Origin of the sequence: Delftia sp. DLF01 (genome assembly GCF_014852125.1) — a bacterium.
Lineage (GTDB): Bacteria > Pseudomonadota > Gammaproteobacteria > Burkholderiales > Burkholderiaceae_C > Comamonas > Comamonas acidovorans.
In genome coordinates this window covers 680,090-736,373 of the sequence record NZ_JACVAZ010000003.1, presented here as the reverse complement: position 1 = coordinate 736,373, position 56,284 = coordinate 680,090, and the positions used below count along the sequence as shown (strand labels likewise).

The following is a 56,284-nucleotide window of genomic DNA, read 5'->3' as shown; positions in this document are numbered from 1 at the left end:
ATGGCGCGCAGACTTTCCAGAAAATGGCTTTGTGCTGTTGCTTCATGAACCAGCGCTTCGTCGCTGAGCCGATGAAATGCCCCATGTGTGGACAGGCGTATGGCCGCATAGGCCACGATGGTGAACACGGCCACAGCAGCCAGCAGTGGGCTGTAGATCAACATCACGACCCCGGTGATGATGGCAAACAGGGCATCAAGCACGATATCCACCAGCTTGCCAGTCACGGTCTGCTGGATATTGTTGGCAGACTGGAAGCGCGACAGCACGTCGCCGGTATGCCGTACCTCGTACCAGTGCATGGGCAGTCGGAACAGGTGCCGAGCGATGCGCGAAGCCCATTGAATACCCAACTGATACGTAGCCACGATCCCCAGCCAGCCGCGCGTCCACTCCAGCACCGTACGTACTAAGGTCAGCAGGACGAAACCTATGGCGATGACGCCAATGAGATCAAGCTCGCCAGAAACGACGGGGCCGTCCATCAACCATTGGGTGAACAAAGGCAGGATGAGGGCCACCACTTGCAGGGCAGCAGCCAGCACGAACAATTGGAGCAGGCTGCGCCTGAGCCCTGTGATGGGGCCGATCAAATCCCGCCAGCCGATGGGCGGTTTTGGTTTGATCTGTTGAAAGGCCGGTGTCGGCCACATTTCCAGGGCGATTCCTGTGAAATGCTCGCTGGCCTCGGCCAGCGGCAAGGTGCGCAGGCCTTTGGCGGGGTCGTGAATGGTGATCTTGCGCTGGGAAACTTTGGTCAACACCACGAAATGAGTCAGATCCCAATGCAGGATGCAGGGCACGGGGAGCTTTGGCAGGCCTTTGAGATTCAGGCGTACCGCCCTGGCACCCAGACCAAGCATCTCCCCCATGTGGATGAGATCACGCAGGCTGGTTCCACGAATCGATACGGCAAATCGCGTGCGCAATTCGTTCATGGAAAACTCGTGCTTATGGTGTGCGGCGATGTAGCCCACACAGGCTAGCCCGCACTCAGCGACCGTGGTTTGGAGATAAGAACTCACGGCATTCCAATTGCTTTGGCGTGCGGCAAAATTGAATCCAATATCCATGCCTGCAAAGCATTAGTATCATTCAAATCACCATCAAACGCTATTTCAGGGACATAAGGAATATTATCCTGGCGCCTTCTTCCTATCCAGACTTTTAGTGGGACCCATAACTTGGCTCCGCTAGGAAGTGCGACTGTTGCTACATCTGTATAGCGAGTATCAGCACTAGTTGTATTTCCCACATGCAAAGTCCCAGGAATTTGCATGACCTCATCAACAAAATTTAAACAAGAACTTCCACAATTAGAATCTGTTATAAGGACAATTTTCCCTTTGAATGGACGAGTATTTTTTGCCGAGTGTTCATCTTTCTCAATTGAGGTTGAAATCTGCTCAACGAAATTCTCACCACGTATGGATGCTAGTTTCATTGACTCGATTAAATCACTCAAAAATTTGTAGATAAAGCTATCGCTACCTTCAGTTTGCATTGCTGAATGCCTATGAGACTCTAAGGTTGCTTTTGCTTGCGAGGATATACGCCATAGTGCCGTGCTATTCTCCTGAGCTGGCATTGACTCCTTCAAGAGGGCGTAAATTAAGCGCGTACCTATAAGAGAGTTTCCTCCGCTATTTCCTCGAGTGTCGAGTACAACTGCGTCGGCAGAACTAAGCATTCGAATTTTATTAAGCAATGCCTCAAAGTCCAAATGATCTTTGGCGTCCAGCATAAAATTCGAGATGTGAATCCAATATATGTGGGGTTCAATTTGACGTATGCCTTTTCGCAGAATTATGGAGTTTTTGATTTCTTGATTATTGGATTTTTTCTCCCAATGCATTTCAAGTGTTTTTCTGCTGCCTGCTGGAGTCTTAAATTCGCAATTAATCGAGCGCGACGAGTTCCATAAAGTGTTTTTCGGTTGCTCCTCGGTAATATATTTTGCCAGTTTATTGAGTGTATTGGTTAGGCCAACTCGTCTGTCAACAAATGGCGCAATGTCGCGCTTCAAATAATCGATTATTGCCAATCCGTCGCATGAAACTACTTCGTCACCAATTTTTGGTAATTCCTTGGGCCAGTTTTCTGCCGCTGATACAACCAGGAATTTTTCATTTCTATATTCCATATTCCAACCGACCCAATGAAGATCAACTGTATTTGGTGAATCGCGCCAAACTCGCAAATGCTCGTCCATAAATCCAGTTGTGTAGAAATTCAGTGCTGCCCATGCTTGATCTTTTGACTTGCTTTTTTGGGCATATATGAGCGCCTTTTCGTATCCGGCATATAGCCAATTATGGAAATCTTGATTGGAGTAATCCAGGCTTGCTGGATGTGCCTCTTTTATGATCTCTTGTGCTCTTTGGATGTCTTTCGCAGCAATTTTTTGCCATTTTTCTATGTTCGCATTTGAGCTTTCCAAAATTTCCCCTGTTGCATTAGATTGGTTGATTAAAATATAAGAAAATGCTAAAGCTATTTCTATAATGCTGCGTTTTAGTTTTCTCATATAAATTTTAAAGCGATTTAGATGAGTAACTCATGTTGGCAATAGATTCTAGGGAAAAAGGCATCCTGGGATTTGCTCTTTTTTTCTTTACCTCTTCCTTGAAGGCGGAAAGCCTATTCGTGTCATTTAATTGTTCTGTCAGAATTAAACTTGCTCGTAAAATTGCCTCTTCCGTAACTGTGTTGGATCTCATGGTTTTTCTAAATTCTTCGTGTTGTGTAAGAGAGGTTTGCAACAGCCAGGAAATATAGTGAAGAATATATGGGGAATACATTCCAATGGCAATATGAAATGTCTCGCCTATAGGTAGGACTTCATGCCACCATCCTCTGGGAAGATATAGAAGATCGCCTGCTTCTATAATTCCTTCAAAAATAGGTTTAGAGGGGCGATCTGATTTGAATTCTTTGCTTAGTTGTCCTGGAAGAGGGGACTTAAATGTTGGCGGATAAATGCGCCAATGTTTTTTTCCTATTAGCTGAATAACAGCAACATCATGGGTGTCCCAATGTGCACCGAAACTGCCTTCTCCTGAAAATGCTATATATGCGTTTGCTGTGGTATCCGCGTCAGTAAAATGTGCTACTTCGTCACAGAGCTTTCTTATTAACTCATGCCGAGAATCTATGCGATTAAGTACTGCAGTGGCGCCCGTACTCAGTAGTGATTGCACAGATGATGTATTAAGTCGATGTAAAGTACGGCCGCCTGATATGAACTCCTCAATATAATCAACCGGTGGTATTACTCCGTTTTTGTGTAGGCGCATATTTGGTGAAGTAATGTCGCTGTAATAAAGTGCTGAATCAACGTCCGACCATTTGAGAAGCTTTGCGTCTACAGCTCCACGAATCAGATGCATTTTGCGATCTGCAATGGTTTCATCGAATTGATTTTTGGTGATGTCAAAATTAATAAGATTTTTCATACAACCTGCGCGATAGGGATAATTTTGGATTTTTGAATTTTAGGAATATTTATGGCTGGGCAGCGCAATATGTCTCGGTCACCTGTTAAATATCCTCGCATCCAGTTAACCATAAGAGAGTTATTCAAGTGGATGCGACCATCTGGAGTTAGATTTCCAACTGTATTTCGATCATCTGAAAGTAGTACTGTACATTTTTGAACCCGCCCGTCTGCGCGAATCACTAGAGAATTTGGCTTGCTTGCATAACAAATTTGGAGATTTTCGACTGAGTGGATATTTGTGCTAACTACATTGTTATAGAGTATTTCCTCTATTTCTTGTATTCTATTTTTTCTATTGTCTTTATCAATTGCTTTAATTTGAGAACTATTTGGCCCACCGAGATTTTCTATAGGCTTGAGAAATATTGAAAATCTTTTGTCATGTAAAAATTCGGAGCGTAGCATTTTTGCTAGTTGTTTGAGTGACTGTTGGTTGTCAATTGATAGATGAATTCGCAGAAGCACGGATATTGGTAACTTGCTATCACGTATTGTTCTTAGATTATTGATAATACGATCAAACGTACCGTCACCGGAGGCCAGCCTTCTAGTGCTGTCATGTACGCTAGCGAATCCATCTAGGGATATCTGATAACCTCGTTGATCAAGATCATGCAAGCGCGTGGCAGTATCAATGTCCAAAAGGTATCCATTAGTGGTTGTTGCTCCACTGAAAAATACACCGTGCTCTGCGCACAGAGTTTTTGCGAATGCACTAATTTCGTACATGATTGATTTAGCGGCTAAAGGCTCCCCACCAAACCATTGAAGGTTTAATCGCTTGATGGTTTTTACTCTGTGTACTAGTAAATTCTTGATAGAATTAATCGTCTCTCGATTCATTTTTCCAATAGAAAAATCCTCGTAGCAGTACGTACATCTAAAATTGCATTGTTCTGTAGGCAACAACGTTATTTCTAAATTTTCAGGATCAATTGATGATAATATCCGCTGAGTAATTGTGTAAGGCAAAAGAGTTTCTCCTTGGATAATTTGAATGCAGAAAGCCGATTTTGTTTATTCGGCTTTCTTTTTTAAAAGAGGTAATTAACTATTTGAATCATCATCCTCTCCGCAATTTGGATTGGGTGGTGGAGGAGGTGGTGGTGGATTGCATCCATCATTTGTCGGGCAAAATATATTGCCCGGGCAAATATTGAAGCCTATGAGTCTTCCGCCACTAATATCATCTAGCTCTTCATTTGTAAGTATTTCTGTAATTTCATAATTTCCATAATCGTCGAATTCTAAAGTATCAATTTCCAATTTAATGAGGGAGGGAGATTTCATATAAATTCCTATATTTAGTTAATTAAAATAATATTATTTTATGCGGTGAATTAATTCTTATTGATTGTGTAAATATTTATTGTGAATTTCATTTATTGGACCTAGTATCCATTGTATTAGGCGTCGGTTCTCCTGGTAAATATCTGCTTCTAGTGCAATTCCTGGGAAAAGGCTAATCTGCTGTCCCTGGGAATCGATGAATTGTTTTTTTGGCTTAACAGTGATTCTGTACATTCCCTCCTTAGTGTTTAATGAGATTGGAGATATAGAGAAATCGTCGGCTTGTAAAGGGCTATTGGAGACCTCCATGACTATCCCTTGGTGCATGCCATATTTTTGATAAGGGTATGGTTCGTATCTAAATCTGACCGACTGTCCCGGCTTAACAAAGCCCAATGCTTTGGATGGAGCAAATAGATGTGCCATCAGAGGAGCATCTTCTGAAACAATAATAGCGAGTGCCTGAGAAGATACTGCCTGACCACGGTTTGCATTGATGGCCGTCACGCGGCCTGAGATGGGCGCTGTAATCGCAAAGCCATCACGCGATGCGATTTCCGTGGTTTCAAGTTCCAGGCTTGCGAGATCACGGTCGATCTCAGCCAGTTGCCCAGCCATCTTGATGGGAGCCTGGTGGATTTCACTCAAGAGATTTGCGGAGCTTCTGGTTAACTGCGAACGGCTGCGTTGAGCGCCCAGCAGTTGTGTTTCAAGTGAAGATAGTTGGTCTTCTTTGTCTTGAAGCTCCAAGTGTGAAATGTATTTTTTCTCTGCCAGTTCTCGATGATTCGCGACTATTTTCGAGAGAGCCTGGACTCGCCGAGCGTAAAGGTCCAGTTCTTGCTGATTGCGCTGAAGTTCCTCGTTGATATTGTCGTGCTGCCTGCGCAAACCTGCTTCATTGGTCATGCCCAGTTGCTGTGTCGTCGATCTGAGTCGCTTCAGGCTTTCTTGACGCTGGGCCAGCGAGGCAAGGCGTAAATCCGAGATTTTTGTGGTTTGCTGGCTGCTTGTCTGTGAGCGTTGGTCCGCCATTACAAAAAGGACATCGCCCTGTTTTACCCGCTGGCCTTCCTGGATACGTAGCTCCGACACGATGCCGCTGGCAGGCGCCATGACCTTTATCGCGCCATCCGCTGGAACCAGGATGCCACTTACAGTAGCGCGTGGCCTGTAGCTGCCAAGGAAGAGATAAAGCGTACAGAAAAAAGTAATGGCAAAAGCCAAGCTAACCAGTAGCCAGCTGTGGTTTGAGCGTGCCAGCAGCATTGGGCCATGCTCCTGTCGCTCAAATCGTTGCAGTGCTTCCTTGCGGAAAATGCTTGTGCGTTGTTTCTCATTCATCGTGTTCTCAGTCATTGGCACCGTTAGCGCAATACCTATGGCTGCTGATTAAGCACACGATAAAAATAGAAAATCAATCAGATCATTCTGAATTATTTCGCGAACGAACCGATTTCCCGGAAAATTCCTAGGAATAGAACTGGATGAATGAATGCAAAGCGCTTTGGACCCAGGCCCTCACGGGTGCGCTTGCTAGCAGGCGCGACTGTCCTGCTGGGCGTAGCCTTGCCGCAGTGGTGAGATAAAAGAGCTGGCGAATGCGGTGCCGGGTGGCCGATTTGGCCTTTTGCTTCAGCGCGCCTTGCGCGGCTGCAGGGCCTCGGCGCGCAGCATGGCCAGCACGGCATCGCGCTTGTGGTGCAGGTGGGTGACCAGCAGCTCGCGCAGGCCCGTGGCGTCGCGTGCGCCCAGGGCCTCGATCATGGCCTCGTGCTCCTTGACGGCCTGCTTCCACTTGGCCGTGTCCAGGTTGGTGCGAAAGCGCAGCGACTGCACGCGGTTGTTGATGCGCTGGAAGGTTTCCGTCAGCACGGGGTTCTTGGCGGCGCTGTTGAGCGCCGCGTGGATGGCGGCGTTGAGCCGGTAGTAGGCAGACACGTCGGCGCGCGCCACGCTGGCCATCATCTCGTAGTGCAGGGCGCGGATCTCGGCGAATTCCTGGTCGGTGATGCGCTGCGCGGCCAGTTCGCCCGACAGGCCCTCGATGCCGGCCAGCACCTCGAAGGCGTGCATGACGTCGGCCTCGCTCAGCTTGACGGCAATGGCGCCGCGGTTGGGCAGCAGGTCGGCCAGGCCTTCGGCGGCCAGCAGCTTGATGGCCTCGCGCAGCGGCGTGCGCGAGACGCCCAGCTGCTCGCACAGCTCGCGCTCGTTGAGCTTGGCTCCCGGGGCGATGCGCCCTTCGATGAGCATGGACCGCAAACGGTCCGCCACCTGCTCGTGCAGCGCCGCCCGCGATATCTCGATGATCTCCGCCATCTAGCGGTCTCCTTGGCTGTTCCTGGCTGGTGGATGCCCCCGCCACAGGCATTGCGCCATGCGGGGCGGCGCCGATGTTAGCCGAGTTTGCACCCCAGGCGGGCCTCCTGCCCGGCGCACGCGCTGTCCCTGCCAAGCACTACAGGCTTTTCAGCAGGGGCCTACGGCCTGCGGGCGTGGTTGCCCGCACCATGGTGGCGATCAGACACACCAACCAGGGACAAACAATGGCCAACGCAGCGATCCGGCTGCAGATCCAGGTGGATCTTGCTTATGACATCCGCGATCCGGCCGGGGCCGATTTCGTGTTCAACATCCATGCGGCCCACACATCGCACCAGACGGTGGAGAACGAGCAACTGGTGCTCAGCCAGCCCGTGGAGCCCGACATTGCCACCGAGCCCGCCACCTCCACCCGCTTCATGCGCCTGCATGCCAACCCAGGCCCCCTGCACCTGACCTACACGGCCACCGTCTGCATCGCGCACCACCGCGAGGATCCGGCGGCGCTGGGCGAGGTTCCGGTGCGCTGCATCCCGCTGGAGGTGCTGCCGTACATCTACCCCAGCCGCTACTGCCAGTCCGACCGGCTGATGCAGCTGGCCTTCCGCAATTTCGGCCAACTGGCGCCCGGCTATTCGCGCGTGCTGGCCATACAGCAGTGGGTGCAGGAGCTGGTGACCTTCGCTTCGGCCACCAGCAACTCGTCCACCTCGGCCGTCGATACCCTGGTGGAGCAGGTGGGCGTGTGCCGCGATTTCACGCACTTGATGATCGCCCTGTGCCGTGCGCTGAACATTCCTGCCCGCATCGCCACCGGCACGGACTACGGTGCCGACCCTGCGCTGGGCCCGCCCGATTTCCATGCCTACGTGGAAGCCTACCTGGGCGACAGGTGGTATCTGTTCGATGCATCGGGCACGGCCATTCCCATGGGCTTCATGCGCTTTGGCACGGGCCGTGACGCAGCCGACGTGGCCTTTGCCACCATCTTCGGCAACGTGGTGGCCATGGCCCCCATGATCCAGACACAGGCCCTGGAAGACGAGCACAGCCAACTGCCCCGGCTGTGCAGCGAGGCGCTGTCGACCACCGCGCCTTCGCCCGCCGTGCTGTCGGGCTGCGCATCGTTTGGCAGCACGGCGGACCGAAGGAGCTTCAGGCAGCTGCCTGCCTGAGCTGCCTGCGCTGCGTGAAATGCCTGGGCTGTGTGAGGCGCGCGGCGGCGGCTCTCAGAAGCGGTGCGTTCCCGTCACCGCAAAGGTGCGCCGCTGGCCGTAGAAGCAGTCGCCGCGTGCCAGGCACTGCGTGATCTGCACCTTGTCGGTCAGGTTGACCACGTTGAATGCCAGGCGCCAGGGACCGGCGTCATAGGACACCATGGCGTCCAGCAGGGTGGCCGAAGGCGTGTCCACCAGGCTGGTGCCCGTCCACTGCGAACCCGTGTAGCGCACGCCGGCACCCAGGCTCCAGCCGCCGCGCCCTTCGCTGGCAAAGCGGTGCGTCAGCCAGGCCGACGCCGTGTGGCGCGGCACGCTGGTCACGCGCTGGCCCTGGTCGCCGCCATTGCTGCGCGAGATGACGGCGTCGGTGTACGCATAGGCCAGGGTGGCGTCCCAGTGGCGCGCCAGGCTGGCGGTGAGCTCGGCCTCGAAGCCGTTGACCTTGACCTCGCCGATCTGCAGGCTGTTGAGCGGGTTGGCCGGGTCGGTGGTCTTGCGGTTCTTCTCGCGCAGCGTGTAGACCGCGGCAAAGGCCGACAGGCCCTGGCCCGGCGGCTGCCATTTCACGCCGGCTTCCCATTGCTCGCCGCGCTGCGCCTTGTAGGGCGTGCCGTAGACATCCACGCCGCCCAGCGGCTGGAAGGATTCGGAGTAGCCCAGGTAGGGCGCCCAGCCACCATCCATCTGGTAGGTGGCGCCTGCGCGCTTGGTCCAGGCCTTCTCGTCCACGGCGGAGGCGGGACGGCCTTCGGTGTCCGTCTGCGCGCTGTCGTGGCGCAGGCCCAGGGTGGCGGTCCAGCGGCCCCACTTGATCTGGTCCTGGGCGTAGAAGCCCAATTGCTTTTGCGACACGCCCGGCTGGCGCACCAGCTGCGAGGCCGTGGGCGGCGTGAAGTTGCCGTAGACGGGGTTGTAGACGTCAAACGGCGCAGTCAGGCCGCGCCAGGTGGACTGGCTGGTGCTGTTGCGCTGCGCATCCATGCCGGCCAGCACGGTGTGCTCTGCGGTGCCCCAGCGCAGCTTGCCTTCGAGCTGCGTGTCGATCACCAGCATGCGCCCGCCGTTGACCTGCCAGGAGGCATCGCGGTAGACGCTGCGGTTGTCGGGGTTGAAGACCGGGCGCGCAGGGCGGCCCTGGCCGGGGATGGCGGTGAAGCTGGTGTAAATGGAGCGGTAGTCCACGTCGCTGATGGTGCGCCGCAGGTTCTGGCGCACGGTCCAGTCCGCGTTCAGGCGGTGGCTGAACAGGTAGCCCCAGGATTTGTTCTCTGTGTCGAACGAGTCCCAGCCGGGCTCGCCGATGAAGGTGCTGGTGGGAATCTGGCCGTAGGGGCTGGGCAGGCGCGTGCCCTGCCAGGGGAAGAAGCCGATCAGCGAGCCGCTCTTGTCCTTCTGGTAGAGCGCCTGCAGCGTGAGCGAGGTATCGGCGCTGGGCCGCCAGGTCAGGCTGGGCGCGATCACCAGGCGGTCATCGTTCACATGGTCCACCTGGGTGCCGCTTTCCCGGCCCACGGCCACCAGGCGGTACAGCCACTGGCCGTCTTCGGTGACGGCGCCGGTCAGGTCGGTGGCGATCTGCTTGCGCCCGTAGCTGCCCATCTGCACCTGCACCTCGCGCAGCGCCTCGGCCTGCGGGCGCTTGCTGGTCAGATTGAGCACGCCGCCCACGCTGCCCTGGCCGTAGAGCACGGAAGAGGGGCCGCGCAGGAACTCCACGCGTTCCAGCGTGTAGGGGTCGGGGCGGCTGGTGTTGTAGGTGCCGTAGGTGCGCAGCAGCCCGTCCTGGTACTGGCTCACGCTGCCGCCGCGTGCCGAGAAGCTGTCCACCCGGCTGTCGAAATAGTTGGACACCACGCCGGCGCTGTAGGCGGTGGTCTGGCGCAGCGTCTGCACGCCCTGGGCCTCGAACTGGTCGCGCGTGACCACGCTGATGGCCTGGGGCGTCTCTATCAGCGGCGTGTCGGTCTTGGTGGCCGAGATGGCGCGTTTTGCGGTGAAGCCCACCACGGCTCCGGTGGGATTTTCCTTCTCGGTGCCTGCGTTCACGGTGACCGGGGCGAGCGTGGCCTCGGGAACATTTTCAGGCTGGGCCTGCGCGTGGGCTGCGCCGCACAGGGCAAGCAGGGCGGCATGCGCAACTGCCGTGCGCGAGAGTTTTTGGATAAGCATGGTCAATGGTCGAGAGCTGGGAAACCTGTGCCGTGGGGCGTGCTCTGGGTGCGTCGGCGCTGCTGCCGGCCTGGGGCCAGCGGCGCAGCCTGTCGTGGCGGGTGCGAATTCTAGAATGACAATGAGAATGATTGCTTTTTCTTTTTATTTGTATGTAGCATGCAACGCATTGGTATCATTTTGATAGCAACAAAGCATGTCTTGAAGAGATCTGCGAGTCGATGTGCAGGGCGGTGCGATACGCGTGCGGTCTTGCTTGCGGGAAGTCCGCGCAGCGTGTTAGCCCCTTTCACGCCGGGGCGCCAACGGCCCCGGTCGCCTCAGGCCTGGGCGGCCTGCGAGGGGTTGCTTCGGTGTGAAACGGCCTCGGGCCACAGCCGCCCGGCCGCCGACTGCAATGCTTCCACCAGCTGCCGCGTATCCGCCTTGCCCGTGGCGTGCAGCGCTTCGGTCACGATCAGCGCGTTGACTGTGGATTCGCGCACTGCCGAGTGGCCGCTTTGGCGGTTGCACCAGCGCCGGGCGTGGGCGCGGCCAGCGGTGTCGGCGAAGATGATTTCGCCGGGCTCGGGATATTCGATCTCGCCCGAGAAGGTCTCGTAGACCTCGCTGCCGGTTGCGGGGCGCACCTGCAGGCAGCCGCTGATGCGGTCCAGGTCGAAGACGGCCACGGGAATGGCAAAGGCCACCGAGGCCGCATTGCACAGGTCCACCAGCGGATGCAGGCCCGGCAGATCTCCTTCCTTGCGCAAGCGGCGCAGCAGGGCCTCGGCGGCGCAGCGGTATTGCGTGGGCTTGAGGCCCATCCTGGCAAAGCCGCGCCGCCAGGCCTGAATGGATGGCATCTCGCTTTCCGGGGTGCAGGCCAGGTTCTGCCTGGCCTGTGCCATGAAGGGGGCGATCACGGCGTGTGCGGGCACGTCGGGTGACAGGCCGCGCAGCAGCAAGGTCTGCGAGGCCAGTTCAGGAAAGTCGCGGGGGATGGAGGGTGAGTAGGAGAACTGCAAGATCAGGCCTTGTGAGTGGAGAGGTGATGTGATCTCCATCCTCGCCAGGCCGGTTTGCGTGGTCTTGAAGGAAATTGCAGCGCGTCAGGCAGCGCAGGCCTTGGCTGCCCTGGCGTAGAAGCCGGGCGCCATGCCGAAGCTGCGCACGAACAGGCGCGTCATATGGCTCTGGTCGGCAAAGCCGCTGTGCGCGGCGGCCTCGGCCAGCGGCATGCCGCTGGCGATGAGCCTGCGCGCCTGGTGCAGGCGCCGCTGCAGCAGATAGGCATGGGGCGTCATTCCCGTGGCGCGCGCAAAGGCACGCAGGAACTGGTAGCGGCTCAGGCCCGCCTCGTGGGCCAGGGCGCCCAGGGTCAGCGGTGCACCGGGATCGTCGTCCATTCGGGCGCGGGCCAGTGTGATGGGGGCCGGTGCGCGGGGCGCCGGGGCAGGGCGCTGCAGCATGCCGCCCAGCAGTTGCAGCAGGGCTTCGTCCAGGTCCAGGGCGTCCGTTGCCTCGCCGCTGACGGTCATCCTGCGGTACAGAGCCTGAAAACACGCGGCCAGGCGCGGGTCGCGCACGGCGGGCTGGCGGAACTCGAAGCCGGTCGCTGGCCCTGCGCCATCCATGTCCGCCATGAGCCCGGCCACGACCGAGGGCTCCAGGTAAAGCATGCGCCAGGCGCGACCGCCATCGCCCAGGGGCATGCCGTCATGCAACTCGCCGGGGTTGACCATGATGAGGTCGCCAGCCCCGGCCTCGTACAGGCCTCGCCCGCTGGCGGACTTCTGCGCGCCACGCTCGATCAGGCCGATCCCGTACTGCTCGTGGGCGTGCCGCCCAAAGTGCCTCGCCGTGTCTGCTGCCACGGCCTCCACGCCTGCGGTGCGGCAGCGCAGCCAGCTGAAATGCCCATCCGTGGTCGAAACCATGCCGCAGCCTTTCCTACCCACCCTGGCGCGCCAGCGTGATCGCCAGGCCGGCCAGCCCCGAGCCCACCACCACGGGGATCACGCCCACCTTCCAGCGCAGCAGCGCGGTTGCGGCGGCCAGGCCCAGCAGTGCGGACGGCCAGTCGAAGGGACCCGCCCAGCCCTGGGGCCACAGCACGTGCCAGGCAAAGAACACGGCCAGGTTGGCGATGACGCCCACCACGGCGGCCGTGATGCCTGTCAGCGGCGCGGTGAAGCCCAGCCTGCCATGGGTGGACTCGATGAAGGGGCCGCCCAGCAGGATGAAGGCAAAGGACGGCAAAAAGGTGAAGAAGGTCACGACCAGGGCGGCGGCGGCGCCGGCCGGCAGCAGCGCATCGGGGCCGAACACCTGCGTGCTCCAGCCGCCCAGGAAGCCCACGAAGGACACCACCATGATCAGCGGCCCCGGCGTGGTCTCGCCCAGGGCCAGCCCGTCCATCATCTGCGTGGCCGTGAGCCAGTGGTAGTGGTCCACCGCGCCCTGGTAGAGGTAGGGCAGCACGGCGTAGGCGCCGCCAAAGGTCAGCAGCGCCGCCTTGGTGAAGAACCAGCCCATCTGGGTGAGCGCGCCCTGCCAGCCGAAGGCGGCGGCCAGCAGGCCCAGCGCCAGGGCCCACAGCCCCAGGCTGGCCGCCAGCACCTGGCTGAAAAAGCGCCAGCGGAACCGTGCATGGGCCGGTGTGGGCGTGTCATCGTCGATGACGGCCGGGCCGTGGCTGCCGCCGCGCGGGCCGTGCCCGCCCGCAGGGGCGAAGTGGCGCGGTGCCAGCCTGCCCCCCAGGTAGCCCAGCGCGCCGGCCGCCAGCACGATCAGCGGAAAAGGCAGCTTCAACGCGAAGATGGCCACGAAGGCCGCCGCGGCAATGCCCCACAGCCAGCCGTTGCGCAGGGTGCGCGAGCCCACGCGCCAGGCCGCCTGCACCACCAGCGCCGTCACGGCCGGCTTGATGCCATAGAAGATGCCGGCAACGGCCGGCACATGGCCGAAGGCCACATAGATCCAGGACAGGGCGATGAGCAGCAAAAGCGAAGGCAGGACGAACAGCCCGCCGGCCACGATGCCGCCCCATGTGCGGTGCAGCAGCCATCCGATGTAGGTGGCCAGCTGCTGCGCCTCGGGGCCGGGCAGCAGCATGCAGTAGTTGAGCGCATGCAGGAAGCGCCCCTCCGAGATCCAGCGCCGCCGCTCCACCAGGTCCTCATGCATGATGGCGATCTGCCCGGCCGGCCCGCCAAAGCTGATGCAGCCCAGCCTCAGCCAGTAGCGCAGGGCTTCGGCGCGGGTGGGCGGGAGGGGGGCTGCGGGTGCAGCGGGTGCATCAAGCGAACTGGGAGGCATGCCGCAAATGTCTCATACGGCAGCCGCCGCTGACGCCTGCAGGCACCGCACCCGCACCCGCGCTGCGCAGACGCTACATCTGCCGGGCGGCCTGCTTGACCAGCACCGGCTCGGCGCGGTAGCTGCCCGGGAACAGCTGCTTGAGCTGCTCCACCTTGGGCAGGTCGTTGATGACGATGTAGGGGTGGCGCGGGTTCTCCGTCATGAAGTCCTGGTGGTAGTTCTCGGCCGGGAAGAAGCTGGGCTTGTCCTCCAGCCGGGTCACGATGGGCTTGCCGAAGACCTTGGCCGCGTCCAGCTGGGCCACATAGGCCTGGGCTGTCTTGAGCTGGGCGGCGTCGGTGGCGAAGATGGCCGAGCGGTACTGCGTGCCCGTGTCCGGCCCCTGGCGGTTGAGCTGGGTCGGGTCATGGGCCACGGAAAAGTAGATCTGCAGCAGCTGCCCGTAGCTGACCTGGGCCGGGTCATAGGTGACCTCGACCGACTCCGCATGCCCGGTGCGTCCGCTGCTCACCGCCGAATACGAGGCCTGGGCCGCCGTGCCGCCGCTGTAGCCAGAGACGGCGCGCTGCACGCCCTTGACATGCTGGAACACGCCTTGCACGCCCCAGAAGCAGCCGCCCGCAAAGATGGCTTTCTGCGGCCCCTGGCCCGTGGCGGGCGCATCCTGCGCGGGTGGTGGAATGCGCACGGCCTGCTCGGCCGCCTGCAGGTTGCTGCCCTGCCACAGCAGGGCGCCGCCCAGCAGCACGGCGCTGCCGGTCAGCAGTTGGAGAAGGCCGCGGCGGCGGGGTGCGGTGGCGAGGGTGGAATCGTTGGTCATGGTGTCTCTCCGGTGAAAGTGAAGTGGCCAGGGATCAGCCAAAGGTGAAGGCATAGGCGGAGATGCCGGGATCCAGGAATTCGATGCTGAAGGTGCGCTCGGCTGCGCCGCCGTCCTGGCGCACCAGTTGGTACAGGCGCTGCTCGGTCACGCTGCCGCTGCCGTCGGCGGCCACGTCCATGCCGCGCGAGGCGCCGGGCGCCTTGCCGTCGATCAGCACCTTGAAGCGCACGGGCTTGCCATCGCTGCCCGGGCCCAGCACCAGGTGCAGGTCGCGTGCCTGGAAGCGGTAGGTGATGCGGCCGGTGGCGCCGTCCAGCGTGGCGCTTTCCGGGCCCACCGTCCATTGGCCGCTCAGGCCCCAGGCGTTGAGCGGCAGGCGCTCGGGCGTGGCATAGGCGGTGGCCTGGTTGTGCACGGCGGCAGGCGTGGCGGCAAATTGCTCGGCGCGCTCATAGCCCAGGTAGGTCTCGTGCGAGCGCACGGCTGCCATGTCGGCTGCCTGCTGCACGCCCTTGGCCTGCACGTCGATCAGGCCCTGGTCCACCTGCTTCGATCCGGCTTCCTGCAGCAGTTGCTGGATCACGCGCTCGGACTCGGCATAGCCGCCTTCGCCAAAGTGGTGGTGCCGGATGCGGCCCTGGGCATCAATGAAGTAGTGCGCCGGCCAGTACTGGTTGTTGAAGGCGCGCCAGATCTTGTAGCCGTTGTCCACGGCCACGGGGTAGCTGATGCCCAGGTCCTTGATGGCCTTTTCCACGTTGGACAGCTTGCGCTCGAAGGCGAACTCCGGCGCATGCACGCCCACCACCACCAGGCCCTGGTCGCGGTATTTCTCGGCCCAGGCCTTCACATAGGGCAGGGTGCGCAGGCAGTTGATGCAGGAATAGGTCCAGAAATCCACCAGCACCACCTTGCCGCGCAGTTGTTCGGCCCTCAGCGGGGTGGAGTTGAGCCAGTCGGTGGCGCCGTCCAGCGCAGGGGCCAGCCCTTCGTCCGGCAGGGCGGCGCGGGACGGGCCGCCGGCCATGCGCATGGCGCCGCCTGCGGCCATCATGGCCGGGCCAGCACCCTCACCCCTGTCCACGGCGGCCATCATTGCGGGACCGGCCTGCATGGCCATGGCGCCACCCTCGGGCCTGCCGCTCAGGCGGTCCACCAGCCTTTGCTCCAGGCCGCCGGTGGAGGCCGTGGACACTTGCGCCAGCACGCCCGTGTCCAGCCCCAGCGCAATCGCGCCCACGCCGGCCAGCATGGCTGCGCCCAGCCCGCGCCGCACCCATTCGCCCGCGCCCAGCATGCGCTTGAGCGCCGCAAACACCTTGCCGCCCAGCAGCAGGGCCGCCGCCATGGAGGTGGCCGCACCGGCCGCATAGGCCAGCAGCAGCAGGCTGGAGGTGGTGTTGGCGCCCTGCAGTGCGGCGCCCGTGAGGATCAGGCCCAGGATGGGACCCGCGCAGGGCGCCCACAGCAGGCCCGTGGCCACGCCCAGCAGCAGCGAGGCGCCGGGGCGGGCGCCGCCGTCCGTGCCCTGGGCACGCTCGGAAAGGCGCGAGCCCGCCGCCACCAACGGCCGCGTCAGCCGCTCGGACAGGCCGGGCCACAGCAGGGTCAGCGCAAACACGGCGACCAGGCCCAGGGCCAGCCAGCGGCCGTATTCATTGGCGGCCACCACCCAGCCGCCGCCCACGGCGGCCAGCGAGGCCACCAGGGCGAAGGTCAGCGCCATGCCCGCCAGCAGCGGCAGGCCGCTTTTGGCGAAGGGCTGGTCGGCGCGTGCAAAGACGAAGGGCAGCACCGGCAGGATGCAGGGGCTGACGATGGTCAGCACCCCGCCCAGATAGGCCAGGACGATCAGCAGCATGGCGTGGCTCCCGGGTTCAGGCAGGCTGGGGCGTGAACGTCAGCGACAGCCCGTTCATGCAGTAGCGCAGGCCCGTGGGCTTGGGGCCGTCGTCGAAGACATGGCCCAGGTGGCCGCCGCAGCGGCGGCAATGCACCTCGGTGCGCAGCATGCCGTAGGTGCGGTCCTGGCGCGTGGCCACGGCCTTGTCCAGCGGCTGCCAGAAGCTGGGCCAGCCCGTGCCGCTGTCGAACTTGGTCTTGGACGAGAACAGCGGCAGCGCGCAGCCCGCGCAGGCAAAGGTGCCGGCGCGGTGCTCCTTGTTCAGGGGGCTGGTGCCGGCGCGCTCCGTGCCTTCCTTGCGCAGGATCTGGTACTGCTCGGGCGTGAGCCGGGCACGCCACTCGGCGTCGCTGTAGCTCACCTCGAAGATTTCGCTGGAGGCGGCGGCCGGTGCGCGGCGCGGGAACAGGCTGGCCGCCAGCACGGCGGTGGTGCCGGCGCCTGCAGTCCACAGAAGATGGCGTCTGGTGGTCATGGTGTGCTCCTGAAGGTTCTTTGCGTCTGAAAACGATGCGATGCCAGTCAGGTTAGGGCGGCGGCCTCCCGAAGTCTTCACGCAGAGTTCAAAGATTCGTGATAACTCCCGGCCCCGGTATTGCGCACAATGGCAGCCACTCCCGCCACTTCCAGGAAACCGCATCCGATGACCGCCACGCGCCGCGTACTTCTCGTCGAGGACGACGCCCATATCGCCGACCTGCTCACGCTGCACCTGCGCGACGAAGGCCTGGAAGTCATGCACTGCGCGCGCGGCGACGACGGCCTGCGCCAACTGGAGCGCGGCGGCTGGGACGCGCTGGTGCTGGACATCATGCTGCCCGGCGTGGACGGCCTGGAGATCTGCCGCCGCGCCCGCGCCATGGCGCGCTACACGCCCATCATCATCATCAGCGCGCGCTCCAGCGAGGTGCAGCGCATCCTGGGCCTGGAGATCGGCGCCGACGACTACCTGGCCAAGCCGTTTTCCGTGCTGGAGCTGGTGGCGCGCGTCAAGGCGCTGCTGCGCCGCGTGGAGGCGCTGGCCCAGAATGCCCGGCTGGAGTCCGGCAGCCTGACCATCGCCGGCCTGGCCATGGACCCCGTGGCGCGCGATGCCCGGCTTCATGGTGCCCGGCTGGACCTGACCCCGCGCGAGTTCGACCTGCTGTACTTCTTTGCGCGCCAGCCCGGCAAGGTGTTCTCGCGCATGGACCTGCTCAACGCCGTCTGGGGCTACCAGCACGAAGGCTACGAGCACACCGTCAACACCCACATCAACCGCCTGCGCGCCAAGATCGAGGCCGACCCGGCCCAGCCCGCGCGCATCCTCACCGTCTGGGGGCGCGGCTACAAGTTCGCCGAGGCGGGGGAGGGCGCCTGACATGAAACTGCGCCTGACACTGACCCAGCGCCTGTCCCTGGTCTTTGCCGTGCTGCTGCTGGTGTGCAGCGGCACCTCGGCCTGGATGCAGCTGCGCGCCAGCCGCATGCATGAGCTGGAAGTGGTGCAGGGCCTGTCGCGCGATGTGGCCGAAAGCATTGCGCGCGACGCCCAGCTGACCGACGCCAACGGCCTCATGCCCGGCGCCGTGCGCAGCTTCTTCAACCAGCTCATGCTGGTCAACCCCAGCGTGGAGGTCTACCTGCTGGATGCCGACGGCCGCATTGCAGGCCATGCAGCCCCCGACGGCCGCGTGCGCCGCGAGCGCGTGGACCTGGCGCCCGTGCACCGGCTGCTGGAAGGCGGCACGCTGCCCATCCTGGGCGACGACCCGCGCAGCGTCGAAGGCCGCAAGGTCTTCAGCGCGGCGCCGCTGCGCGTCAACGGCAAGGACGTGGGCTTCATCTACGTGGTGCTGCAGGGCGAGGCGCATGACCAGCTGGTGGCGCAAGGCTCGGCCAACTCGGTGCTCAGCACGGCGCTGTGGTCCATCGGCATGGTGGCGCTGCTGTGCCTGGTGGCGGGCCTGGTGGCCTTTGCGCTGATCACGCGGCCGCTGCGCCGGCTCACCGAAGAGGTGGCCGGCTTCGACATCCATGGCGCGCCCCCGGACCTGCCGGCCCCCCAGCCCGGCGCCGCACAGGACAGCCGTGACGAGATCGCCGTGCTGGACTCGGCCTACCGCCGCATGGTGGCGCGCATCGGCGAGCAGTGGCGGGCGCTCACGCGCCAGGACCAGGAGCGGCGCGAACTCATCGCCAACGTCTCGCACGACCTGCGCACGCCGCTGTCGTCGCTGCACGGCTACCTGGAAACGCTGCTGCTCAAGGACGCCGTGCTCGACGCCACCGAACGCCGCCGCTACCTGGGCATTGCCCTGGCCCAGAGCCAGAAGGTGGGCGAGCTGGCGCAAAGCCTGTTCGAGCTGGCGCGCCTGGAATACGGCTTTGTCCAGCCTGAGCCGGAGCCGTTTTCCATGCCCGACCTGGTGCAGGACGTGTTCCAGAAATTCGAGCTGCGTGCCGAGGCGCGCCAGGTGGCGCTGCGGGCCGACTTCCCGCCCCGCCTGCCCGTCGTCCAGGCCGACCTGGGCATGATCGAGCGCGTGCTGGGCAACCTGCTGGACAACGCGCTGCGCCACACGCCCGGCGGCGGCAGCATCCAGGTGGCGCTGGCGGCAGCGGGCAACGCGGTCGAAGTCACCGTGGCCGACACGGGCCCCGGCATCTCGGCCGATCTGCGCGAAGGCCTGTTCGAGCGCCCCTTCACCGTGGGCGGCGCCCGCCGCGGCGGCGGCCTGGGCCTGCGCATCGTCCACCGCATGCTGGAGCTGCACGGCTGCCGCATCGAACTGGTGGACCAGCCGGGGCAGGGGGCAAGCTTCCGGTTCGTGCTGCCTGCGGCAAAGCCACGCGCTGTCTGATGGGCCATTGCGTCCGGGAAACCGGAGGCCAGCACATGGCAGATCAAGGTCTCTGACAGTTTCGCAATCCATGAATGGGAATCGGGCAATACGCAATCCATTGCGTTGCCAATTCCTGAGAAAAAACCTCTTGCACCTGGATGTTGCAAAATGTTTATTCATGGTGCGAAAAAGAAACTGACAAGGAGACGCCGTGGCGATGAGCATCAATTCAAGGTTTTGGTCATTGGCAAGCACCAATGCACAGCATGCATCGTGCATGCGAATTTGCCATGTCCCATAGCGGCACATACGGTGCAGTATATGCACCTCAAGTCCTTGCGTTTCGCAGCCGGCGCCTGTCCGATGATGTGATCGTGGCTACGGCAGATAGCGGTGACCATGCATTCTTCTCGGCAGCGGAATTCGAGCAATTTAACCAAAGGCCATCAACGCTGCCCTTGCGCCGCCAAGCCGAGTTGCGGGCCCGATTTTTGCTGGGCAGCAACGACTCCGCAAAGGGTATGCGCAGGCTGTTGGCTTCGCGCAGGGCAGCCAAGCGCGAGACGGTTTCCAGCGGGCCCGCCCTGCACATCATTGTTCCCACGCTGCAATGCGCTCACTCGTGCCGCTATTGCCAAGTCAGCCGCGCTCTGGACGATCAGGGCCACACCATGTCGGTGCCTGACCTGGATGCAGCCTGCGACACCGTATTTGAAAGTCCTTCCCGTGTCCTGACCGTGGAGTTTCAGGGGGGTGATCCTCTGCTGCGTTTCGACCTGGTCCAGCGCGCAATCGTGCGCATCCATCAGCGCAATGCATCCGAGGGGCGCCAGATCCGGTTTGTCATCGCTTCGACGCTGCACCAGTTGGATCCGGCGATGTGTGAATTTTTCAAGACGCACGGCGTATACCTTTCCACCAGCATCGACGGGCCTCCTGGCATTCACAACCGCAATCGGCCAATTCCGGGGCGCAACGCCCATGCGCGCACGCTTGCCGGGGTGGCGATGGCAAGACGGTTGATCGGGCCTGATTCAGTATCCGCATTGATGACCACGACCAAGGCATCGCTGGCACACGCCGATGCCATTGTTGACGAGTACGTGCGGCTGGGTTTCAAGGAGATTTTCCTGCGGCCATTGAGCAGCTATGGCTTTGCCAAGCGCAATCAGGCCTTGCTGGGCTACTCCGTGGGCGAGTTCTTCCGCTTCTATCAACAAGGCCTGTCGCGCGTTCTGCATTGGAACGCGCAAGGAGTCGAGATCAGGGAGGTGTATGCCAGCATCCTGCTCAACAAGATTCTTTCCACCTTCGACGCAGGTTACGTCGATCTGCAGAGTCCCACAGGCGCAGGCAGCAGTGTGCTGGTCTACAACTATGACGGCCATGTCTATCCCAGCGATGAGGCGCGCATGCTTGCAGAGACTGGCGATACATCGTTGCGCATGGGGCGCATAGGCACGCCAATGAGCGCATTGCTGGAGACCGAGGTGCGGCGCAGCCTTGTCGAATCCAGCCAGACACAGGCAATGGCGGCGTGCCGCGAATGCGCCTACAGCATGTTCTGTGCGCCCAATCCTGTGGACGCACAGGCGCAGTTCGGCAAGTTGTTGGTGCCGGCCGAGGACACCGAGCATTGCCAGCGTCACATGGGTTTGTTCGACGCCATGTTCAGGCTTTTGCATGGCGCCGATGAGCCATGCCAGGATCTGCTGCACCGCTGGGCGCAGCCTGTCGGCGAGGGGGCGGCCTGATGCGCCGGATAAAGGCATTGCTGCAGCCGGGCTGCGAGCCTGTGGTGCACCGGGTGGTGAGCTTCAAGGATGTGGCGGCACAGTGGTTGCCGCATTTGCGCTTTCTCGTCCTTGTGCAGTCGGAGCAGGAGCGACGCCGCGTGGATGACTTGGGAAAGTCAGGCCTGTCCAATCTTTGCTGGGTGCAGGCCTGCGATCTGCAGGCCGGAGATGTCGTGGTCCCGCATGCCAGCAGAGCCGAGCTTGTGGTGCTGTTGAGAGAGGCAGACTCGCACCATGCGCTGTTCATGACCAACCGCTGCAACAGCTACTGTCTCATGTGCTCGCAGCCGCCGACAACAGTGGATGACAGCTGGCTGGTGGATGAGGCGATTGACGCCATCCGCCATTTGCGCCGCGCCCCAAGGGTGTTGGGACTGACGGGAGGGGAGCCGCTGCTGCTGGGCCATGGCCTTAGGCGTGTTCTGGATGCCGTTGCTGCCCATTTGCCCGAAACGCGCGTGGAAGTCCTGACCAATGGACGCTTGTTCAGCAATGCACAAACCGCAGCGAGCATCCTGGACGGCCTGGACACGACCGTGCGCTGGTTGATTCCACTCTATGGGCACGCGGACTTTGTCCATGATTTCGTGGTGCAGTCTCCTGGCGCATTCGACGAAACAATCGCGGGCCTGCTGGCGCTTCAAGACCATGGACAACAGGTGCAGTTGCGAACCGTACTGATAGAGCCCGTGCTGGAGATCCTTCCCGAGTTGGCAGGCTTCATCGGTCGCAACCTGCCGTTCGTGAATGAACTGGCATGGATGGGCTGCGAGCCGACAGGTTTTGCATTGGCCAATCGACAGCTGTGCGAAGTGGATCTAAGCGATTGGGGCGCAACGCTTGAGCAATCGTCGCGTGTGCTTCGCCGGCATGGCGTCCCCCAACTGTTCATGAATTTGCCGCTCTGTGTCTTGCCAAGGCCGCTGTGGCCGCTCGCGCATCGCAGCATCTCCGACTGGAAGAACGTATATGCCCCGGAGTGCACGGAATGCGCAGTGAAGTCCCGCTGCGCGGGTCTGTTTGCATGGCATGAGAAAGGCTGGAAGCCAGCGCCGCTGAAGGCGTTGGACGCTATCGAGGTAACCGCATGAGCAAATTTATCCGCAACATCTCGCTGTTCGTCGCGGGACTGCCGCTGCTGGCAACCAAGAGCCTGTCGGCCGCGCCTGCAACGGCGGTTGAGCTGGAGCCTCTGGAAGGCCCTGGAGCTGTTCCGCTGCGCCCATTGAACAGGGAAATGGACAATCTCTTTGCGGGCCACCGCTCGCATTCAAGCCATCGTTCCCATTCAAGCCACAGTTCGCACTACTCAGGCTCTGGCGGCAGCAGCTCCAGCTACCGGGCTCCGGCGTATGTGGCGCCCAGCCCTGTGCCTGCACCGGCTTACTCGGCACCCGCTCCTTCTCGCTATGCGCCATCCTCAGGCACCACTTCCAATCATCTGGTGGACACTCCGGGCGCCAGCAAAGCACCACAGACCTATCCAGGCACTACCGGGGCAGCGTCGTCACGCGAGGAATTGACGCACCCCGAGAAGCTGCGGCTTCAGATCATGAGGGTGCAGATCAAACTCAAGAACCTTGGTCTCTATGACGGGCCGATTGACGGGGTAATGAACGAGGGAACGCGCACGGCTCTGCGCTACTTCCAGGACCTCAAGGGGCTGCAGAGAACCGGCACGATGACGACGCCCACGCTCAACGCCATGGGGATTCCTGCTGTCAATTGAGGTGTGTCGGCGGCTCCGGCCCAGGATGCCGGCCATGCCGGGGAATTCGCGGCGTCGCTGCGTTACCCTTGTGCACAGCGCGCCCTCGACGGCGCGGCATGCACAAGATCGTCAACACGCCCCCAAGGACCCACGCCATGTCAACGTCTGCCTCCCCGGTTCATCGCCTGCCCGCATGGGTGCCGCTGCGCTACACCACGTTCTGCCTGAGCCTGGTCGGCAGCGCGGGGCTGCTGGTGGCGGCGCTGGTGTGGGGCGGGCTGTGGTGGTGGCTGGGCTTTGGCGTGTGCGCCGCGCTGGCGCTGCTGGGCGTGCGCGACATGACCCAGGTGCGCCATTCGGTGCTGCGCAACTACCCCATCATCGGCCACCTGCGGTTTCTGCTGGAGTTCATCCGGCCAGAGATGCGGCAGTACTTCATCGAGTCCGACCATGAGGCGCTGCCGTTCTCGCGCGCCCAGCGCTCCCTGGTCTACCAGCGCGCCAAGGGCGATCCGGACAGCCGCCCCTTGGGCACGCAGCTCAATGTCACGGCCCAGGGCTATGAATGGGTGAACCATTCCATGCAGCCCACCAAGCTGGCCTCGCATGACTTCCGCATCACCATCGGCTGCGCCGATGAAGGCGCCTCGCCCTGCACCCAGCCCTACAGTGCCAGCATCTTCAATATCTCGGCCATGAGCTTCGGCGCGCTGTCGGCCAATGCCATCCTGGCGCTGAACAAGGGCGCGAAGATGGGCGGCTTTGCGCACGACACGGGCGAGGGCTCCATCAGCCAGCACCACCGCGTGCACGGCGGCGACCTGATCTGGGAGGTGGCCTCGGGCTACTTCGGCTGCCGCAACGACGATGGCAGCTTCAACGAAGATAAATTCATCGCCAACGCCACCGACCCGCAGGTCAAGCTCATCGAGATCAAGCTCAGCCAGGGCGCCAAGCCCGGCCACGGCGGCATGCTGCTGGGCGCCAAGGTCACGCCTGAGATCGCCGCCGCGCGTGGCGTGCCCGTGGGTGTGGACTGCATCAGCCCGTCCAGCCACAGCGCCTTCAAGACACCGGTGGAGATGATGCATTTCATCGCCCGCCTGCGCGAGAAGTCGGGCGGCAAGCCCACGGGCTTCAAGTTCTGCGTGGGCCATCCCTGGGAGTGGTTCGCCATCGTCAAGGCCATGCAGGAGACGGACATCACGCCGGACTTCATCGTGGTCGATGGCGCCGAGGGCGGCACGGGCGCGGCGCCGGTGGAGTTCACCGACCACGTGGGCGTGCCGCTGCAGGAAGGGCTGCTGCTGGTGCACAACACGCTGATCGGCGTGGGCCTGCGCCACCGCATCAAGATCGGCGCGGCCGGCAAGGTGATCACGGCCTTCGACATCGCGCGCATGATGGCGCTGGGCGCCGACTGGTGCAACGCCGGGCGCGGCTTCATGATGGCCCTGGGCTGCATCCAGGCGCAGAACTGCCACACCGGCCACTGCCCCACGGGCGTGGCCACGCAGGACGCGGTGCGCCAGAAGGCCCTGGTCGTGCCCGACAAGGCCACGCGCGTGGCCAACTTCCACGACAAGACCCTGCATGCGCTGCAGGAACTGGTGCAGGCTGCGGGCCTGGAGCACCCTTGCGACATCACGGCCCACCACATCGTGCGGCGCATCTCCGACACCGAGGTGCGGCAGCTGGCCAACCTGGTCCTGCGCGTGGAGCCCGGCGCGCTGCTGGGGCCGCTGGACAAGCAGCACAGCGTGTTCAAGCTCTACTGGCCGGGCGCCAGCGCCCACACCTTCCAGTTCGCGCCGCCCACGCTCAAGCCTTCTGCGCCCCAGGCCAAGGCGCAGGCGGCGGGCCAGGCGGCATAGAGACGCCACGCAGAGAAGACAGGCGCCACAGACCACAGCCGATTACAGGTTTTAACAACCCTCGGGGATAATGCGCCCCGAGAACTTGGTGCACAACTGTATTTTTCTGTGTAAATGAAAACTATTTTGGTTCGCATTGCGGCTGCCGTCTTCGGCGGCTATGCCTTCACCTGGGGCTTCATCGCCCTGGGCGTGGTGCTGATGTTTGCCGCCGGAATGGAGTTCCACGATGCCGAGCATCTGGGCTACATCCTCGGCTTCCTGGTGTTTCTGACGGTGTTCCTCTGGGCCTTTGCCGCCCAGAGCCTCCCGCGCGTCTGGGCCGTGCTGGCCGGTGGCGGCATTGTCATGACCGGCTGCGCATCGCTGCTCCAGCAGATGCTGCTGCCCTGATCCGGAGATCGCTTCCCATGTTCCAGAATTTCCGCCTTTCCATGGCCTGGCTGCACACCTGGTTCGGGCTGGTGCTCGGCTTCGTGCTCATGGCCGCCTTCTTCTTTGGCGCGCTGTCGGTGTTCGACCGCGAGATCGACCGCTGGGCCATTCCGGCTTCGCGCTTCGAGCCCACGCCCATGCCCTCGTACGACCAGATCCTCAAGCCGGTCTTCGAGTCCATGCAGCCCAATGCCCAGGCGCGCGAGGCCATGCGCGGCGAGGTCAACGGCCCGCTGCCCGAACGCTTCGACACGCCCCAGCGCTGGGGCGCCTACACCACGCACCGCGACCCGGTGCTGGGCCTGTTCGCCGGCTACGAGGTGGCCAACGCCAAGAAGCCCGAGACCCTGATCTGGGCCATGCGCACCATCGACCCGCGCAATGGCGAGTCCCTGCCGGACGACCACCTCAAGATCGGCAGCCAGTTCTTCTACCCGCTGCACTACAGCCTGACGCTCAACTGGATGGGCCTGGGCTACTGGATCGTGGGCTTTGCCGCACTCATCATGCTGGTGGCCCTGGTCAGCGGCGTGGTCATGCACCGCAAGATCTTCCGCGAGCTGTTCACCTTCCGTCCGAAGAAGGCCACCCAGCGCAGCGTGCTGGACCTGCACAACATGACGGGCGTGGTGGCGCTGCCCTTCCACTTCTTCTTCGCCTTCACGGGGCTGGTGATCTTTGCGGGCATCTACTTCCCCATCACCCACACCCAGCTGGAGCCGCTGCACGAGCTGCACGAAAAAATGGAGGCAGAGGAAACCGGCCTGCCGCACGACCGCGCCGGCGTGGCCGCGCCCGTGGCCTCGGTGGACGCCATGGTGGCCGAGGCGCAGCGCCGCTGGGCCGCCAAGGGCATGGCCGGCGACGTGGGTTTCCTGTCCGTCACCCATGTGGGCGATGCCAATGGCTACGTCAGCGTCTACCGCGCCGGCACCGACCGCATTGCGCTCACGGGCGAGGGCATCCACTTCAAGGCCAGCACCGGCGCGCTGCTGCGCGAAGACCCGCCGCGCACGGCCGTGGACAGCCTCAACACCTTCCTCACCGGCCTGCACCTGCAGCACTTCCGCCACTGGTTGCTGCGCTGGCTGTACGTGCTCGGAGGCCTGGCCGGCTGCGCCTGTATTGCCACCGGCTTCGTCTTCTTCGTGGAAAAGCGCAAGAAGCAGCACGCCAAGCAGGGCGTGCAGGGCGCGCGCGTGGTCGATGCCCTGGCCGTCACCACCGTCACCGGCATGCTGGTGGCCGCCCTGGGCATGCTGATTTCCAACCGCCTGCTGCCCGAGGCCATGCCCCAGGGCTGGCCGGGCCGGGGCGACATGGAGCGCTATTTCTTCTGGGCCGCCTGGCTGCTGGCCATGGCGCATGCCTTTGTGCGCAGCGCCCCCGTGGCCCGGGGCCTGCCCAATCCCGCCTGGCGCGAGCAGTGCTGGGCCGTGGCCGCCATGGCCGTCACGGCCGTGCTGCTGAACTGGCTGACCACGGGTGACCACCTGTTCAAGACCCTGGGCGCGGGCTACTGGCCCGTGGCCGGCGTGGACCTGTTCATGCTGGCCAGCGCCGTGCTGGCCGTGGTGGTGGCGCGCAAGCTCAAGACGCGCGCCGTGCCCGCCATGCCCTCGCGCGCCGCGGAGGTGGCCCATGTCTGATGGACTGATGGACGCACTGCTGCTGGCCGCCGCCTTTGCGGCATCGCTGGCCGGCATGGGCTGGTTTGCGCTGGCCAAGGACGTGCACTGGGAGCAGGTGCACGGCGACACGCCCCAGCCCGATGGCAAGGTCAGGCTGCTGCGCTGGCTGGGCGCTTCGGGGCTGGCCGCCTCGCTGGGCCTTTGCCTGGCGGTGGACCATGCCTCCATGGCCTCCCTGGTCTGGATCATGACGCTGGCCGCTGCCGCCCTGGCCATTGCCTTCACCCTGACCTGGCGGCCGAGCTGGCTGCGCTGGCTGCCGGCCTGACGTTTGCGCGGGGGCCTCTGCGCCCGCTGCAGGCTCAGGCCTGCCTTTTCCTCATCCTGCGGCTGGCCAGATAGGCCATGCCGCACAGCAGCGCCAGCATGCCGCCCTTGCCCAGGCCGGGAACGGCCTGGACATTTCCGGGGCCGGCACCGGGCCCTGGGTCCGTGCCCGGACCGGGGTCGGGATCGGTGCCCGGGCCCGGGTCGGGAGGATCGGCAGCGATCACCTCGATGGACACGGCTGCCGGTGCGGCAGCGCTCTGGTGCCCGTCGGATACCGTGAAGGCGAAGGTATCGGGCCCCGAGTAGCCGGCCGCTGGCGTATAGACCAGCGTGCCCGTCTGGGGATCGAAGCCGCTGATGCCGCCATGGGCGGGGCCGGCGGTGATCTCGAAGCGCAGCGGGTCCGACTCGAAGTCCGTGCCAGCGAGGGTGATGGACAGCGCCGTATCCTGCGGCGTCGTGACGGCTTGCGGCAGCGCCACGGGGGCGGCGTTGGCCGCCATTGCGTTGGAAAAGCGCGAGGTGTCGCCGGTGGAAATCCGGGTGGCGGTCGCCGTGACAGCGGCCTGGTCGCCCGGAGGCATGGCGCCCTTGAACGCCAAGGGCGCATGGCCGGAGGCATCGGTGGTCACGGTCTGCGAGCCCAGCAGAACCTTGCCGGCGGCGCGCTCCACCAGCCCGTCGGGCAGCCTGGGCGTCGAGAAATACTCGATGCGCATGCTCTCGTTGGCGACGCTGTCCAGCGTGCCGGACAGGCCGTCGGGCGTCACCGTGAGCAGCACCGGATCGGCAGGATCTCCGTTGGCCAGGCTGGTTCGTGCGATGCCTCCCTCGGTATTGCCGTAGATGGCATTGCCGAGCATGGAGACGCCCTTGACTTCGTCCCCCCGCAATCCCACGCCGAACAGCCTGTTGTGCGCAATCACGTTGGCATGTGCCGCGTCGTCACCGCCGACCAGGGTGTCATGGGCCTTCTGGAAAAAGGAAACGCCTTCCCCATTGGGCAGGGCGGTTCCCTGGGGACTGACGCCCACGTAGTTGCCCTGCACGAGGTTGTTCTTGCCGGCGCCCTGGAACTGTATGCCGGACGCCTTGCTGCCACCGACGATGTTTCCGCGCACGGTGACCTCGTCCGAATCCTTGATGACGATGCCCCATTGATTGGGCAGCATGGTGCTGGCATCCAGGCTGGTTCCCACGATATTCCCGGCAATCAGGGTATTCGAGTTGCGTGCGGCGTAGTTTCCATTCAATTCAATGGCCGTTTCCTTGTTTCCGGCAACCAGGTTGCCGTCTTCAGGGCCTGTGCCAATGCGATGTCCGCCTTCCGGCGAAAAGAATACGGCAATGCCTGGCCCATTGTTGGCAATCATGGCCGTGCCGGCTGCATTGGTCCCGACACGGTTGCGGGTCACCAGCGTGTGCGAGCCGGAAATGGAAATCCCGGATGAACCACCGGTTTCCCTGACATTGCCGGAGACGAGGTTGCTGTCGATCAGCGTGCCGGTAAATCCGGATGCCACGCTGATGCCGTTTCCCTGGTTTCCCAGCGCCACATTGCTGGTGATATCGGTGCCTATGTAATTTCCCTGAATGATGTTTTCTGTGCCGACGCCCGGCCAGGAAAGCCATACTCCGGAATTTTCCGCCGCGGAAATGACATTTCGTCCGCCAATATCCAGATTACCGATGCGGTTGCGGTTGCCGGAGTTGACAATAATGTTGTTGCGATTGCCCATGGCGACCGTTCCCGATGCGTCAACGCCTATATGGCAGCCCAGCACGGTGTTGCCGTCGCCTGTCACCGTCAGGGCCGTGCTGAAGCCGCCTATCGCCAGACCGCGCACCGTGATGGCGCCTGCCAGCTCAAGCCCTATACCGAACTCGGAGCTGCCTGCCTGCAGCGTGATCAGGGGGCGGCGTGGCAAGTGGTCCTCATAGCCGGGTTGCGTGCTGGCGTCCACCGTCAGCGATGTGGCCGGTGCAATGGGCTGCATGAGGCTGCCATTCCAGTTGCTTTGGGTGACGATGGTCTGCTCTCCCCCCGCACCGATGCTGAACTCGATGCGGTTGTCGCCCCCTTTGTTGCGGTTGGCGTTGGCGTAGGTGATGGCGTCGCGCAGGGAGCAGGGTCCCAGGCCGGTGCTGGCGCACGGGCCGCTTGCGTCGGCGGCGCTGTCCACCACGACGGTCCATGCATGGGCCGTGGCGACACAGCCTTGCAAGAGCAACGCCAGGGCGAGCAGGCGCAGCGGCCTGCTTGCCGGCCTGGTAGTGAATCGTTGCCTGTATATCCTCATTGCCATTTTTTACTTTCCCTGAAATGGGCTGCCGAAACGCATTCTGGATATTGCGCAATACATGATGTGAAATAGCGATGGCATTCTGCATGCGCGACGTCTGTGTTCAATATCACAGGGGGTGGTCAGAAACGGAGCAGCCTTTGTCGATGAATCAATCCGGCAATGATCTCCAGGGCATCGGAGTATTGGTTTAAGAATTTTCTTAAAGTGACAGGAATAATGGCATCTTCAAAGAGAGTTGACGATTTTCCGATGGCGGATCGATGCTTGAAATCGCTTTTTGGCGAGGCGGCGTGCAAGAGGTTTCATCATTAAGAAAATTCTTAGTCCAAATTCGCCCTTTGATTTCTAAGATTCGGCAATGCGCCAGTTTCAAGCTCTCTTGTTTTCTTCCAGATCGATACATCACAGGCTGTGCCTGTCCCTGGCACGGCGTGACTTGATGGCATTTGCACTGGCGATCATGGCCATGCTGGCCTGTGCCGGTCACGGCGGCAGGGACGCCGCCGCCCCGGCGACGCCATCGCGCAGCCTCGGTCATGTGCCCGTGCGAGACATTCAGTTGTTTTTCATGGACCGATGTTTCCTGCTGCTGGACGCTGCGGTGGGGGCCACGCACGCAGCCATCCACACGCAAGCCGGTTATGCCTGGCCGTGGCGCGCCAGCGCAGCGCAGGGCCAGCCCGGGCCGCTCCATTCACTGATGCAGGCAGGCCGGGCGCTTCCCGAATCCCTGTTGCTGCGCAAATCCGCGAACAACGCCGGATGGCTTGCAGACCGTTGGGAGCCCGCGCGGCAGCTGGTCAGGGCCCATGTCTGGCTGCTGCTGGGGTCCGTGTCGCTGGGACTTGCCTTCATGGCTGTTCTTGCATGGTGCGTGCGCCGGCTGCGCCGCAGCGTGCCGGCTTCGGCCTGGAGCCGGGCAGGCGCCTGCGCCGCCGGTGATGCGCTCTGCCGAAAGCTGCTGGACACGGCCCCCGTGGGCCTGGCGCTGGTGCGGTGCAGCGATCGCAGCCTGCTGCTGTCCAACGGACTGGCGCGGCAGTGGGTGTGCAGTGATTCTTCGTGGTTCGAGCATGCCGTTGCCGCGGGCGCGCAGCAGGGCCGGCGCGAGCTGGTGCTGGGAGACGGTCGGCTGGTGGAGGTCCGCACCACGCACACCAGCCACGCAGGCGAGCCGGTGGTTTTTTGCCTGGTCAGCGATGTGACGGCGCTCAGGCAGGCGCAGGCAGCGCTGGTCGATGCCAAGCTGCGCGCCGAATCGGCAAGCCAGGCCAAGACGCAGTTTCTGGCCACCATGAGCCATGAAATACGGACGCCGCTCTTTGGCATCCTGGGAACGCTGGAGCTGCTGGCGCTGTCCAGGGCTCCTTCCGAACAGACCCGCTACCTGGGGGCCATGCAGCAGGCGTCGGCCTCCTTGCTGCGCATCGTCAACGACAGCCTGGACCTGTCGGCCATCGAGGCGGGCCGGCTGCAACTGGAGGCCCATGCGTTCTCGGCCACCGAACTGCTCGACAGCGTGGCCGCGGGCCTGCTGTCGCGTGCCGAGCAAAAGGGGCTGCAGCTGTATGCCGTCTCCGATGTGAAAACGCCGCCCCTGCTGGTGGGCGATGCCTTGCGGCTGCGGCAGATCCTGGACAACCTGGTGGGCAATGCCATCAAGTTCACGTTCTCCGGCCATGTGGCCATCCGCCTGCAGGTGATGGGCGACAGCGAGGAAGGCACCGACCTGCGGTTCCAGGTGCAGGACACGGGCATCGGCATCGAGCCGGAGCAGCAGCCCTTCCTGTTCGACCCGTACTTCCGTGCCCATGCGGCCACGCAGCAGCAGGTCCAGGGCGCGGGCCTGGGTCTGTCCATCTGCCTGCGCCTCAGCCAGGAGATGGGCGGGCGGCTGACGGCCGCCAGCCAGCCGGGACTGGGGACCTGCGTGTCATTCGAGCTGCGCCTGCCGCGCGAGAGCGCGGCAGGCTATGAGGCGGTGCCCAGCCTGTTGCCGCACACCGTCTACGTGGATGGCGCCATTCCGGAAGTCGTGCACAACCTGTGCGCCTGGCTGCGGCATTGGGGCGCCATGGCCCAGCCCTACCGGGAGCAGGTGCAGGGCCCCAATGAACAGGCGGTGCTGGTGCAAGCCTGGCCACGGTCGGTGCGCCGTCCGCAATGGACGGGCAAATGCGTTCTGGCGCTGGCGCCGGGCGAGGTCCCCCGCGAAACCCTGCAGGCCCGTGTGTGGGAAACCAGCATGCCTGGCGTGCTGGCCGTGGGCCAGGCGCTGGGCATGGCCCAGCAGGGCATTGCGCCGGGCGCGCGCCCTGACCTGTACGCCGCCGTTCCCCAGGTCCACGAGCCGATGGGGCTGAGTGTGCTCATCGTCGAGGACAACCCCATCAACAGAATCATCCTGCGAGAGCAACTGCAGGTGCTGGGCTGCGAGGTCCAGCAGGCCAGCAATGGGCAGGACGCGCTGTCCATGCCCGGCCTGCTCGAATTCGACGCCGTTCTCACCGACCTGCACATGCCGCTGCTGGACGGTCTGGCCCTGGCGCGTGCGCTCAGAAAGCGTGGCTACGGCCGCCCGATCGTCGGGCTGACGGCCAATGCCCAGCCGCAGCCGCAGACGCAAACGCAGGCGCAAGGGCAGGCGCAAGGGCAGGGCGACGGACTGCCGGCCGGCTTCGACAGCCTGCTGTGCAAGCCATTCACGTTGGCGGTGCTGCGCACCACCCTGAACCACATCAAGCAATGCAGGAACTGATCCCATGCTGTCGACATTCAAAGTACTCATTCTTGACGACCACGCCCTGTGCTGCGAGCACACGCGCAGCCTGCTCATGGAGGCGGGAATCGTGGACACGCACATTGCCTGCAACGCACGCGATGCCTTGCAAATGCTGCGCGATGGCGGATTCCACCTCGTCATCACCGACCTGAAAATGCCCGACATGGACGGCCTGCAGTTCATCAATGAACTGAGCCAGCGCGGCCTGCATCCCATGCTCGTCATATCCAGCTCCTGCTCGCGCCGGTTGATGAACAGTGTCAGTCTCATGGCCAAGGAGTCCGGCTTTTCCGTCATCGGGATGTTTCAAAAGCCGTTCGGTGCGGACCATGTCCAGGTCCTGGCCAGCCAACTCAGGTCCTTGCGTGCCTACGAGAGGAAAAGCGCTCCAGGGATCAAGGAGCGGCCGATTTTCGCCAAGGCACACCTGATCCAGGCGCTGGAGGAGAAAACCATACAGGCCTGGTTCCAGCCCAAGAAATCCCTGCTCACGGGCCACACCGTCGGTGTGGAAGCGCTGGCACGCTGGAACGATCGGCAGTTCGGCTTCATGATGCCGGGCTCGTTCATGTCCGCCATCCGGTTCCATGGCCTGGACCATGCCTTGCTGGTGCGGATGATGGAAGACGCCATGGCAGCGCACCTGGCCTGGCGCAGTTCGGGATATGTGATTCCCGTATCCGTCAACCTGCCGATACCGTTGCTGGACGATATCGGGCTGCCGGATGAGTTGCACGGCATGGCGGCCCGGTGCGGCATCGCTGCGGAGAACATCACGTTCGAGCTGCTGGAGGACCAGGCCGTCGGCATACCCGCCAACTACTACATGTGCGCGAGCCGCCTGCGGCTCAAAGGCTTCGGCCTGGCCCAGGATGACTACGGGCGGGGTTACAGCTCGATGTACAGCCTCATCTCCACGCCCTTCACCGAATTGAAGATCGACCGGGCCTTCGTGGCCGGTGCGGCAGGTGACGAGGTGCGCACTGCGGCCTTGACGTCGTCGGTCCAATTGGGGCGGCAACTGGGCCTGACGGTGACGGCGGAAGGGGTGGAGACCACCCAGGACCTGGAGTTGCTGCGCAGCATCGGCTGCGATTGCGTGCAGGGATATCTGCTGTCCGCCGCGGTGCCCGCCAGCGAATTTGCCCTTATGCTGGCATCCGAACCCCGACACCAAGGCAACCCCACCTGACCCAAGCACGCAAGGCGTCCATGCCCGACTCCCCGTTCAGCAAGATCACACGCACCACACGCTGGCAGAACCGGGTACTGTTTGGAGTGCTTCCCCTTGCGATCTTCCTCATCGCCGTGCTGCTGTGGGGCTCTGAGAGGATCTTCGAGCAGGAGCAGGGCCGCCTGGCGTTGAACTTCTCCGCCATCGTCGGCTCGCTGGACGAGCAGGAGATCTTTCTTCGGCGGCTCAAGGGCCGCAACGAGTCCTGGAAAGCGCTGCCGGACCAGAGAGTAGCCACCATCGTCGACGTGCCCGCTCCTGCGCAGGCGGACTACCGCATGTTCCGTGGCCGCGAGGCCATCGGCGGCATTCCCTTTTCACTGCAATGCTCTGCGCGCGCGGCCTGCGACACGCTCCCGGACCGGCTTTTCTCGCTGGGCAGCTCCCTGGCCGCAGGCTATTCGTCCTTCTGGGCGGGCTCCTACTTCCCGGCAGCCGCTGCCTTCTTCACCAAGGAGGACGGGGCGATCAGCATCGGCGTGCCGGCCATCGACGTGCCCATCGGCAACGAGAGCGTCACGCAGGAAATGTTCGACAGCACGATTGCCGCCGTCAAGGCGCATCTGCGGGCCAGGGCCGCCGATGCCCGGCCTGGCGCCGGCTCCACGGCGCCGGCGCAGGAGATCGTCTGGTTCCGGTCGCCCCAGTTCCCGGAAAAGATGATCGGCATGGTCGCAGCCGGCTTTTCAAGCCATATCGATGCCGGCGACGAAGCCGCCACAAGCCCGATCTACGCTGCCATCCTTTTCAGCCGCCAGCGCATCAGCGCCATAGAAAGATCCATCCATACGCTGCCCAGGCATCTTTTCTGGCTGGAGCACCGGGATTTCGGCGTGCTCATGGGCACCGGCCCGGTGCCGCAGGTGGACGAGGCGGGGATGCGGTACACGCGCAATGGCCTGATCCTCAAGACCGAGGATGCCTCCGGCCGGTGGACCGGCTACTACCAGGTGGACTACGCCACGTTTTTCCAGGGCCGGCTGTTCGCGCCCTCTGCCGGCCTGGTGCTGGCCCTGCTGCTGAGCCTGCTGGCCGGTATCGCCTATACCCGCTGGTTCAACCGCAAGGTGATTGCGCCTGCACAGGAAGCGCAGCGGGTCATCGTCGAGAGCAACCAATTCAACAGGACGCTGATCGAAACCGCCCCCGTGGCTGTCTGCCTTGTGGCCTACGGCAGTGGAAAGATCATCTTCAGCAACTCGCTGGTGCAGGAGTGGCTGCACTCGGCCGATGGCTACCTGCGCCCCGGCTCGCCGGAGAACAGGGCGGCGCTGGATGAAATTGTCCACGCCAGGGCCGCAGGAACCATGGAGCAGCTGGTCACCGCGCAGGGCCGAACGCTTTACGTGGCCTACGCGCCCACCCGCTACCTGGGCCAGGATGTGACGCTGTGCGTGTTTGCCGACGTCAGTGCGCGCGCAGAAATCGAGAGCAATCTGGAGCGGGCAAGAATCGCGGCGGACGAGGCCAACGAGGCAAAGTCCACCTTTCTGGCGACCATGAGCCACGAGATCCGCACGCCGCTGTATGGCGCGCTGGGCACGCTGGAGCTGCTGGGCTTGACCGAGCTCACGCAGTTGCAGCGCAAGTATGTGGACCGTATCGAAGCCTCCTCGTCCATCTTGCTGCAGATCATCAGCGACATCCTGGACACCAGCAAGATCGAGGCGGGCCAGTTGCAACTGGAAAAGGCCCCGTTCAATCCCCGGGAGCTGGTGCAAAACTGCACCAGCTCCTATGCCGCCATGGCGCAGCAAAATGGCCTGCTGCTGTTTTCCTGCGTGGACGCGCAGGTGCCCGAGTCGGTGCTGGGCGATGCGGTGCGCATCCGCCAGATCCTGGGCAATCTCATCAGCAATGCCATCAAGTTCACGGAGGCCGGCCATGTGATCGTCCGCCTGCGCAGCGTGCCGGGCACGGCCTCCCAGGTCCGGCTGGTGTTCGAGGTCTGCGACACGGGCGTGGGCATAGAAAAATCCCTGCATGGCGAGCTTTTCACGCCCTTTTATCTCGTCAAGAACAGCAGCCGCACTGCCCGTGGAGCGGGCCTGGGCCTGTCCATCTGCTGGAGCCTGGCCCGGATGATGTCCAGCTCCATCGAGGTCTGGAGCGAGCCCGGCCTGGGCAGCCGGTTCTGGTTCGAGCTGGGGCTGGAGACCGTCGCGCAGGAGGAGGAGGCGCCCGAGCTCAAGGGTGCCCGCATCGCGGTGCGCACTCCCCACCCGGAACTGACGGACAACATCTGTGCCTGGCTGCAGCGCTGGGGCGGCCAGGCCCGCGCGGCGGGCGCCGCCCCGGTGGCCGCGGACAAGGATGAACTGCTGCTGGACGTCCTGTTGCCGGCGGACAGCCCCGCGCCCGGATGGACCGGGCCGCACCTGAACCTTTCCTCGCCGGACAACCGGGGCATCGACGGGCACAACGTTATGAGCATCGGCTTGGGCATTGCGCAAGTGCTCGGCGGCGCACAGCGCTCGGCCGGCTCCGGCTCCGATCTGCCCCTGTTCGACCTGCGCGTGCTGGTCGCCGAGGACAATCCCGTCAACCAGGTGACGCTGCGCGGCCAGCTCGAGAGCCTGGGCTGCGAAGTCACGGTCGCCGACGACGGGGAGGAGGCGCTGGCGCTGTGGGACATCAGCCCGCACGATCTGGTGCTGACGGACGTGAACATGCCCTACCTCAACGGCTACGAACTGGCGGAGCGGCTGCGTGCGGAGGGCGTTGCCTGCCCCATCGTCGGCGTGACCGCCAATGCCATGCTGGACGAGGAAAACCGCTGCCTGAATGCCGGCATGAATGCCTGGCTGGTCAAGCCCATCCCGTTGCGCACGCTGGTCCGCACCCTGGAGAAGTTCGCGCCGAAAAAGCGGCTCCGTCCGGCGCCTGCCCAGGCCGGCACTCCGGTGGTGGATACCCCGCAGCCTGCGGCCCTGTCGGAGCCCAATGTGCTGCAGACGCACCGGCAGGTCTTCGTGCAGTGCATGAACGAAGACATCGCAATGCTGGCCCGTGGCCTGGCGGAGCGCCGGCCCGACCTGGCCGCGCAGGCGCTGCATCGCATGCGCGGCGCCTTGCTGCTGGCCAGGATGCACGAGCTTGCCGCGCGCACCCAGTCGCTGGAGGACCAGCTCCCGAACGGCACCCGGGAGCCCGGCCTGCAGGCCGCGCTGTCAGTCCTGCTGGCCGACCTCTTGGCCGACCTTCGCGCCATGATGGCGCAATTGCCCCAGCCCTAACCCTTTGCTTGCGATCCCATGAAACTGAAACTGCGCATTGCTGTCGTGGACGACCACGCCGTGGTCCTGCTTGGCGTCAAGGACTTCCTGGAGCAGGACCCCAATCTCCAGGTCGTGGCCACGTTCAGCACGCCATCGTCCTTGATGCAATACGCCAGATCGAACCCGCTGGACGTGGTTCTGACCGACTACTCCATGCCGGGCGACGATGTCTATGGCGATGGCCTGCGCTACGTGGACTATCTGATACGCCACTTCCCGGACATCAAGGTGCTGGTGCTGACGACCGTCTCCAACCCCATGATCATCTCGGCCCTGTATGACGCCGGCGTCGCCGGTGTGCTGCTCAAGGAAGACCCGCTCACCCAGATCATGGCGGCGCTGCAGTGTGTCCGCCTCAATGCCCGCTACTATTCGCCCTCATTCCAGACCGACACGCCCAGGCAGGAGCGGTCCGTTTTCCTGGCCGAGCGCGCCAACAGCCTCTCGCCGCGCGAGTTCGAAGTCCTCAGGCATTTCGCCAATGGGGAGTCCATCACCGAAATCGCCGCACGGCTGCGGCGCAGCGTCAAGACCGTCAGCCTCCAGAAGAACTCCGCCATGCGCAAGCTGAACGTGGACAGCAACCAGGACCTGGCGGCCTTCTGCGCCGAGCACCATCTTTTCGACTGACCGGCCTGCGGGCTGCACAAGCCGGTCACCCTTCCAGCGCCTGGCCTTGCGCCTGGCTGCCGTCCTCGGCGTCCCGCTCACCCAGGCGATAGTGCGGTTCGGACGGCATCAGGCGAAACCCCAGAAGTGCCCCGCGCCGGCTTGTCTTCATCGCCAGGGGCGCCTGGCAATGCACGCAGTCATAGTTCACGAAATTGGCGTCCTGCTCCAGTGAGTAAAAGCGGAACCTCAGTCCGGGGTGGGGCGTTGACAGGCTTGTATTGCTCAGCAATTCGTAGCACGGGTCGCACAGTTTCTGGGACGTTCTCTTTGGCTGCATTTCTGGAAAAAACGGATCGATATACCGCTCTCCAGTCTTGCCCGGCCTTGCGCAGCCCAGGTTAAGACGATTCTTATTGCCGTACGGCGCGCATCAACGCGGCTGCTGCTGCGTCGTGCAGTGGATGCCGCCACCCCCGGCGGCAATCGCGTCGATGTCCAGCTGCACCACCTCGCGGCGGGGAAACAGCTCGCGCAGCAGGGAGCGGGCGTTGGCGTCCGCGCGGGCATCGCCAAACTGCGGGGCGATCACGGCGCCGTTGCACACATAGAAGTTGATGTAGCCGGCCGCGAACTCCCTGGATTCCAGCTTGCTGCGCACCGACGAGGGGCCCTTGAGCACCTGCACGCTGAGCTTTTGCCCGCGCGCATCGGTGGCCTGGCGCAGTATGTCCAGATGGCGCCGCGTGACGGCGTAGTCGTAGGAGTCCGGGTCGTCGTCCAGGCCCGCCACCACCACGCCGGGCGAGGCAAAGCGCGCATAGAAGTCGGTATGACCGTCCGTGATGTCGCGGCCCGCAATGCCGGGCAGCCAGATGATCTTGCGCAGGCCCAGCAGGCGCTTGAGTTCGGCCTCGCAGGCGCTTTTCGACAGGCCCGGATTGCGGTTGGGGTTGAGCACGCAGCTTTCTGTGATGAGGGCCGTGCCCTGGCCGTCCACCTCAATGCCGCCGCCCTCCAGCACCAGCGCGGTCTCCAGGTAGCGCACATTGGCGGCTTCGGTGACAAAGCCTGCCACCTCGGCATCGTTGCCGTATGCCTGCTTGTCGCCCCAGCCGTTGAAGTTGAAATCCACGCCCGCCAGTTCGCCCTTGCTGCTGCCAGTGCCGCTGCCCAGCTTGCGCACGAAGACCGGCCCGGTGTCGCGCATCCAGAGGTCATCCACGGGCTGCACATGCAGCTTGACGCGGTTGCCGCACAGGCGTGCTGCCAGCTCGTAGTCGCGCTCGCGCACCAGTATGTTCACGGGCTCGAAGGCGGCAATGGCGCGCGCAATGCCGGCCAGGTGCTCGCGCGCGGGCTCCAGCAGGCGGCGGCCCCAGACCCTCTCGCTGGGGCCGAAGGACATCCAGGTGGACTGGTGCGGGTCGCCCTCGTCGGGCATGTGCCAGGTCTCCAGGCTGCCCGGGTCCTGGCGGCTGCCTTCGGCACGGGCTTCCGTGGAGCGGGCGGCGGCGGTGCAGGCCAGGGCCGCCACGGGCGACAGGCCCAGGCAGTTCAGCAGGCAGCGGCGGGAAAGGGCGTAAGGCATGGTGTCTTCAGCAGGTGCTTGAGGGAATGCTGCGATTGTCCGAGCCCGTATTCATTCTGAAAATTGATATCTTTTGCCGCAATCAATCAACCCAGCTCATGCTTTGGCAAGCGGCACCGCCTGCTCCACAAGGTAGTCAAACACCTCGCGCACCAGCGCCATGCGCGGCTCGCCCTCGATGCGCGACATCCACAGGCGGCCCAGCGCAAAGGGTGGAATGCCTTCCACCAACTGCAATCGGCCCGTGACCAGTGCCTCGTCCGCCAGCAGGCGCGATACCACGGCGCAGCCACGCCCGCGCAGCGCCGCGTCCAGCAGCAGGCGTGCGTCGTCGTAGATGGCGGTCTTGCGCAGCCGGCCCAGGTGCTGGCGGATGAAGGGGCCGGTGCGGTCGCTGGTCAGGTCTTCCTCCAGGCACAGCAGGCCGTCGCCTGTGTGCGGCCCGGGTGCGCGCACGGCCACCAGCTCGTCGGCCAGCAGCGGCACCTGCAGCACATCGGTCTGCCGCAGCGGCTCGCGGGTAATGGCGATGTCCACATCCAGCTCGTCGATGTAGCGCGCCGTCTCGTCGGTGGAGACGATGGGGCACAGCTGGGGGTGGCGCTGCAGCAGGCCGTCCAGGCGCGGCTGCAGCCAGCCGCTGGCCACGGGGGCGGGGCAGACGATGGTGACCAGGCTGTCGTCCATGTAGGTCTCTATGCGGCTGAGCCCGTGGCGGATCTGGTCCAGCGACTTGCCCACGCTGTCCAGCAGCAGCCGGCCCGCCACCGTCAGCTCCACGCCGCGCCCCTTGCGGCGGAACAGCGGCTGGCCCAACTGCTGCTCCAGCTGCGCAATCTGGTGGCTCACGGCGGATTGGGAAATGCACAGCTCCTCTGCCGCGCGCGAGTAATTGCCCAGGCGGGCTGCGGCCTCGAAGCCGATCAGGAACCGGAAGGAGGGGAGGCGGGCATTGGACATGGGGCACGGCAGGCAAAGCGGTGGAACCGGAATTGTCGACGCGCCCAGCCGAAGCCGGGGCGCGATGGACCGGACGCTGTCGTTGCAACACTTGGTTACTTCCTTGACCCATCTCAAATCCCGCATGCGGCAGCGTCGATACGCTTCGGCCCATGAATCACCAGGGCTTGACTTTGGTCAGCATGGCTTGGCACGCAGGCATTCCCCGCCTGTGCGCGCACAACAGCGGCGCACAACGCCGCACAGGAGATGCATCAATGCACATCGGTCAACGTTTCTGGCGCCGCCAAGGATTGGGCGCAAAGCTGTCACTCACCAATTTTGTCTGGGTCGCCGCCATCCTGGCGCTGCTGGTGCTGGGCATTGCCTGGGATGTGAGCAAGTCCCTGCAGAAAAAAATGCACAACGAGATGCAGCAGGGCGTCCAGATGCTGCACAACTTCGTCGAGTCCACCGACAAGGAGCAGCGCCAGCGCACCCAGTTCCTGGCCGACAGCCTGGCGCGCAGCCTGCAGGGGACGCTCAGCCTGGACACCAGCGGCGGCGAACCCGTGCTGAGCCTGGACGGCCAGCCGCTCAACGGCAACGATGCGCACCTGCAGGCCTTCACGCGCAGCACCGGCGCCGTGGCCACCGTGTTTGCGGCCCAGGGGCAGGGCGACTTCGTGCGCATTGCCACCACGCTCAAAAACGAGAAAGGCGACCAGAGCGCGGCCGTGCTGGGCAGCCGGCTGGACCGCGCCCATCCCGCCTACGCCGCCATCCAGGCCGGCCAAAGCTACATGGGCCTGGCCCACCTGTTCGGCCGCCAGTACATGACGCAATACCGCCCGCTCAAGGACGCCTCCGGCGCCACCGTGGGCATCGCCTTCGTGGGCCAGGACTTCTCGCAACTGCTGGAGCACTTCAAGGACTCCATCCGCGCGCTCAAGGTGGGCCAGACCGGCTACTACTACGTGCTCAATGCCGAAGACGGCCCCCAGCGCGGCCAACTGGTCGTGCATCCCGCCCTGGAAGGCCAGAACATGAGCGATTCCAAGGACGGCGATGGCCGCTTCTTCATCCGCGACATGCTGGACCGCAAGCAGGGCAGCATGGCCTATCCCTGGACCAATCCGGGCGAAACCCAGGCCCGCGACAAGCTGGTCGTCTTCAGCCAATACGCACCCTGGAACTGGGTCATTGCCACCAGCGCCTACGTGGACGAAGCCGTGTCCGAGACCCGCAGCCTGGTCCTGCAGTTCGCCCTCATGGGCCTGGGCGCCGTGCTGCTGCTGTCGGCGGCATGGTTCTGGCTCATCCGCCGCATGATCGTGCGCCCCTTGAAGCAGGCCAGCCACATGGCCTACGCCATTGCCGATGGCGACCTGACCGTGCGCATCGCCAGCGACCGCCAGGATGAAATCGGCCACCTGCTGGAAGCCATGAACACCACCAGCACGGGCCTGACGCGCGTGGTCGGCAGCGTGAACGAACAGGCCCACAGCGTGGCCCTGGCCAGCGCGGAAATCGCCCAGGGCAACCAGGACCTGGCCGCCCGCACCGAAAGCGAAGCCAGCGCGCTGGAGCAGACCGCCGCCGCCATGGAAGAACTGGGCTCCACCGTGGCCCACAACGCAGACCACGCGCAATCGGCCGACCGCATCACGCGCGAGGCCCAGCGCGTCGTCACCGAAGGCGGGCAGGCCGTGCGCAAGGTCGTGCAGACCATGCAGGGCATAGATGCCAGCAGCAAGAAGATCGCCGACATCATCGGCGTCATCGACTCCATTGCCTTCCAGACCAACATCCTCGCCCTCAACGCCGCCGTGGAAGCGGCCCGGGCGGGCGAGCATGGCCGGGGCTTTGCCGTGGTGGCCGAGGAAGTGCGCGCCCTGGCAGGCCGCAGTGCCGAGGCCGCCAAGGAAATCAAGCAGCTCATCAGCCACAGCGTGGCCGAAATCCACACCGGCAACCAGGAGGCCGCGTTTGCCGGGGAAACCATGGAACAGGCCATGGAGGAAATCCGCAAGGTCACCCAGCTCATCTCGGACATCAGCCACGCCAGCGCCGAGCAAAACAGCGGCGTCGCCCAGGTGGCCGAGGCCATCACCCACATCGACCAGACCACGCAGAAGAACGCCGCCCTGGTCGAGGAAATGGCCGGCGCCGCCGCAGGCCTGCGCCACCAGTCCGATCAACTGGTGCGCGTGGTCTCGGTCTTCAGGCTGCCGGGTGGCAATGGTGCGCCGCTGCAGACTGCGGCCCGCGCAGCCAATAGCGCGCCCAGTCCCGATGACAGTGCCAGCGGGAACGCTAGGCCGGCCGGCGTTGCATCGCCCCGTGCATCGTCCATGGCGCCCGGAGCAGCCCTGTCTGCCACGGCCAAGCCGGCAGCCCCCGCAGCTTCGGCAAGAACGCCCACCGCCAAGTCCGTTGCCATGGCCTCCACGGCCGATGACGACTGGGACAGCTTCTGAGCGCCGCGCCCGCTGGGGAAGCCCAGGCCCGGAGCCGGGCAGGGCGCCCGGGGCGGCGCAGCGACTGCCAGCATGGTCTCCATGCCCTCCAGCGGCGCAAAGCCCGGGCAGGGCAATTCAAACGGATAGATTGACGCCAAAAGTAAGCTGTCCTGCTGGAACGCGATCAATATCTGCCGATATTCCCGACATCGGCTGAACCCGATATATCAGGACAACACACACACGAACAGCACTATCGCGGCCAATGCCTGTACGAGCACGCTAGCATGTCGAATTCGGTAAGTACTGCTGCGCAAGCACGCCAGTCATCATCGACCGAGTCATCCCCGTGCGCCAGGCGGCGCTCATCGACGAAGAACCCACATGCATCGACGTTTTCGGCATGCCGTATTGATCTCTCTATTGGCCAGCCTCGGCGCCTTTGTCGCTCCTGTGCGCGCACAGGCTCCATCGACGCCAAAAGTGCAGTCTGGCGATGGACACCCCTACGAGATCGCCGACAGCGAGGTATGGGACGTGCCCGATCCCATTTCCCAACGCGGCTACCAGGTCTTCGTTGCATTGCCACCGTCCTACGCCACCCAGCCACAGCGACGTTACCCCGTGCTGTATGTGACGGACGCCGACTACGCTTTCCCCATCATTCGGCAGCTGGCGCGCCGCCTGAATGTGGAAGGCCCGCAGATCGAGGAATTCATTCTCGTCGGCTTGTCCTATGGAAAGGGCGAGGACGGCGGTGTCAGCCGCCAGCGTGATTACACGCCGACACCCAACGGTCCAAGTACTGCATCACCCAATTCGATACATGGTCAGGCGCGCGCCTATCAAAAATATCTGCGCGATCAGGTAAAGCCCTTCATCACCGATCGGTATCGCGCAGACTCTGCCAGAGCAATCTTTCTGGGCCACTCCTACGGCGCGCTGCTTGGAATACAGGTGCTTTTCACCGACCCTGGCATGTTCAGCAGCTATATCCTCGGCAGTCCCTCTCTCTGGTACGACAAGCGGCATGCCTTGAAGCTCGAGGCGAGTTACGCCAAGCAGAATCAGGACCTGAGGGCGAACGTATACCTGTATGTCGGTGCCTATGAGGCCTTGCGAAAAGGTGATCGACGCTACAACCAGACGGTGGACATGGTTGCCGACAATCGCGCATTGGAAGCGGCTCTGCTGAGCAGGAAGTACCCGAGCTTGAAACTAAAGTCAGCGATCTTGAACGATGAGGACCATCTCACCGTCGCACCACGTGGCTTCACGCAGGGGTTGAAGTACCTGTTGCCAGTGCGCTGAGCCCTCATATGGCGTTGACCCATTTCAGCAAGGCTTTGCTGGCCACGGGCGCTGACGGCGCGCAATCGGGTGGCCGCTTCGGGTCGAACTGACACAACCAGTCGGTACCAGTCCTCTTCAACCTGGCGCCTTGCCCTTCACCCACAACCCAAACTCCTTCATCACTTCCACCACGGGCTTGAGCCGCTCCCCATCGGGCGTCAGCTCGTACTCCACCTTGATCGGCGCCGTGGGGTAGACCGTGCGCTTGACCAGGCCCGCTTCCTCCAGCGCGCGAAGGTCCAGGGTGAGGGAGCGTTGGGAAATGCCGGGCATGTCGCGGCGCAGGTCGTTGAATCGCCGGGGGCCGTCGATGAGGTAGGAGGCGATGAGCAGCCTCCAGCGGCCGCCCAGCAGGCGCATGGCTTCTTCCACGGAGCAGCCGGAGATGTTGGATTTCATAGCACATTCATCATAGGCAGGCGGCAGGTATATTTTTTTAACCTATGGGCAGTTTTATTGCCTTCTTCCAGATTTATCCCTGGTGCATGACATTGGCCAGGGGCTGTGCCTGAACGCGCAGGCCCCTTGTTCCATCACCAGAGAAATTCCATGAAGCTGTATTACCTGCCGGGCGCCTGTTCGCTGGCGCCGCACATTGTCCTGAACGAGCTGGGGCTTGATTTCCAACTGGTCCGGGTGGACCACAAGACCCACCAGACGGAAGACGGCAGGGATTTCCGTGCGCTCAGCCCATTTGGCTATGTCCCCCTGCTGGAACTGGACGACGGCAGCCTGCTGCGGGAAGGGCCCGCCGTTCTGCAGTATCTGGCGGACCTGCGGCCTGCGTCGCTTCTGGCGCCGGCCCATGGCAGCCTGGAGCGTTATCGGCTGCTGGAGTGGCTGGCCTTTCTGAACTCGGAGATCCACAAGGGCTTCATCCCGCTGCTGTATGCCGTGCTGGCGGGAAAGTACGGCGTGGAGACGGCCAGGCCCAAGCTGGAGCAGCGGTATGCCTGGGTGAACGCGCAACTGGCCGGCAAGCGCTACCTGATGGGCGATGGCTTCACCGTGGCCGATGCCTATCTGTACGCGCTCACGCAGTGGGGGCAGGCGCCGTGGCTGGAGTCGGTCTACAAGACGAGCATTCGCTTCGATGGCCTGGAGCATCTTGCAGCCTGGTACGCGCGGATGCGGGAGCGGCCTGCCGTGCGCCAGTCACTGCAGGCGGAAGGGCTGCGATAGGGGTTGGTGGCCGCCACGCATGCGGCCACCACGCACTTTGCTGCGTCATGGCAAGCAGCCCGCGCCTTGCGACCTTGAGGGTGCCCAATGCAAATCGTCTGACGTGAAGTGACGTGATGTGAACGTGACGAATCACGCCAAGGTTTCAAGGCTCACGGCCACGATGACGGGGGCAGGATCGGTGTTCACGAGGCGCAAGGCCTGGTTTGGCTGCCCGTCTCCGCTTGCTCGCTGAACCGTCACACCCATGGCCTGCACGGTGTCAGCTTCATCCAGCGTCTGGCGCAGCGAGGCGGGTATCGGCGCTGCGGCAGTGAAGTCGAAGCGGGGTTTCAACGCGACGTAGAAAGTTGACACACGGCACGCCATCAGTCCGCCAGGCCCGAAGAATACGCCCGCATCCGGCACCAGGCCGCGACCCAGCGCCACCATCGAGGCGTCGTACCAGCTGCCGGGGTAGATCGGCACTTGGTCCCAGCATTCAGAGGTGATCGTGACCGTCTCCAGCGAAGCTGCGGGTAGCGCAAGGACGCGGCCGGAAGCGTCCAGGGCCTGCAGGGAAGCCGGAGCCTGTGGCCCTGCGCCGGATCTGTCGTTGAGATTCAAGCGCAAGGTGCCGGGGTTTGCGATCGTGCCGACAGCCACTGCTGCGCTCCACTCCGACGAACTCTTGGGCAGTGTCCAGATCGGTTTCCACTGGAGGTAGCCGGTCTCGTACACCTTGGTCCATCCCACCGGAGTGGGCGAGTATGCAGGTTCGCCCGCAGGCGTTGCCATCTTCTGCATGGCGCCTGCAAGCATCGACTGATAGGGAAATTTGCAGGCTTCGAGTACCTGCAGAAAGGTCTTGTATCCCTGCGAAAAGCTGCGCCCCGACGCTTGGTACAGCGCGCCATTGGCAGCCGACTGGGGCACCGTATCTGCAAAGAGAAACTGCGCATCGGCCATGGTGCCGGTCACTGGATCCGGCCAGTTCCACGCGGTCACCGGCATCAGCATCTGCCCCCGCACCAGCGGCGCCGAGATGGATGCCGAGCGCTTGAACACCATGCCGGTTTTCGGCCCGCTCGATACGCTTGGGGCCCTTGGGGGCGGAGGCACCAGATCAGCCAGGCCGCCGAGGAACTGATGGATCACGTTCATGAACGCTGTCTCCGGTTGACGGGGGTGAGCGGGGTGGGCGGGACCCGCTGCGGCGTCCCGCCCACCCGCTGGTCTTCAGGTCAGTGGATGCCCGGGAAGTCGACGATCACGCCGATGATTTGCGGGTTCACCGAGGTGCTGCTTCCCTTGAAGGTATTGGCCTGTGCGGTGCTCTTGGTGTACTCGGACTGGTGACCGCCCGTGCCACCGAAGGTGAAGGGTCCGATGCGCACACCCGCGCTGGCCTCGAAGGCCTGCTTGTTCTGCTGATAGGTGTTGGCGCTCATCGTGATCTCGAACGAAGGCTTGTAGACGACCAGCAGCTCGGACACCCGTGCCGCAACGATGCCGTTCGGGCCGAACAGGGAGCTCGATCCCGGGCCACCGTTTGCCACCCACGGAGCGACGATGGTGTAGCCCTGGCCGTTCGGCCCCTGCTGTGCCTTGGCCAGTTCGCTCATGAAGCCGCCCGGGTACCAGTCGCCCGGATTCACCTTCACGCGGGTGGAGGACTCGCAGCTGATCTTCACGGCCGAGCTCGAGTCCTGGTTGAACAGGTCGGACTTGCTCCAGCCGCCCGATGCGTTGACGCTCCAGAAGAAGTTGCCAACGCTGGTCGAGCCCTTGGCAAACGAGGACTTGAAGTCGCTGCTCGACTGCGAAGATTTCATCGCGATCGAGAACGCGCCTGCGCTGCCGTTGCTGAGCGATGCGCGCCAGTCCGCGCCGTTCGTGTCGATGTGGAAGTCCGGCTGCCAGCGCAGGATGCCCGCGCCATCCGGCACCTTGGTCCAGCCTGCCGGTGCGTTGTTCGTGGCGGGGTCGCCCGACGGCGTCTGCATCATGTCGATGGCGCGCTGCAGATCGCTGGGCATGCTGGCCCGCTCCAGCTCCATCTTCATCTTGACCGCCTGGTTGTAGGCGTTGGTGGCCGCCTGGATGGTGGCCACGTAGGCAGTAGCCTCTGGCGCGTTGCTGATCCACGTGTTGATGTCAGGGTAGCGGGCCGCGAATATCAAGCCGCCGTTCTGCTTTGAACTCAGGTAGACCTGGTTCATGTCGCTGTTGGCCTTGACGATCGCATTGCTTTTCTGGACGCACAGGTTGGCCAGCGCTGTCTGATCGGCCTGCTGCTCGGGGCTGACCTTGAATGTCACGTGACCGAAGATCTGGCGAACGGCGTCGAAGAGCGTTGCATCGAGGCTGCCGTACTGACCGATCGCAGACCACTGCGGCATGCCGCTCACGACCTGATAGGCCGCCGCGTCCCATTGCCCGGTCGGAGCCGTGCCCCAGCTGAAGTCCTTGGGGGTGCCAAGCAACTGGAAATTCGGGGTGCCGAGATTATCGACAAGGGCGTTGTACAACTGGCTGAACATGGCTTGATCTGACATGGCGTGCAATTCCTGAAATTGAATGAATAGGGAGCGACATGAGGTTTGAAGTCATGAACGCTTTTCTTTGCCAATGAGAATGATTGCCCGGTATTGGGCCTAAGGCATGGGGTGCTTGGGAGAAATCGCAGGGGGTGACCGCGAAGAGTGGTTCATGGCGGGATACTCCTTTGAGTTGCGTGCAGGAATCCGACACGTGGGCGCCGGGAAGATGCCTCGACGGACGCTGACCGTAGAGACGAAGAGGTGAAGGGATATGAGCCTTTGCAGCCTTTCAAGGCTCGCGCGGATATTCCATATCAACCGCGCAAACCTGGAATGCACTGGCGCCTGCTGAAGCCGTCATAAGTATTCGTTGGACTCATCATGCCCAATTGCATCAGGAGGATGGAATACTTCCAATGTCGTATTCGGTGAGCACGGACAGGCGATGCACGCTGGCCTGGATATCAGATGCTGCCGCCATTGCGAGTTGCCGTTGGCGCAAATGTCTGCAACTGGGCGGTGCTTGTCAGGCCCAGTTTGCGCAGAATGTTTTCGCGATGCTTGCGCACGGTCAAGTCGCTGAGGTAAAGCGAACGTGCGATCTCCTTGCTGGTCTGGCCCGCCAGCACGTGCACCATCACCTCCTGCTCGCGGGGCGACAGAGGGAGCGGTGAGCGGGCAGCGCTCAACCAGCCGTGCCGCCTGGCGTGCGTGACGAGTTCTACGGCATTGCGCAGGCCCAGCCGCGTGCACATATTGCTGCGGTGCTTGCGTACCGTGTGTTCGCTGATGCCCAGCTTGTGCGCAATGTCCCTGCAGCCGAGGCCTTTGGCCATCGCTTCGAGTACATCGATTTCGCGCGCAGTGAGCGCAGACGCGATGACTTCATCTGCTGTTGGATGCGCAGCATCGAGATGGCATTCGCTATTTGCTAAAACTATTTCCGATCTATCCATGGTATGTCTCCCATTTTTTATGTGCCGATGCCATAGGGCTATTCCACGCCGAAGCCTCGGCGAGACTGCTTTGCACAGTGCCGTTTGAAAGATTGAATAACTCGCTAAACCGCCTGTTTACCGCCTGAGTAAACTGACGTCATGCCATTCGTGTGAAAATTGTGCGGTAAAGGATCAGCCGGAAAAAGCCTGAACATTGGACGATTGAAAATCGCGCGCATTCAGCCTGTGGCAGCCTTTTGTATCCAAGGCGGGAGATTAGTAAACCATTATCAAGATGGTGTGGTGCGTTGAGGGAGTATCAAAGTCGTTTGAGAATCTGTTATCGCCATTTCACCGTTGGAATGGACATCTTAGTGGAAATCTCTGGTGAAATCATTACATCTGGCTACAAAAATTCGACACCAAGGTTTTTGCAGCAGATTGTGGGAAAGCCAATGGTCTTCTGTGGATCTGGCTTGCGTGATCAGGATTTTCTGGCATTGCCCAGCCGAGTCCAGGATGCGGGCTGTTGCGCAGGTCTTGAGACATGCGGGCAAGCAATTCCTGCCATGGCGTATCGAGAAGCGGCTGGGTGCCTGCGACGTGCTTCAAGGGAAGCACCTCTTTTGCCAAAAGCGTTCCCTTGTCATGACGAAGGGCGTGAGCACCACGACCGTCGCCAGTTCCAACGACCTGGATATACGCCAGTTCAGGGGGCAGGGCGGGCGCCCTCGTCAGGCCCGCCCTCCAGCACGCGCAGCAGCAGGGACAGCCGCTGGTCCAGCGCGGCCAGTTCGGCAACGGGCATGGGCGCCAGCATGGCGCGCTCGTTGTCCAGGTGCGCTTCCACAGCGCGGTCTATCAGCTCCAGCCCCTGGTCGGTGAGCTGCACCAGCATGCTGCGCGCATCCTGCGGGTTGGGCAGGCGCTGCACCAGGCCGCGCGTCTCCAGGCTTTTCATGCGATGGGTCATGGTGCCCGAGGTGACCATGAGCGTGGAAAACAGGGCCGTGGGCGTGAGGCAGAAGGGCGCGCCCGAGCGGCGCAGCGTGGCCAGCACGTCGAATTCCCACATGGTCATGCCGAAGCGCGCAAAGCATTCTTCCAGCCGCTGCTCCAGCAGGGCGGCGCAGCGCTTGATGCGGCCTATGGGGCCCATGGGGCTGGCGTCCAGGTCGGGGCGTTCGCGCGCCCATTGTTCGAGGATGGTGTCTACCCGGTCGGGCAGGCGGGGGAGGGTGGGTTTCGGCATTTGTCTTGATTTTAAGATAAGTCGTGCATAATGGATTTGTCTTGAATTGAAGATAAATGCCATGTCCTCCTCGCCATCCTCTTCTTCCTCACGCTCGGCCAGCCCCGCCATGTCCTGGCGCGACATCCTGCTGACCGCGCTGGCGCCCGCCATCTGGGGCTCCACCTACATCGTCACTTCCGAACTGCTGCCGCCAGATCGTCCGTTCACGGCTGCGCTGATCCGCGTGCTGCCGGCCGGGTTGCTGCTGGTGCTGTTCACGCGGCGGCTGCCCGTGGGCTCGGGCTGGTGGCGGCTGCTGGTGCTGGGCGCGCTGAACATCGGCGTGTTCCAGGCGCTGTTGTTTGTGGCGGCCTACCGGCTGCCGGGCGGGCTGGCGGCCGTGCTGGGTGCCGTGCAGCCCCTGCTGGTAATGGCGCTGGCCTGGGGGGTGGACGGGCGGGTCCCCGCGCGGCTGACGCTGTGGGCCGCCGTGGCGGGCATTGCGGGCATGGCAGTGCTGCTGCTGTCGCCGCAGACGGTGTTCGAGCCTGTGGGCATGGCGGCGGCATTGGCGGGTGCGGTGTGCATGGCGGCCGGCACCTGGCTCACGCGGCGCTGGCGCGTGGACTTGCCGGTACTGGCGCTGACGGGCTGGCAACTGCTGTTTGGCGGGCTGATGCTGCTGCCGCTGGCCTGGTGGGTGGATGCGCCGCTGCCCGCGCTGTCGCCCACCCAGCTGGGCGCCTATGCCTACCTGTGCCTTGCCGGCGCGCTGCTGGCCTATGTGCTGTGGTTTCGCGGCATCGGGCGCCTGCCTTCCGTGGCCGTGTCTTCGCTGGGCCTGCTGAGCCCGCTCACCGCCGTGGTCCTGGGCTGGGCGCTGCTGTCGCAGTCCATGACGGGCATGTCCTTCCTGGGCCTGCTGGTGGTGCTGGCCAGCGTGCTGGCGGTGCAGTGGTCTGCTTCGCGCGGCGCCTGAGCATGGGAACGGTTGGCAAGGGGCTGCGGATTATTTATCATACGGTGTATGTTTAATTGGATGGAGAGATCGCCATGGCACCCGCAAAAGCCCTCAGCAATGCATTCGGCAAGGTCTTCATCGCCACTTCGGTCGATGGCTTCATTGCCCGGCCCGATGGTTCGCTGGACTGGCTGCCGGCCGGGGGCGATGGCGGCGAGGACTACGGCTACGCGGCCTTCATGAAGACGGTGGATGGCATCGTCATGGGCCGCTCCACCTATGAAAGCGTGCTGGGCTTCGACGGCTGGCCCTTTGAAAAACCCGTGGTGGTGATGAGCCGCACGCTGGGTGCGGGCGATGTGCCTGTGCACCTGCGCGGCAAGTTGCGCATCACGTCCGCCCAGCCTGCCCAACTGGTGGCCGAGCTGCGGGCCGAGGGCTGGGGCAGCGCCTATATCGACGGCGGCGCCGTGATCCGCGCGTTTCTGGCGGCGGGTGAGGTGGGCGAGATGACCATCACCCGCGTGCCCGTGCTGATCGGCGCGGGGCGGCCGCTGTTTGGTAATATCGGCTGCGATCTTCGGTTGACGTGCCTGGCTTCCCAGGCCTATCCCAGTGGCATGGTGAGCACGCGCTACCGGGTGGAGGCGGGCGGCCGGGTCATGGTGCGCAACGGTGGCGGCGATGCGTGAGCCGGCTGTACCGGCTGTATCGACTGCACAGGCTGCACGGCGCGGGCGCCCCTCTGCCGGGCGCTCGCTCAGCCGCGATCAGGTGCTGGACGCCGGGCTGGTCTTGCTGGAGGCCGTGGGCGCGCAGGGCTTTGGCCTGCGGCCGCTGGCGCGGCAGCTGGGCATCACGCCCATGTCGGTGATCCACCATGTGGGTGACCAGCAGGAATTGATGCGCAGCCTGGTGGAGCGCGTGCATGGCCAGCCGCTGGCCGAACCTTCGCCTGGGCTTGCACCCGTGCAGCGTGTGCAGGCGCTGCTGGTGGGCTACATGGAGCGCGTGCGCCGCCATCCGGCGCTGACGGTGTGCATTCTGGGCGACCCGGCCCTGTTCACCGATTCGCTGGCCGCCTTCACGCAGCGGCTGCGCGGCGAGGTGCAGCAGTGCGAGCCCAGCGAGGGCGCTGCCGCCGTGCTGCTGGACCTGCTGATCGACTACACGCATGGCCATGCGCTGGCGTTGGCCCTGTCGGGCGAGGGCGCGCAGGCCTTGCATGGCCGGTTCGAGCAGGGGCTGGCGCGGCTGCTGCGCTAGGCGCCGGCCTCCACGCGCAGGCCGGCCTGCTGCCAGCCGGTGAAGCCTGCCTCGAAGCGCCGCGCCTCCCGGCCGCTGGCGCGCAGCGCCGTGACGGCATTGGCCGAGAGCACGCAGTACTGACCCCCGCAATAGGCCACGATGTCCTTGTCGGGCGGCAGCGCGCCCAGCTCGCCTTCCAGCGCTTCCAGGGGAATGTTGACGGCCCCGGGCAGGTGGCCCTGGGCGAATTCCGCTGGCGGACGCACGTCCAGCACGATGGTGTCGTCCATCTGCATGCGCTGCAGCAGCTCGTCTAGCGCAACGGCTTCCAGACGGTCACGCTGGCGCAGGCTGTCGGAGACCACGGCGCGGATCTCGGCGTGGCGGAATCGCAGATAGTCGTGCAGCGCATCGATGATGCCGGTGATGGGCCCGTCGCCCAGCCGGTACAGCACATGCTTGCCCTCGCGCCGTGTGAGCACCATGCCCGCGCGCTTGAGGTGCTGCAGGTGCTGGGAGGTGTTGGCCACGGACAGCCCGCACAGCTCGGCCAGGCGCTCCACGGGCTGCTCGCCTTCGGCCGCATGGCTCAGCAAGGCGAGGCGGTGGGCATGGCCCAGGGTGCGCGCCAGGTCGGCCAGGTCGGGGAAGGCCTCGATCGGTACAGGGCTGCTTGACGGATTCATGGGGGATAGCCTAGCATCGCGCAAACATTCAATCAATTAATTGAATGTATTGTTCATTGTGCATGCGATGGCATCCAAGGAGGCCGCTGCAAACCTGCAAGAGAGTGAAGAGACATGCTGGATGTGCCGGAATTCCTGCTGCGCGCCGTGCTGACGGGCGCAGGCGCGACCTTGGTGATGGATGTGTGGGCGCTGCTGCTGCAGCGTCTGTGGGGCGTGCCTTCGCTGGACTACGCCATGGTGGGCCGCTGGCTGGGCCATCTCCCGCGCGGCCGGCTGGTGCATGCCGGCATCGGCCGGTCCGCGCCGGTGGCGGGTGAGAAGGCCCTGGGCTGGGTGGCGCACTATGCGATCGGCGTGGCCTTTGCGGCAGCCCTGCTGGCCCTGGCGGGTGAGGGCTGGGCCCGGGCGCCCACGCTGTGGCCGGCCCTGGCCTGGGGCGTGTTCACCGTGGCCGCACCCTTCCTGGCGCTGCAGCCGTGCATGGGGGCGGGGCTGTTTGCCCGCAAGACACCCAAGCCCGCCGTGGCGCGGCTGCGCAGCCTGATGGCGCACACGGTGTTCGGCCTGGGCCTGTTCATCGCGGCCTGGGCCGTCTCGCAACTGAGGGGCTGAGCGGATGCGCTGACCCGGTTCAGGCAAACAGCCTGTGCGCCATGAATTCGAGAAAGGCCCTGACCTTGGGCGAGAGGTCGCGGCCCGGGGGCCAGACCATCCAGACCGTGCCCTGGGCGTTGGCGGTGAACGGGTCGAGCACGGTCTGCAGCAGGCCCTGCTCCAGCTGGCGGGCCACGGTGAAGTCCGGCAGGCAGGCAATGCCCTGGCCGCGCAGCGCCAGGAAGATGCGCATCTCCACGCTGTTGCAGACCACGCTGGAGGGCAGCGCGGGCGGGGCGGTGTCGTCGTCGTTTCCCAAGGGCCAGCGCTCCAGCCGGCCGGTGGCCGGATAGCGGTAGTGCAGGCATTGGTGGCGGACCAGGTCGGCAGGTTGCACCGGCCTGCCATGGCGCTGGAAATAAGCGGGCGAGCCCACCAGCACGCGCCGGAAGCCGCCCAGCCGCCGGTGCTTGAGGCCCGAGTCCTGCAACGGCGCGGCGCGTATGGCCACGTCAAAGCCGTCGCCGATCACATCGACCAGATGGTCCGAGAAATTCAGGTCCAGTTCGACCTCGGGGTACTCCAGCAGGAAGTCCGAGAGCGCCTGCTCGAACAAACCGCAGTGGCGGGGCAGGCTGACCTTGAGCCGGCCCTGGGGTCGCTCGCCCGCATGGCGCAGTTCCTGCTGCGCGGCCTCGACCTCGCAGAGGATGCGCCGGCAGCGCTCCAGAAAGCGTTCGCCCTCGGCCGTGAGTGCCAGCGTGCGCGTGCTGCGGTTGAACAGGCGCACGCCCAGGCGCTCCTCCAGCCGCGCCACGGCCTTGCCCACGGCCGAGGGCGACAGCCCCAGTTCGCGCGCCACGGCAGAGAAGCCCAGCCGCTCGGCCACGCGCACAAAGAGGCCGATGCTGCCCAGGCTGTCTATTTCCATGTGCTGTGTGAAGAGGCGTGTGAAGAAGATGATTTGAGACTTAGGTGTCTCAAGTGTTCGGAAATGCAGATGGATTGTCTCAGATGAAGACGGGCCTACGCTGGCGGTCGTTTCTTGAATTGGCGCACAAACCATGTCTTCCCTCTCTCGCGGCAGCCCCCTCAAATGGCTGCAACTGCTGGCCGTCTGCCTGACGGGGCTGCTGATTCCCCTGAGCTTCACGGGCCCGGCCGTGGCCCTGCCTTCCATCCATGCCGAGCTGGGCGGCACGCCCTCCCAGCTGGGCTGGATCATGAATGCCTACATCCTGAGCTACGGCAGCGCCATGATGGTGGCCGGCAGCCTGACCGACATCCATGGCCGGCGCCGCCTGTGGCTGCTGGGGCTGGCCTGGTTCGGCCTGCTGAGCTTTGGCGTGGGCCTGGCAACCGATCTGCGCTGGGCCGATGGGCTGCGCCTGCTGCAGGGGCTGGGCGGGGCGGTGGCCTTTGCGGCGGCCATGTCCTCGCTGGCGCCGCTGTTCGAGGGCGCGGCGCGCATGCGGGCCTTCAGCCTGCTGGGCACGACCTTTGGCCTGGGCCTGGCCTTCGGCCCCTGGGTGTCGGGCCTGATGGTGGACAGCCTGGGCTGGCGCTGGGTGTTCCATGGGACGGGGATGGTGGCGCTGCTGGGCCTGCCCATGGTGATGGCCAGCGCGCGGCGCGATGAAGCCGTGTCTGCCGACCGGCCCGACTGGCTGGGCGCCGCCCTGTTCACCCTGGCCCTGGGCGGCTTCACCTACGGCGTGCTGATGGTGCCCGAGCGCGGCTGGCTCCATGCCGAGGTGCTGGGGCCGCTGGCGCTGTCCGCCGTGCTGTTCGTGGTCTTCGTGGCGGTGCAGCGGCGCGTGGCCCGTCCGTTGCTGGATCTGTCGCTGTTCTCGCAGCCGCGCTTTCTGGGCGTGCAGCTGCTGGCGGCGTCACCGGCGTTTCTGTTCATCTCTCTGGTGGTCATGCTGCCCGGGCGCTTCATTGGCGTGGAGGGCCTCAGCCCGCTGGCGGCGGGCCGCATGATGGGCTGGCTGGCGGCGCCCTTGCTGGTGGTGCCGCTGCTGGCGGCCCTGCTGGTGGGCCTGTTGTCGCGCTGGATCAGCCCGGGCCGACTGTCGGCGGCCGGTCTGCTGCTGGCCGCGGCGGGCCTGTGGTGGCTGGCGGCTGCCTTCGGGCAGGGCGCCGGTCCGGCGTTGGCGCTGCCCTTGCTGCTGATAGGCACCGGCATTGGCCTGCCCTGGGGCCTGATGGACGGGCTGGCCGTGAGCACCGTGGCGCCAGACCGCGTGGGCATGGCCACGGGCATCTTCAACACCGTTCGCATCTCGGCGGACGGCGTGGCCCTGGCCGTGGCGGGCGCCGTGCTGGCGGTGCTGGTGGAGGGGAAGCTTGGCGGGCTGTCGCCCGATGCGGACCTGCGGCGCGAGATGGCCGGGCAACTGGCCCAGGCCGATCTGGCGCGCGCCGCCCAGGCGCTGCCGGGGCAGGACGGCTTGCTTGCGCAGGTGTACGGCGCGGCCTTCCACGATCTGTTGCTGCTGCTGGCGGGGCTGGCGGTGGTCACGGCGCTGGCCGTTCTGTGGCTGCTGGAGCGCAAGGGCCGGGCCGTGTCTTCCCCGGAGCAACTGGCCCCGCAGGCCGGGCGCAGGCTCAGCTAGCAGGCTGCAACTGCACGCCCAGGCGCGAGAACAGGATCTGCCGGCCATCGCCCTGCAGGCGCTGTATCACCATGCCACCATCGCGGTGCAGGTAGATGCGCAGGGCGCTGCCGTTGCCGGGATCGTGGTCCAGGTAGCAGGGGTCTTTGTCCAGGTCCTTCCAGCCGTGAAAGTCTTCCAGCCGGCGTGTACCGATGCGGCGCAGCTCGGTCTCGGGGGCCGCGAAATAGCTGTGGGTCTGAAGCCACAGCGTGCGCAGCTGCTCGAAGGACTGTTCGCGCGAGGAACAGGCGGGCGCAGCCTCCAGCAGGGACAGCAGCATGTCCAGAAGCTGATCGAATGAATACTGCATGCCGCGCCCCTTTCAGCGATCGACGGTGCGCACTGCGCAACCTCGATCAGGGTAACCGGATATTGCGCGAATGTGAACAAAGCATGACCGTGGTGGTTTGTCGCTATTGCCAGCCTGCGCCGACAGTGATTGGCGCGGGTGTTGCATGCAGGGCACCGGCCTGGATGGCCGGACAATGGCCGGGCACATCCTGCGTGATGCCGACCTTTTTTGTTCCCGCCACCTGTTTCCCCACTTCTGCTGCCCATGGAACGCTTC

At 63.6% G+C, this 56,284-nt stretch carries 51 protein-coding genes (2 of these 51 cut by a window edge); 23 read left to right on the top strand and 28 right to left on the bottom strand.

Features of this window, described 5'->3' with window-relative positions; all coding sequences use genetic code 11:
* The 7 genes from IB269_RS18565 to IB269_RS18535 form a co-directional block, all read right to left on the bottom strand.
* Positions 1–1,073, bottom strand: the 5' portion of a protein-coding gene (locus IB269_RS18565) for a peptidase domain-containing ABC transporter (protein ID WP_225614187.1). 1,066 nt of this gene lie to the left of the window's left edge; 1,073 of the gene's 2,139 nt are visible here — the first part of the coding sequence; its start codon is at positions 1,071–1,073; the stop codon falls past the left edge of the window.
* A complete protein-coding gene (locus tag IB269_RS18560) occupies positions 1,022–2,527 on the bottom strand; it encodes a S41 family peptidase (RefSeq protein WP_192367934.1) in 1,506 nt (501 codons plus the stop codon). The genes IB269_RS18565 and IB269_RS18560 overlap by 52 nt, the downstream gene beginning before the upstream one ends.
* Positions 2,528–2,534: 7 nt before the next feature.
* On the bottom strand, positions 2,535–3,455 hold the full coding sequence (locus IB269_RS18555) for a cupin domain-containing protein (protein ID WP_192367933.1): 921 nt from the start codon (positions 3,453–3,455) through the stop codon (positions 2,535–2,537).
* Entirely contained in the window at positions 3,452–4,471 is a 1,020-nt protein-coding gene (locus tag IB269_RS18550) for a radical SAM protein (RefSeq protein ID WP_192367932.1), read from the bottom strand. The genes IB269_RS18555 and IB269_RS18550 overlap by 4 nt, the downstream gene beginning before the upstream one ends.
* Before the next feature lie 75 nt (positions 4,472–4,546).
* Entirely contained in the window at positions 4,547–4,789 is a 243-nt protein-coding gene (locus tag IB269_RS18545; RefSeq protein WP_192367931.1) for a hypothetical protein, read from the bottom strand.
* Between the two features lie 57 nt (positions 4,790–4,846).
* Positions 4,847–6,133, bottom strand: coding sequence for an HlyD family secretion protein (locus IB269_RS18540; RefSeq protein WP_192367930.1), 1,287 nt, complete (start codon positions 6,131–6,133; stop codon positions 4,847–4,849).
* Between the two features lie 291 nt (positions 6,134–6,424).
* Positions 6,425–7,111, bottom strand: coding sequence for a GntR family transcriptional regulator (locus IB269_RS18535; protein WP_192367929.1), 687 nt, complete (start codon positions 7,109–7,111; stop codon positions 6,425–6,427).
* Between the two features lie 227 nt (positions 7,112–7,338).
* Between IB269_RS18535 and IB269_RS18530 the strand changes: the two genes are divergently transcribed.
* Positions 7,339–8,289 carry a transglutaminase-like domain-containing protein gene (locus tag IB269_RS18530; protein WP_065345925.1) on the top strand — a complete coding sequence of 317 codons (951 nt, stop codon included), beginning with the start codon at positions 7,339–7,341 and terminating at the stop codon, positions 8,287–8,289.
* 54 nt (positions 8,290–8,343) lie between these two features.
* Here the strand turns inward: IB269_RS18530 and IB269_RS18525 are convergent, their stop codons facing one another.
* The 7 genes from IB269_RS18525 to msrB all read right to left on the bottom strand — a co-directional run bounded on the left by IB269_RS18525 (position 8,344) and on the right by msrB (position 17,007).
* Positions 8,344–10,503 (bottom strand): TonB-dependent siderophore receptor, encoded by a 2,160-nt coding sequence (locus tag IB269_RS18525; RefSeq protein ID WP_192367928.1) that lies wholly within the window; start codon positions 10,501–10,503, stop codon positions 8,344–8,346.
* Positions 10,504–10,823: 320 nt separating this feature from the next.
* Positions 10,824–11,510 (bottom strand): B3/4 domain-containing protein, encoded by a 687-nt coding sequence (locus IB269_RS18520; RefSeq protein WP_192367927.1) that lies wholly within the window; start codon positions 11,508–11,510, stop codon positions 10,824–10,826.
* 84 nt (positions 11,511–11,594) lie between these two features.
* A complete protein-coding gene (locus IB269_RS18515; protein WP_192367926.1) occupies positions 11,595–12,422 on the bottom strand; it encodes an AraC family transcriptional regulator in 828 nt (275 codons plus the stop codon).
* A gap of 13 nt (positions 12,423–12,435) precedes the next feature.
* Complete coding sequence (gene chrA, locus IB269_RS18510) at positions 12,436–13,803, bottom strand: chromate efflux transporter (RefSeq protein WP_192367925.1); 1,368 nt, start codon at positions 13,801–13,803, stop codon at positions 12,436–12,438.
* Between the two features lie 73 nt (positions 13,804–13,876).
* Complete coding sequence (gene msrA, locus IB269_RS18505; RefSeq protein WP_034392299.1) at positions 13,877–14,626, bottom strand: peptide-methionine (S)-S-oxide reductase MsrA; 750 nt, start codon at positions 14,624–14,626, stop codon at positions 13,877–13,879.
* Positions 14,627–14,660: 34 nt separating this feature from the next.
* Positions 14,661–16,490, bottom strand: a complete 1,830-nt coding sequence (locus IB269_RS18500) for a cytochrome c biogenesis protein DipZ (RefSeq protein WP_192367924.1) — start codon at positions 16,488–16,490, stop codon at positions 14,661–14,663.
* Between the two features lie 16 nt (positions 16,491–16,506).
* The gene (gene msrB / locus IB269_RS18495) at positions 16,507–17,007 is read right to left on the bottom strand and encodes a peptide-methionine (R)-S-oxide reductase MsrB (RefSeq protein WP_013802950.1); all 501 of its coding nucleotides are present in this window, start codon (positions 17,005–17,007) and stop codon (positions 16,507–16,509) included.
* A 168-nt stretch (positions 17,008–17,175) separates the two neighbouring features.
* On the opposite strand from msrB, the gene IB269_RS18490 reads away from it, so the two are divergent.
* From IB269_RS18490 to IB269_RS18450, 9 genes are all read left to right on the top strand, one after another.
* Positions 17,176–17,892, top strand: coding sequence for a response regulator transcription factor (locus IB269_RS18490; protein WP_012204915.1), 717 nt, complete (start codon positions 17,176–17,178; stop codon positions 17,890–17,892).
* 1 nt (position 17,893) lies between these two features.
* Positions 17,894–19,375, top strand: a complete 1,482-nt coding sequence (locus tag IB269_RS18485) for a sensor histidine kinase (protein WP_013802949.1) — start codon at positions 17,894–17,896, stop codon at positions 19,373–19,375.
* Between the two features lie 272 nt (positions 19,376–19,647).
* Positions 19,648–21,111 (top strand): His-Xaa-Ser system radical SAM maturase HxsB, encoded by a 1,464-nt coding sequence (gene hxsB / locus IB269_RS18480; protein ID WP_192367923.1) that lies wholly within the window; start codon positions 19,648–19,650, stop codon positions 21,109–21,111.
* Positions 21,111–22,244, top strand: coding sequence for a His-Xaa-Ser system radical SAM maturase HxsC (gene hxsC, locus IB269_RS18475; RefSeq protein ID WP_192367922.1), 1,134 nt, complete (start codon positions 21,111–21,113; stop codon positions 22,242–22,244). The genes hxsB and hxsC overlap by 1 nt, the downstream gene beginning before the upstream one ends.
* Positions 22,241–22,882 carry a His-Xaa-Ser repeat protein HxsA gene (gene hxsA, locus IB269_RS18470; RefSeq protein WP_013802946.1) on the top strand — a complete coding sequence of 214 codons (642 nt, stop codon included), beginning with the start codon at positions 22,241–22,243 and terminating at the stop codon, positions 22,880–22,882. The genes hxsC and hxsA overlap by 4 nt, the downstream gene beginning before the upstream one ends.
* Before the next feature lie 137 nt (positions 22,883–23,019).
* On the top strand, positions 23,020–24,738 hold the full coding sequence (locus IB269_RS18465) for an FMN-binding glutamate synthase family protein (protein ID WP_192367921.1): 1,719 nt from the start codon (positions 23,020–23,022) through the stop codon (positions 24,736–24,738).
* A 114-nt stretch (positions 24,739–24,852) separates the two neighbouring features.
* Complete coding sequence (locus tag IB269_RS18460; RefSeq protein ID WP_013802944.1) at positions 24,853–25,131, top strand: hypothetical protein; 279 nt, start codon at positions 24,853–24,855, stop codon at positions 25,129–25,131.
* 17 nt (positions 25,132–25,148) lie between these two features.
* The gene (locus IB269_RS18455) at positions 25,149–26,822 is read left to right on the top strand and encodes a PepSY-associated TM helix domain-containing protein (protein WP_013802943.1); all 1,674 of its coding nucleotides are present in this window, start codon (positions 25,149–25,151) and stop codon (positions 26,820–26,822) included.
* The gene (locus IB269_RS18450) at positions 26,815–27,132 is read left to right on the top strand and encodes a DUF3325 domain-containing protein (RefSeq protein WP_192367920.1); all 318 of its coding nucleotides are present in this window, start codon (positions 26,815–26,817) and stop codon (positions 27,130–27,132) included. Before IB269_RS18455 ends, IB269_RS18450 begins: the two co-directional genes overlap by 8 nt.
* A gap of 34 nt (positions 27,133–27,166) precedes the next feature.
* Here IB269_RS18450 and IB269_RS18445 read toward each other — a convergent pair whose 3' ends face one another.
* Positions 27,167–29,434 (bottom strand): Ig-like domain-containing protein, encoded by a 2,268-nt coding sequence (locus IB269_RS18445; protein WP_192368200.1) that lies wholly within the window; start codon positions 29,432–29,434, stop codon positions 27,167–27,169.
* A 205-nt stretch (positions 29,435–29,639) separates the two neighbouring features.
* Positions 29,640–29,978, bottom strand: coding sequence for a hypothetical protein (locus IB269_RS18440; protein WP_192368217.1), 339 nt, complete (start codon positions 29,976–29,978; stop codon positions 29,640–29,642).
* A 30-nt stretch (positions 29,979–30,008) separates the two neighbouring features.
* Between IB269_RS18440 and IB269_RS18435 the strand changes: the two genes are divergently transcribed.
* The 4 genes from IB269_RS18435 to IB269_RS18420 are packed head-to-tail and all read left to right on the top strand — an operon-like array spanning position 30,009 to position 37,364.
* Entirely contained in the window at positions 30,009–32,198 is a 2,190-nt protein-coding gene (locus tag IB269_RS18435) for an ATP-binding protein (protein ID WP_225614186.1), read from the top strand.
* A 4-nt stretch (positions 32,199–32,202) separates the two neighbouring features.
* The gene (locus tag IB269_RS18430; RefSeq protein ID WP_192367918.1) at positions 32,203–33,414 is read left to right on the top strand and encodes an EAL domain-containing response regulator; all 1,212 of its coding nucleotides are present in this window, start codon (positions 32,203–32,205) and stop codon (positions 33,412–33,414) included.
* Positions 33,415–33,434: 20 nt separating this feature from the next.
* Positions 33,435–36,692: a hybrid sensor histidine kinase/response regulator gene (locus tag IB269_RS18425; protein ID WP_192367917.1), complete on the top strand. Its 3,258-nt coding sequence runs from the start codon at positions 33,435–33,437 to the stop codon at positions 36,690–36,692.
* 18 nt (positions 36,693–36,710) lie between these two features.
* Positions 36,711–37,364 (top strand): response regulator transcription factor, encoded by a 654-nt coding sequence (locus IB269_RS18420; protein ID WP_192367916.1) that lies wholly within the window; start codon positions 36,711–36,713, stop codon positions 37,362–37,364.
* A 25-nt stretch (positions 37,365–37,389) separates the two neighbouring features.
* Here IB269_RS18420 and IB269_RS29110 read toward each other — a convergent pair whose 3' ends face one another.
* The 3 genes from IB269_RS29110 to IB269_RS18405 form a co-directional block, all read right to left on the bottom strand.
* Positions 37,390–37,554, bottom strand: coding sequence for a hypothetical protein (locus IB269_RS29110; protein WP_225614185.1), 165 nt, complete (start codon positions 37,552–37,554; stop codon positions 37,390–37,392).
* Between the two features lie 222 nt (positions 37,555–37,776).
* Positions 37,777–38,934, bottom strand: a complete 1,158-nt coding sequence (locus IB269_RS18410) for an agmatine/peptidylarginine deiminase (RefSeq protein ID WP_192367914.1) — start codon at positions 38,932–38,934, stop codon at positions 37,777–37,779.
* A 96-nt stretch (positions 38,935–39,030) separates the two neighbouring features.
* Positions 39,031–39,894 carry a LysR family transcriptional regulator gene (locus tag IB269_RS18405; protein ID WP_071955183.1) on the bottom strand — a complete coding sequence of 288 codons (864 nt, stop codon included), beginning with the start codon at positions 39,892–39,894 and terminating at the stop codon, positions 39,031–39,033.
* A gap of 257 nt (positions 39,895–40,151) precedes the next feature.
* On the opposite strand from IB269_RS18405, the gene IB269_RS18400 reads away from it, so the two are divergent.
* Positions 40,152–42,353 carry a methyl-accepting chemotaxis protein gene (locus tag IB269_RS18400; protein ID WP_192367913.1) on the top strand — a complete coding sequence of 734 codons (2,202 nt, stop codon included), beginning with the start codon at positions 40,152–40,154 and terminating at the stop codon, positions 42,351–42,353.
* Between the two features lie 366 nt (positions 42,354–42,719).
* Positions 42,720–43,646 (top strand): alpha/beta hydrolase, encoded by a 927-nt coding sequence (locus tag IB269_RS18395; protein WP_192367912.1) that lies wholly within the window; start codon positions 42,720–42,722, stop codon positions 43,644–43,646.
* 117 nt (positions 43,647–43,763) lie between these two features.
* Here the strand turns inward: IB269_RS18395 and IB269_RS18390 are convergent, their stop codons facing one another.
* Positions 43,764–44,087, bottom strand: coding sequence for a winged helix-turn-helix transcriptional regulator (locus IB269_RS18390; RefSeq protein WP_192367911.1), 324 nt, complete (start codon positions 44,085–44,087; stop codon positions 43,764–43,766).
* A gap of 150 nt (positions 44,088–44,237) precedes the next feature.
* Between IB269_RS18390 and gstA the strand changes: the two genes are divergently transcribed.
* Positions 44,238–44,870 carry a glutathione transferase GstA gene (gene gstA, locus IB269_RS18385; RefSeq protein ID WP_192367910.1) on the top strand — a complete coding sequence of 211 codons (633 nt, stop codon included), beginning with the start codon at positions 44,238–44,240 and terminating at the stop codon, positions 44,868–44,870.
* 132 nt (positions 44,871–45,002) lie between these two features.
* On the opposite strand, the gene IB269_RS18380 is transcribed toward gstA, so the two are convergent.
* From IB269_RS18380 to IB269_RS18360, 5 genes are all read right to left on the bottom strand, one after another.
* Entirely contained in the window at positions 45,003–46,013 is a 1,011-nt protein-coding gene (locus IB269_RS18380; RefSeq protein WP_192367909.1) for a hypothetical protein, read from the bottom strand.
* 80 nt (positions 46,014–46,093) lie between these two features.
* Positions 46,094–47,407 carry a hypothetical protein gene (locus tag IB269_RS18375; RefSeq protein ID WP_123691540.1) on the bottom strand — a complete coding sequence of 438 codons (1,314 nt, stop codon included), beginning with the start codon at positions 47,405–47,407 and terminating at the stop codon, positions 46,094–46,096.
* Positions 47,408–47,856: 449 nt separating this feature from the next.
* Complete coding sequence (locus tag IB269_RS18370) at positions 47,857–48,348, bottom strand: response regulator transcription factor (RefSeq protein WP_192367908.1); 492 nt, start codon at positions 48,346–48,348, stop codon at positions 47,857–47,859.
* 378 nt (positions 48,349–48,726) lie between these two features.
* A complete protein-coding gene (locus IB269_RS18365) occupies positions 48,727–48,942 on the bottom strand; it encodes a hypothetical protein (protein WP_192367907.1) in 216 nt (71 codons plus the stop codon).
* A gap of 97 nt (positions 48,943–49,039) precedes the next feature.
* Entirely contained in the window at positions 49,040–49,582 is a 543-nt protein-coding gene (locus tag IB269_RS18360; RefSeq protein ID WP_013802916.1) for a MarR family winged helix-turn-helix transcriptional regulator, read from the bottom strand.
* Between the two features lie 109 nt (positions 49,583–49,691).
* On the opposite strand from IB269_RS18360, the gene IB269_RS18355 reads away from it, so the two are divergent.
* From IB269_RS18355 to IB269_RS18345, 3 genes are all read left to right on the top strand, one after another.
* Positions 49,692–50,543 (top strand): EamA family transporter, encoded by an 852-nt coding sequence (locus IB269_RS18355; RefSeq protein ID WP_043796810.1) that lies wholly within the window; start codon positions 49,692–49,694, stop codon positions 50,541–50,543.
* Positions 50,544–50,617: 74 nt separating this feature from the next.
* Positions 50,618–51,217, top strand: a complete 600-nt coding sequence (locus IB269_RS18350; RefSeq protein ID WP_192367906.1) for a dihydrofolate reductase family protein — start codon at positions 50,618–50,620, stop codon at positions 51,215–51,217.
* On the top strand, positions 51,210–51,791 hold the full coding sequence (locus IB269_RS18345; protein ID WP_192367905.1) for a TetR/AcrR family transcriptional regulator: 582 nt from the start codon (positions 51,210–51,212) through the stop codon (positions 51,789–51,791). Before IB269_RS18350 ends, IB269_RS18345 begins: the two co-directional genes overlap by 8 nt.
* Here IB269_RS18345 and IB269_RS18340 read toward each other — a convergent pair.
* Positions 51,788–52,459: an ArsR/SmtB family transcription factor gene (locus tag IB269_RS18340; protein ID WP_192367904.1), complete on the bottom strand. Its 672-nt coding sequence runs from the start codon at positions 52,457–52,459 to the stop codon at positions 51,788–51,790. The genes IB269_RS18345 and IB269_RS18340 overlap by 4 nt on opposite strands.
* A gap of 114 nt (positions 52,460–52,573) precedes the next feature.
* On the opposite strand from IB269_RS18340, the gene IB269_RS18335 reads away from it, so the two are divergent.
* Positions 52,574–53,074 (top strand): DUF2938 domain-containing protein, encoded by a 501-nt coding sequence (locus IB269_RS18335; RefSeq protein WP_013802911.1) that lies wholly within the window; start codon positions 52,574–52,576, stop codon positions 53,072–53,074.
* Positions 53,075–53,093: 19 nt separating this feature from the next.
* Here IB269_RS18335 and IB269_RS18330 read toward each other — a convergent pair whose 3' ends face one another.
* Positions 53,094–53,981: a LysR family transcriptional regulator gene (locus IB269_RS18330; RefSeq protein ID WP_063327939.1), complete on the bottom strand. Its 888-nt coding sequence runs from the start codon at positions 53,979–53,981 to the stop codon at positions 53,094–53,096.
* Between the two features lie 139 nt (positions 53,982–54,120).
* Here IB269_RS18330 and IB269_RS18325 point away from each other — a divergent pair, with 139 nt between their 5' ends.
* A complete protein-coding gene (locus tag IB269_RS18325; RefSeq protein ID WP_192367903.1) occupies positions 54,121–55,674 on the top strand; it encodes an MFS transporter in 1,554 nt (517 codons plus the stop codon).
* On the opposite strand, the gene IB269_RS18320 is transcribed toward IB269_RS18325, so the two are convergent.
* The gene (locus IB269_RS18320; protein WP_013802908.1) at positions 55,667–56,026 is read right to left on the bottom strand and encodes a hypothetical protein; all 360 of its coding nucleotides are present in this window, start codon (positions 56,024–56,026) and stop codon (positions 55,667–55,669) included. The genes IB269_RS18325 and IB269_RS18320 overlap by 8 nt on opposite strands.
* 246 nt (positions 56,027–56,272) lie before the next feature.
* Between IB269_RS18320 and nikR the strand changes: the two genes are divergently transcribed.
* Positions 56,273–56,284: the start of a nickel-responsive transcriptional regulator NikR gene (gene nikR, locus IB269_RS18315; protein WP_034392370.1), read on the top strand. Its footprint extends 447 nt past the window's final position; 12 of the gene's 459 nt are visible here — the first part of the coding sequence; the start codon lies at positions 56,273–56,275; the stop codon falls past the right edge of the window.

What these genes read in the sequence shown, in the direction of transcription:
- IB269_RS18560 (WP_192367934.1), bottom strand. Translation starts at nt 2,527, where the DNA reads ATGAGAAAACTAAAACGCAGCATTATAGAAATAGCTTTAGCATTTTCT.
- IB269_RS18555 (WP_192367933.1), bottom strand. Translation starts at nt 3,455, where the DNA reads ATGAAAAATCTTATTAATTTTGACATCACCAAAAATCAATTCGATGAA.
- IB269_RS18545 (WP_192367931.1), bottom strand. Translation starts at nt 4,789, where the DNA reads ATGAAATCTCCCTCCCTCATTAAATTGGAAATTGATACTTTAGAATTC.
- IB269_RS18540 (WP_192367930.1), bottom strand. Translation starts at nt 6,133, where the DNA reads ATGAATGAGAAACAACGCACAAGCATTTTCCGCAAGGAAGCACTGCAA.
- IB269_RS18535 (WP_192367929.1), bottom strand. Translation starts at nt 7,111, where the DNA reads ATGGCGGAGATCATCGAGATATCGCGGGCGGCGCTGCACGAGCAGGTG.
- IB269_RS18530 (WP_065345925.1), top strand. Translation starts at nt 7,339, where the DNA reads ATGGCCAACGCAGCGATCCGGCTGCAGATCCAGGTGGATCTTGCTTAT.
- IB269_RS18525 (WP_192367928.1), bottom strand. Translation starts at nt 10,503, where the DNA reads ATGCTTATCCAAAAACTCTCGCGCACGGCAGTTGCGCATGCCGCCCTG.
- IB269_RS18515 (WP_192367926.1), bottom strand. Translation starts at nt 12,422, where the DNA reads ATGGTTTCGACCACGGATGGGCATTTCAGCTGGCTGCGCTGCCGCACC.
- chrA (WP_192367925.1), bottom strand. Translation starts at nt 13,803, where the DNA reads ATGCCTCCCAGTTCGCTTGATGCACCCGCTGCACCCGCAGCCCCCCTC.
- msrA (WP_034392299.1), bottom strand. Translation starts at nt 14,626, where the DNA reads ATGACCAACGATTCCACCCTCGCCACCGCACCCCGCCGCCGCGGCCTT.
- IB269_RS18500 (WP_192367924.1), bottom strand. Translation starts at nt 16,490, where the DNA reads ATGCTGCTGATCGTCCTGGCCTATCTGGGCGGGGTGCTGACCATCGTC.
- msrB (WP_013802950.1), bottom strand. Translation starts at nt 17,007, where the DNA reads ATGACCACCAGACGCCATCTTCTGTGGACTGCAGGCGCCGGCACCACC.
- IB269_RS18490 (WP_012204915.1), top strand. Translation starts at nt 17,176, where the DNA reads ATGACCGCCACGCGCCGCGTACTTCTCGTCGAGGACGACGCCCATATC.
- IB269_RS18485 (WP_013802949.1), top strand. Translation starts at nt 17,894, where the DNA reads ATGAAACTGCGCCTGACACTGACCCAGCGCCTGTCCCTGGTCTTTGCC.
- hxsB (WP_192367923.1), top strand. Translation starts at nt 19,648, where the DNA reads ATGTCCCATAGCGGCACATACGGTGCAGTATATGCACCTCAAGTCCTT.
- hxsC (WP_192367922.1), top strand. Translation starts at nt 21,111, where the DNA reads ATGCGCCGGATAAAGGCATTGCTGCAGCCGGGCTGCGAGCCTGTGGTG.
- hxsA (WP_013802946.1), top strand. Translation starts at nt 22,241, where the DNA reads ATGAGCAAATTTATCCGCAACATCTCGCTGTTCGTCGCGGGACTGCCG.
- IB269_RS18465 (WP_192367921.1), top strand. Translation starts at nt 23,020, where the DNA reads ATGTCAACGTCTGCCTCCCCGGTTCATCGCCTGCCCGCATGGGTGCCG.
- IB269_RS18460 (WP_013802944.1), top strand. Translation starts at nt 24,853, where the DNA reads ATGAAAACTATTTTGGTTCGCATTGCGGCTGCCGTCTTCGGCGGCTAT.
- IB269_RS18455 (WP_013802943.1), top strand. Translation starts at nt 25,149, where the DNA reads ATGTTCCAGAATTTCCGCCTTTCCATGGCCTGGCTGCACACCTGGTTC.
- IB269_RS18450 (WP_192367920.1), top strand. Translation starts at nt 26,815, where the DNA reads ATGTCTGATGGACTGATGGACGCACTGCTGCTGGCCGCCGCCTTTGCG.
- IB269_RS18445 (WP_192368200.1), bottom strand. Translation starts at nt 29,434, where the DNA reads ATGAGGATATACAGGCAACGATTCACTACCAGGCCGGCAAGCAGGCCG.
- IB269_RS18440 (WP_192368217.1), bottom strand. Translation starts at nt 29,978, where the DNA reads ATGACCGAGGCTGCGCGATGGCGTCGCCGGGGCGGCGGCGTCCCTGCC.
- IB269_RS18435 (WP_225614186.1), top strand. Translation starts at nt 30,009, where the DNA reads ATGGACCGATGTTTCCTGCTGCTGGACGCTGCGGTGGGGGCCACGCAC.
- IB269_RS18430 (WP_192367918.1), top strand. Translation starts at nt 32,203, where the DNA reads ATGCTGTCGACATTCAAAGTACTCATTCTTGACGACCACGCCCTGTGC.
- IB269_RS18425 (WP_192367917.1), top strand. Translation starts at nt 33,435, where the DNA reads ATGCCCGACTCCCCGTTCAGCAAGATCACACGCACCACACGCTGGCAG.
- IB269_RS18420 (WP_192367916.1), top strand. Translation starts at nt 36,711, where the DNA reads ATGAAACTGAAACTGCGCATTGCTGTCGTGGACGACCACGCCGTGGTC.
- IB269_RS18410 (WP_192367914.1), bottom strand. Translation starts at nt 38,934, where the DNA reads ATGCCTTACGCCCTTTCCCGCCGCTGCCTGCTGAACTGCCTGGGCCTG.
- IB269_RS18405 (WP_071955183.1), bottom strand. Translation starts at nt 39,894, where the DNA reads ATGTCCAATGCCCGCCTCCCCTCCTTCCGGTTCCTGATCGGCTTCGAG.
- IB269_RS18400 (WP_192367913.1), top strand. Translation starts at nt 40,152, where the DNA reads ATGCACATCGGTCAACGTTTCTGGCGCCGCCAAGGATTGGGCGCAAAG.
- IB269_RS18395 (WP_192367912.1), top strand. Translation starts at nt 42,720, where the DNA reads ATGCATCGACGTTTTCGGCATGCCGTATTGATCTCTCTATTGGCCAGC.
- IB269_RS18390 (WP_192367911.1), bottom strand. Translation starts at nt 44,087, where the DNA reads ATGAAATCCAACATCTCCGGCTGCTCCGTGGAAGAAGCCATGCGCCTG.
- gstA (WP_192367910.1), top strand. Translation starts at nt 44,238, where the DNA reads ATGAAGCTGTATTACCTGCCGGGCGCCTGTTCGCTGGCGCCGCACATT.
- IB269_RS18380 (WP_192367909.1), bottom strand. Translation starts at nt 46,013, where the DNA reads ATGAACGTGATCCATCAGTTCCTCGGCGGCCTGGCTGATCTGGTGCCT.
- IB269_RS18375 (WP_123691540.1), bottom strand. Translation starts at nt 47,407, where the DNA reads ATGTCAGATCAAGCCATGTTCAGCCAGTTGTACAACGCCCTTGTCGAT.
- IB269_RS18370 (WP_192367908.1), bottom strand. Translation starts at nt 48,348, where the DNA reads ATGGATAGATCGGAAATAGTTTTAGCAAATAGCGAATGCCATCTCGAT.
- IB269_RS18360 (WP_013802916.1), bottom strand. Translation starts at nt 49,582, where the DNA reads ATGCCGAAACCCACCCTCCCCCGCCTGCCCGACCGGGTAGACACCATC.
- IB269_RS18355 (WP_043796810.1), top strand. Translation starts at nt 49,692, where the DNA reads ATGTCCTGGCGCGACATCCTGCTGACCGCGCTGGCGCCCGCCATCTGG.
- IB269_RS18350 (WP_192367906.1), top strand. Translation starts at nt 50,618, where the DNA reads ATGGCACCCGCAAAAGCCCTCAGCAATGCATTCGGCAAGGTCTTCATC.
- IB269_RS18345 (WP_192367905.1), top strand. Translation starts at nt 51,210, where the DNA reads ATGCGTGAGCCGGCTGTACCGGCTGTATCGACTGCACAGGCTGCACGG.
- IB269_RS18340 (WP_192367904.1), bottom strand. Translation starts at nt 52,459, where the DNA reads ATGAATCCGTCAAGCAGCCCTGTACCGATCGAGGCCTTCCCCGACCTG.
- IB269_RS18335 (WP_013802911.1), top strand. Translation starts at nt 52,574, where the DNA reads ATGCTGGATGTGCCGGAATTCCTGCTGCGCGCCGTGCTGACGGGCGCA.
- IB269_RS18325 (WP_192367903.1), top strand. Translation starts at nt 54,121, where the DNA reads ATGTCTTCCCTCTCTCGCGGCAGCCCCCTCAAATGGCTGCAACTGCTG.
- IB269_RS18320 (WP_013802908.1), bottom strand. Translation starts at nt 56,026, where the DNA reads ATGCAGTATTCATTCGATCAGCTTCTGGACATGCTGCTGTCCCTGCTG.